General features: G+C 49.8%; 56 protein-coding genes and 1 tRNA gene (1 of these 57 only partly in view). 35 read left to right on the top strand and 22 right to left on the bottom strand.

The window, feature by feature from the left end:
• Together AADEFJLK_RS12415 and AADEFJLK_RS12410 are read left to right on the top strand one after the other, a co-directional pair.
• A protein-coding gene (locus AADEFJLK_RS12415; protein ID WP_088618859.1) for a GlcG/HbpS family heme-binding protein crosses the window boundary here: on the top strand, window positions 1-136 show its end. Its footprint begins 608 nt before the window's first position; the window shows 136 of its 744 coding nt (coding positions 609-744); its start codon lies off the left edge, out of view; its stop codon occupies window positions 134-136.
• Window positions 137-353: 217 nt separating this feature from the next.
• Window positions 354-2,492 carry an AMP-binding protein gene (locus AADEFJLK_RS12410; RefSeq protein WP_103974504.1) on the top strand — a complete coding sequence of 713 codons (2,139 nt, stop codon included), beginning with the start codon at window positions 354-356 and terminating at the stop codon, window positions 2,490-2,492.
• A gap of 12 nt (window positions 2,493-2,504) precedes the next feature.
• On the opposite strand, the gene AADEFJLK_RS12405 is transcribed toward AADEFJLK_RS12410, so the two are convergent.
• Complete coding sequence (locus tag AADEFJLK_RS12405; RefSeq protein WP_103974503.1) at window positions 2,505-4,136, bottom strand: serine/threonine protein kinase; 1,632 nt, start codon at window positions 4,134-4,136, stop codon at window positions 2,505-2,507.
• A gap of 12 nt (window positions 4,137-4,148) precedes the next feature.
• A complete protein-coding gene (locus AADEFJLK_RS12400; protein WP_157679056.1) occupies window positions 4,149-4,910 on the bottom strand; it encodes a Stp1/IreP family PP2C-type Ser/Thr phosphatase in 762 nt (253 codons plus the stop codon).
• Between the two features lie 422 nt (window positions 4,911-5,332).
• Between AADEFJLK_RS12400 and lplT the strand changes: the two genes are divergently transcribed.
• A complete protein-coding gene (lplT, locus tag AADEFJLK_RS12395; RefSeq protein WP_088618855.1) occupies window positions 5,333-6,499 on the top strand; it encodes a lysophospholipid transporter LplT in 1,167 nt (388 codons plus the stop codon).
• Window positions 6,500-6,535: 36 nt separating this feature from the next.
• Here the strand turns inward: lplT and AADEFJLK_RS12390 are convergent, their stop codons facing one another.
• On the bottom strand, window positions 6,536-7,081 hold the full coding sequence (locus AADEFJLK_RS12390; RefSeq protein ID WP_103974502.1) for a TetR/AcrR family transcriptional regulator: 546 nt from the start codon (window positions 7,079-7,081) through the stop codon (window positions 6,536-6,538).
• Window positions 7,082-7,194: 113 nt separating this feature from the next.
• A tRNA-Asp gene (locus AADEFJLK_RS12385) sits at window positions 7,195-7,271 on the bottom strand.
• A 295-nt stretch (window positions 7,272-7,566) separates the two neighbouring features.
• Between AADEFJLK_RS12385 and purE the strand changes: the two genes are divergently transcribed.
• From purE to AADEFJLK_RS12350, 7 genes are all read left to right on the top strand, one after another.
• Complete coding sequence (gene purE / locus AADEFJLK_RS12380; protein ID WP_088618853.1) at window positions 7,567-8,061, top strand: 5-(carboxyamino)imidazole ribonucleotide mutase; 495 nt, start codon at window positions 7,567-7,569, stop codon at window positions 8,059-8,061.
• Window positions 8,062-8,066: 5 nt separating this feature from the next.
• On the top strand, window positions 8,067-9,161 hold the full coding sequence (locus tag AADEFJLK_RS12375) for a 5-(carboxyamino)imidazole ribonucleotide synthase (RefSeq protein WP_088618852.1): 1,095 nt from the start codon (window positions 8,067-8,069) through the stop codon (window positions 9,159-9,161).
• A 263-nt stretch (window positions 9,162-9,424) separates the two neighbouring features.
• Window positions 9,425-9,901 carry a formate dehydrogenase subunit gamma gene (locus AADEFJLK_RS12370; RefSeq protein ID WP_103974501.1) on the top strand — a complete coding sequence of 159 codons (477 nt, stop codon included), beginning with the start codon at window positions 9,425-9,427 and terminating at the stop codon, window positions 9,899-9,901.
• Complete coding sequence (locus AADEFJLK_RS12365; RefSeq protein WP_103974500.1) at window positions 9,898-11,436, top strand: formate dehydrogenase beta subunit; 1,539 nt, start codon at window positions 9,898-9,900, stop codon at window positions 11,434-11,436. Before AADEFJLK_RS12370 ends, AADEFJLK_RS12365 begins: the two co-directional genes overlap by 4 nt.
• 400 nt (window positions 11,437-11,836) lie before the next feature.
• Complete coding sequence (gene fdhF, locus AADEFJLK_RS12360) at window positions 11,837-14,686, top strand: formate dehydrogenase subunit alpha (RefSeq protein ID WP_103974499.1); 2,850 nt, start codon at window positions 11,837-11,839, stop codon at window positions 14,684-14,686.
• Window positions 14,679-15,515, top strand: coding sequence for a formate dehydrogenase accessory sulfurtransferase FdhD (gene fdhD, locus AADEFJLK_RS12355; protein ID WP_103974498.1), 837 nt, complete (start codon window positions 14,679-14,681; stop codon window positions 15,513-15,515). Before fdhF ends, fdhD begins: the two co-directional genes overlap by 8 nt.
• An 18-nt stretch (window positions 15,516-15,533) precedes the next feature.
• Window positions 15,534-15,743 carry a formate dehydrogenase subunit delta gene (locus AADEFJLK_RS12350; protein ID WP_088618847.1) on the top strand — a complete coding sequence of 70 codons (210 nt, stop codon included), beginning with the start codon at window positions 15,534-15,536 and terminating at the stop codon, window positions 15,741-15,743.
• Between the two features lie 149 nt (window positions 15,744-15,892).
• Here the strand turns inward: AADEFJLK_RS12350 and AADEFJLK_RS12345 are convergent, their stop codons facing one another.
• Window positions 15,893-16,345 (bottom strand): DUF934 domain-containing protein, encoded by a 453-nt coding sequence (locus tag AADEFJLK_RS12345; RefSeq protein WP_103974497.1) that lies wholly within the window; start codon window positions 16,343-16,345, stop codon window positions 15,893-15,895.
• Complete coding sequence (locus AADEFJLK_RS12340; RefSeq protein ID WP_103974496.1) at window positions 16,332-17,984, bottom strand: nitrite/sulfite reductase; 1,653 nt, start codon at window positions 17,982-17,984, stop codon at window positions 16,332-16,334. The genes AADEFJLK_RS12345 and AADEFJLK_RS12340 overlap by 14 nt, the downstream gene beginning before the upstream one ends.
• A 184-nt stretch (window positions 17,985-18,168) precedes the next feature.
• Here AADEFJLK_RS12340 and nhaD point away from each other — a divergent pair, with 184 nt between their 5' ends.
• The 5 genes from nhaD to AADEFJLK_RS12315 all read left to right on the top strand — a co-directional run bounded on the left by nhaD (window position 18,169) and on the right by AADEFJLK_RS12315 (window position 22,880).
• Window positions 18,169-19,503 carry a sodium:proton antiporter NhaD gene (gene nhaD / locus AADEFJLK_RS12335; RefSeq protein WP_428839029.1) on the top strand — a complete coding sequence of 445 codons (1,335 nt, stop codon included), beginning with the start codon at window positions 18,169-18,171 and terminating at the stop codon, window positions 19,501-19,503.
• A gap of 521 nt (window positions 19,504-20,024) precedes the next feature.
• On the top strand, window positions 20,025-21,164 hold the full coding sequence (dnaJ, locus tag AADEFJLK_RS12330) for a molecular chaperone DnaJ (RefSeq protein ID WP_088618844.1): 1,140 nt from the start codon (window positions 20,025-20,027) through the stop codon (window positions 21,162-21,164).
• 2 nt (window positions 21,165-21,166) lie between these two features.
• Window positions 21,167-21,988, top strand: a complete 822-nt coding sequence (gene dapB / locus AADEFJLK_RS12325) for a 4-hydroxy-tetrahydrodipicolinate reductase (protein WP_211299211.1) — start codon at window positions 21,167-21,169, stop codon at window positions 21,986-21,988.
• Window positions 21,989-22,085: 97 nt separating this feature from the next.
• On the top strand, window positions 22,086-22,472 hold the full coding sequence (locus AADEFJLK_RS12320; protein ID WP_103974494.1) for a 4a-hydroxytetrahydrobiopterin dehydratase: 387 nt from the start codon (window positions 22,086-22,088) through the stop codon (window positions 22,470-22,472).
• 198 nt (window positions 22,473-22,670) lie between these two features.
• Window positions 22,671-22,880 (top strand): cold-shock protein, encoded by a 210-nt coding sequence (locus tag AADEFJLK_RS12315; protein WP_019867332.1) that lies wholly within the window; start codon window positions 22,671-22,673, stop codon window positions 22,878-22,880.
• A gap of 61 nt (window positions 22,881-22,941) precedes the next feature.
• Here AADEFJLK_RS12315 and AADEFJLK_RS12310 read toward each other — a convergent pair whose 3' ends face one another.
• Genes AADEFJLK_RS12310 through AADEFJLK_RS12300 form a run of 3 tightly spaced genes read right to left on the bottom strand, consistent with a single transcriptional unit; the run spans window position 22,942 to window position 25,244 of the window.
• Window positions 22,942-24,084: a methyltransferase gene (locus AADEFJLK_RS12310; protein WP_428839027.1), complete on the bottom strand. Its 1,143-nt coding sequence runs from the start codon at window positions 24,082-24,084 to the stop codon at window positions 22,942-22,944.
• A 9-nt stretch (window positions 24,085-24,093) separates the two neighbouring features.
• Entirely contained in the window at window positions 24,094-24,660 is a 567-nt protein-coding gene (efpL, locus tag AADEFJLK_RS12305) for an elongation factor P-like protein EfpL (RefSeq protein ID WP_103974493.1), read from the bottom strand.
• A 35-nt stretch (window positions 24,661-24,695) separates the two neighbouring features.
• Entirely contained in the window at window positions 24,696-25,244 is a 549-nt protein-coding gene (locus AADEFJLK_RS12300; RefSeq protein ID WP_103974492.1) for an RnfABCDGE type electron transport complex subunit B, read from the bottom strand.
• Between the two features lie 112 nt (window positions 25,245-25,356).
• On the opposite strand from AADEFJLK_RS12300, the gene AADEFJLK_RS12295 reads away from it, so the two are divergent.
• Complete coding sequence (locus tag AADEFJLK_RS12295) at window positions 25,357-25,617, top strand: type II toxin-antitoxin system Phd/YefM family antitoxin (protein ID WP_103974491.1); 261 nt, start codon at window positions 25,357-25,359, stop codon at window positions 25,615-25,617.
• Between the two features lie 61 nt (window positions 25,618-25,678).
• On the top strand, window positions 25,679-25,801 hold the full coding sequence (locus AADEFJLK_RS12290) for a Txe/YoeB family addiction module toxin (protein WP_428839028.1): 123 nt from the start codon (window positions 25,679-25,681) through the stop codon (window positions 25,799-25,801).
• A gap of 27 nt (window positions 25,802-25,828) precedes the next feature.
• On the opposite strand, the gene AADEFJLK_RS12285 is transcribed toward AADEFJLK_RS12290, so the two are convergent.
• Both AADEFJLK_RS12285 and metG read right to left on the bottom strand, forming a co-directional pair.
• Entirely contained in the window at window positions 25,829-26,203 is a 375-nt protein-coding gene (locus AADEFJLK_RS12285) for a thiol-disulfide oxidoreductase DCC family protein (protein ID WP_103974490.1), read from the bottom strand.
• Between the two features lie 34 nt (window positions 26,204-26,237).
• Window positions 26,238-28,262 carry a methionine--tRNA ligase gene (metG, locus tag AADEFJLK_RS12280; protein ID WP_103974489.1) on the bottom strand — a complete coding sequence of 675 codons (2,025 nt, stop codon included), beginning with the start codon at window positions 28,260-28,262 and terminating at the stop codon, window positions 26,238-26,240.
• Window positions 28,263-28,635: 373 nt separating this feature from the next.
• Between metG and AADEFJLK_RS12275 the strand changes: the two genes are divergently transcribed.
• The 3 genes from AADEFJLK_RS12275 (at window position 28,636) to AADEFJLK_RS12265 (ending at window position 30,777) form a co-directional block, all read left to right on the top strand.
• Entirely contained in the window at window positions 28,636-29,205 is a 570-nt protein-coding gene (locus tag AADEFJLK_RS12275) for a protoglobin domain-containing protein (protein WP_103974488.1), read from the top strand.
• Window positions 29,206-29,340: 135 nt separating this feature from the next.
• Complete coding sequence (locus AADEFJLK_RS12270) at window positions 29,341-29,817, top strand: protoglobin domain-containing protein (protein WP_103974487.1); 477 nt, start codon at window positions 29,341-29,343, stop codon at window positions 29,815-29,817.
• Between the two features lie 21 nt (window positions 29,818-29,838).
• Entirely contained in the window at window positions 29,839-30,777 is a 939-nt protein-coding gene (locus AADEFJLK_RS12265) for a 5'-nucleotidase (protein WP_103974486.1), read from the top strand.
• A gap of 55 nt (window positions 30,778-30,832) precedes the next feature.
• Here AADEFJLK_RS12265 and AADEFJLK_RS12260 read toward each other — a convergent pair whose 3' ends face one another.
• The 3 genes from AADEFJLK_RS12260 to AADEFJLK_RS12250 are packed head-to-tail and all read right to left on the bottom strand — an operon-like array spanning window position 30,833 to window position 33,905.
• Complete coding sequence (locus tag AADEFJLK_RS12260; protein ID WP_088618830.1) at window positions 30,833-31,039, bottom strand: hypothetical protein; 207 nt, start codon at window positions 31,037-31,039, stop codon at window positions 30,833-30,835.
• A gap of 18 nt (window positions 31,040-31,057) precedes the next feature.
• Window positions 31,058-32,449, bottom strand: a complete 1,392-nt coding sequence (locus AADEFJLK_RS12255; protein WP_088618829.1) for a sigma-54-dependent transcriptional regulator — start codon at window positions 32,447-32,449, stop codon at window positions 31,058-31,060.
• Window positions 32,442-33,905: a sensor histidine kinase gene (locus tag AADEFJLK_RS12250; protein WP_088618828.1), complete on the bottom strand. Its 1,464-nt coding sequence runs from the start codon at window positions 33,903-33,905 to the stop codon at window positions 32,442-32,444. Before AADEFJLK_RS12250 ends, AADEFJLK_RS12255 begins: the two co-directional genes overlap by 8 nt.
• Window positions 33,906-34,567: 662 nt before the next feature.
• Between AADEFJLK_RS12250 and sdhC the strand changes: the two genes are divergently transcribed.
• From sdhC to AADEFJLK_RS12215, 7 genes are all read left to right on the top strand, one after another.
• On the top strand, window positions 34,568-34,945 hold the full coding sequence (gene sdhC / locus AADEFJLK_RS12245) for a succinate dehydrogenase, cytochrome b556 subunit (RefSeq protein ID WP_103974623.1): 378 nt from the start codon (window positions 34,568-34,570) through the stop codon (window positions 34,943-34,945).
• A 10-nt stretch (window positions 34,946-34,955) separates the two neighbouring features.
• The gene (sdhD, locus tag AADEFJLK_RS12240) at window positions 34,956-35,336 is read left to right on the top strand and encodes a succinate dehydrogenase, hydrophobic membrane anchor protein (protein WP_088618827.1); all 381 of its coding nucleotides are present in this window, start codon (window positions 34,956-34,958) and stop codon (window positions 35,334-35,336) included.
• Between the two features lie 3 nt (window positions 35,337-35,339).
• On the top strand, window positions 35,340-37,124 hold the full coding sequence (sdhA, locus tag AADEFJLK_RS12235) for a succinate dehydrogenase flavoprotein subunit (protein ID WP_088618826.1): 1,785 nt from the start codon (window positions 35,340-35,342) through the stop codon (window positions 37,122-37,124).
• Window positions 37,125-37,220: 96 nt separating this feature from the next.
• Window positions 37,221-37,448: a hypothetical protein gene (locus AADEFJLK_RS12230; protein WP_103974485.1), complete on the top strand. Its 228-nt coding sequence runs from the start codon at window positions 37,221-37,223 to the stop codon at window positions 37,446-37,448.
• 138 nt (window positions 37,449-37,586) lie between these two features.
• Window positions 37,587-38,366 (top strand): succinate dehydrogenase iron-sulfur subunit, encoded by a 780-nt coding sequence (locus AADEFJLK_RS12225; protein WP_103974484.1) that lies wholly within the window; start codon window positions 37,587-37,589, stop codon window positions 38,364-38,366.
• Window positions 38,366-38,569, top strand: coding sequence for an FAD assembly factor SdhE (locus AADEFJLK_RS12220; protein WP_103974483.1), 204 nt, complete (start codon window positions 38,366-38,368; stop codon window positions 38,567-38,569). The genes AADEFJLK_RS12225 and AADEFJLK_RS12220 overlap by 1 nt, the downstream gene beginning before the upstream one ends.
• Before the next feature lie 111 nt (window positions 38,570-38,680).
• Window positions 38,681-39,340, top strand: coding sequence for a DUF1963 domain-containing protein (locus tag AADEFJLK_RS12215; RefSeq protein ID WP_103974482.1), 660 nt, complete (start codon window positions 38,681-38,683; stop codon window positions 39,338-39,340).
• A 30-nt stretch (window positions 39,341-39,370) separates the two neighbouring features.
• On the opposite strand, the gene AADEFJLK_RS12210 is transcribed toward AADEFJLK_RS12215, so the two are convergent.
• The 7 genes from AADEFJLK_RS12210 to AADEFJLK_RS12180 form a co-directional block, all read right to left on the bottom strand.
• Entirely contained in the window at window positions 39,371-40,072 is a 702-nt protein-coding gene (locus tag AADEFJLK_RS12210) for a PIN domain-containing protein (protein WP_103974481.1), read from the bottom strand.
• Window positions 40,073-40,074: 2 nt separating this feature from the next.
• Window positions 40,075-40,719, bottom strand: a complete 645-nt coding sequence (locus AADEFJLK_RS12205) for a DUF1889 family protein (RefSeq protein WP_103974480.1) — start codon at window positions 40,717-40,719, stop codon at window positions 40,075-40,077.
• 183 nt (window positions 40,720-40,902) lie between these two features.
• Window positions 40,903-42,831 (bottom strand): molecular chaperone DnaK, encoded by a 1,929-nt coding sequence (dnaK, locus tag AADEFJLK_RS12200; protein WP_103974479.1) that lies wholly within the window; start codon window positions 42,829-42,831, stop codon window positions 40,903-40,905.
• An 83-nt stretch (window positions 42,832-42,914) separates the two neighbouring features.
• Window positions 42,915-43,520: a nucleotide exchange factor GrpE gene (gene grpE, locus AADEFJLK_RS12195; RefSeq protein WP_088618818.1), complete on the bottom strand. Its 606-nt coding sequence runs from the start codon at window positions 43,518-43,520 to the stop codon at window positions 42,915-42,917.
• A gap of 233 nt (window positions 43,521-43,753) precedes the next feature.
• Window positions 43,754-44,812: a heat-inducible transcriptional repressor HrcA gene (gene hrcA / locus AADEFJLK_RS12190; protein WP_088618817.1), complete on the bottom strand. Its 1,059-nt coding sequence runs from the start codon at window positions 44,810-44,812 to the stop codon at window positions 43,754-43,756.
• A 131-nt stretch (window positions 44,813-44,943) separates the two neighbouring features.
• Window positions 44,944-45,681, bottom strand: a complete 738-nt coding sequence (locus AADEFJLK_RS12185) for a class I SAM-dependent methyltransferase (protein WP_103974478.1) — start codon at window positions 45,679-45,681, stop codon at window positions 44,944-44,946.
• Window positions 45,678-45,974, bottom strand: a complete 297-nt coding sequence (locus AADEFJLK_RS12180) for a DUF1244 domain-containing protein (RefSeq protein ID WP_103974477.1) — start codon at window positions 45,972-45,974, stop codon at window positions 45,678-45,680. The genes AADEFJLK_RS12185 and AADEFJLK_RS12180 overlap by 4 nt, the downstream gene beginning before the upstream one ends.
• 166 nt (window positions 45,975-46,140) lie before the next feature.
• On the opposite strand from AADEFJLK_RS12180, the gene AADEFJLK_RS12175 reads away from it, so the two are divergent.
• From AADEFJLK_RS12175 to AADEFJLK_RS12140, 7 genes are all read left to right on the top strand, one after another.
• Window positions 46,141-46,677, top strand: coding sequence for a septation protein A (locus tag AADEFJLK_RS12175; protein WP_103974476.1), 537 nt, complete (start codon window positions 46,141-46,143; stop codon window positions 46,675-46,677).
• Window positions 46,678-46,980: a YciI family protein gene (locus tag AADEFJLK_RS12170; protein ID WP_088618813.1), complete on the top strand. Its 303-nt coding sequence runs from the start codon at window positions 46,678-46,680 to the stop codon at window positions 46,978-46,980.
• On the top strand, window positions 46,977-47,243 hold the full coding sequence (locus tag AADEFJLK_RS12165) for a BolA family protein (protein ID WP_088618812.1): 267 nt from the start codon (window positions 46,977-46,979) through the stop codon (window positions 47,241-47,243). Before AADEFJLK_RS12170 ends, AADEFJLK_RS12165 begins: the two co-directional genes overlap by 4 nt.
• A 14-nt stretch (window positions 47,244-47,257) precedes the next feature.
• Window positions 47,258-48,337 carry a peptidylprolyl isomerase gene (locus AADEFJLK_RS12160; RefSeq protein ID WP_103974475.1) on the top strand — a complete coding sequence of 360 codons (1,080 nt, stop codon included), beginning with the start codon at window positions 47,258-47,260 and terminating at the stop codon, window positions 48,335-48,337.
• A gap of 257 nt (window positions 48,338-48,594) precedes the next feature.
• Entirely contained in the window at window positions 48,595-49,974 is a 1,380-nt protein-coding gene (locus AADEFJLK_RS12155; RefSeq protein ID WP_103974474.1) for a P-loop NTPase fold protein, read from the top strand.
• Between the two features lie 77 nt (window positions 49,975-50,051).
• Window positions 50,052-51,107, top strand: coding sequence for a hypothetical protein (locus AADEFJLK_RS12150; protein ID WP_146054578.1), 1,056 nt, complete (start codon window positions 50,052-50,054; stop codon window positions 51,105-51,107).
• Window positions 51,108-51,787: 680 nt separating this feature from the next.
• Complete coding sequence (locus AADEFJLK_RS12140; RefSeq protein WP_103974471.1) at window positions 51,788-54,043, top strand: amidohydrolase family protein; 2,256 nt, start codon at window positions 51,788-51,790, stop codon at window positions 54,041-54,043.
• Here AADEFJLK_RS12140 and recJ read toward each other — a convergent pair.
• Window positions 54,040-55,785: a single-stranded-DNA-specific exonuclease RecJ gene (gene recJ, locus AADEFJLK_RS12135; protein ID WP_103974470.1), complete on the bottom strand. Its 1,746-nt coding sequence runs from the start codon at window positions 55,783-55,785 to the stop codon at window positions 54,040-54,042. The two genes, AADEFJLK_RS12140 and recJ, sit on opposite strands and share 4 nt — an antisense overlap.
• A gap of 143 nt (window positions 55,786-55,928) precedes the next feature.
• On the opposite strand from recJ, the gene AADEFJLK_RS12130 reads away from it, so the two are divergent.
• The coding region (locus AADEFJLK_RS12130) for a DUF4277 domain-containing protein (protein ID WP_146054594.1) at window positions 55,929-56,321 on the top strand (393 nt) is incomplete at its 3' end.

Here is a 56,321-nt window from a genome sequence, read left to right as displayed (position 1 = left end):
TGTCAATCCAACCCACAGTGATGACAATATCGTTTATGACATCACCGGCTCCACCAGCGCCAGCGGCTGGGGCCACCCGGTATGCAGCCAAGCCGCTAAAGACATTGCCGACAACTTCCCTAAAGCCGGCAGCTAAATTCACTCTGCTTTAGCCGAGTTTTCTGACGTTATCAACGCTTAGGCAAAGACCGTAAAGGCTCTGCCTAAGCGTTGTTTACGGAACTTGGCAACTACCCCCATCCCCATCCTCCCATTACTGCTCCCCAAATACGCCGCACCAACCTCCCACCCCGACACACTCCCCCAACTCCAGCCCAAATATCTGCTAGAATGTGCCGAGGAGGAGACCATTAATGCTAAAAAAATTCTTACATAAGCTACTGACCCTGATTTACCAAGTGGAAGTAACCGGTTTGGAACATTATCACCAAGCGGGTGAGCGGGTGCTGATTATCGCCAACCATACTTCATTTTTAGACCCGTTGTTACTGGGCGTATTTTTACCCGATGACATTACCTTTGCCATTAATACCCATATTTCCCAGCGCTGGTGGCTAAAACCGTTTTTAGGGTTGTCCAAGGTCTTTCCCATGGATCCTACCCACCCGTTATCCTTAAAAAACCTGATCCAATACCTGCAAACCAACAGCAAAACCGTGATTTTTCCGGAAGGGCGGATTACCGCCACCGGATCGTTAATGAAAATTTATGACGGCACCGGTATGGTCGCCGACAAATCAGGCGCAGCGATTTTGCCGATACGGATTGAAGGCGCACAGTACACGCATTTTTCCAAACTGCGCAATATCTTCCGCTTACGGCTGTTTCCGAAAATCACCCTGCACATTTTACCGCCCACCCATATCCATGCCCAACGGGAACTCAGCGGCAAAAACCGCCGCAAATACAGCGGCCATATCCTTGCCGACATCATGACCGACATGATGTTTAAGACTAGCCCTTATCGGCAAACGCTGTTCGCCCGTTTGTTAGAAGCGCGGACTATCCACGGCGGCAAACATACCATGGCCGAAGATTTGGAGCGGATACCGCTATCTTATGACACCTTGATTACGCGTACTATCGCCATAGGCAATGCCCTGCTCGGCTTAACGGCGACGGGCGAGCATGTCGGGGTTTTTCTGCCCAACTCCACCAAAACCTTATGTGTGGTCTTAGGCTTGCAGTTACATGGGCGAATTCCGGCGATGCTGAATTATTCGACCGGTTCGGCAGGCATGGTATCGGCATGTGCGGTCGCCGATGTTAAAACGGTGCTGACTTCACGGCGGTTTATCGAGCTAGGGCATTTTTCTGCCGAGGCCGAGCAGCTGGCAAGCCACGTCAAATTGGTTTATCTGGAAGATGTCGCCCAACAAATGTCTAAGTTGGCTAAGCTTAAAGCCTTGCTGCAAAGTAAAACGGCAGGGCTTTGGTACAAACACCAGCAATTTAGCCCGGATGACCCGGCAGTGGTGCTGTTCACCTCCGGTTCGGAAGGCACGCCTAAAGGCGTGGTGTTATCGCACAGCAATATCCTGGCAAACCACCAGCAAATCGCCGCGCGTATCAGTTTTAACCCGCAAGATGTGGTGCTGAATTTTTTGCCGATGTTCCATTCTTTTGGTTTCACCGTCGGCACTTTACTGCCGGTGCTCAGCGGTATGACAACATTTTTCTACCCTACCCCGCTGCATTTTAGCGTGATCCCTGAAATTGCTTATGAAATCAGCGCCACCATTATGTTCGGGACGAATACTTTTTTTGCGGCTTATGGCAAAAAAGCCCATGCTTATGATTTTTACAATTTGCGTTATGTGGTGGCCGGGGCGGAAAAATTGCAAGAAAGCACCCGTGCGCTATGGGCCGATAAATTCGGCATCCGTATTTTGGAAGGCTATGGCGTGACTGAAACAGCGCCCGTATTGGCGGTCAATACCCCGATGGATTATAAGGCGGGTACGGTAGGGCGGTTTATGCCCGATATGGAATACCGCCTAGAACCTATTGAAGGCATTAGCGGCGCCGGCCAGCTCCATGTCCGTGGCCCCAATATCATGTTAGGGTATTTGTTGGCGGAAACACCCGGCACATTAAAGCCCACCACCTCCATTTATGGCTTAGGCTGGCATGACACGGGCGATATTGTCGAAGTCGATGATGATGGCTTTATCAGCATTCGCGGACGCAGCAAACGCTTTGCCAAAATCGCCGGAGAAATGGTGTCTTTGTCGGTTGTTGAACAAATCGCCGCTAAGGCATGGCCTGATGCCATGCACGCAGCAGTCAGCTTGCCGGACGCAAAAAAAGGCGAGCAAATTATTTTGTTGACTACCCAGAAACAAGCGACGGCTAATGAACTGGCGCGGCTGTCCAGCGGCGTGGCGGCAATTTGCCTGCCTAAGCAAGTGCGGGTAATTGATGCGATACCGGTGTTAGCGACGGGGAAGGTCAACTATCCGGCGGGTACGGCGTTGGCAAAAGCGGGCTAAGCAAAAGCAGTATCAATGGTCGGGGCCGCTAGGGATACACGCCAGCCTGCCCCGAACTTCTTCGCAGATACCCGCCAATGTCCGCCGGGGGGAATTGGCGACACATTTATCATGTACTGACTTGCCTTCGCAAGCGGTGATGGCAAACGGCGGCGCCACCCTAGGCAAACCCTCTACAGGGGGCAATAGTTGCCCGACTCTAGTCGGCGGCGCAGAGGGCCTTACCGTTTCTGGGGGATTATAGTAAGGGGCTGGCGAATTGCCGCCACTATCGGAAAGCAACGGCCCCACTAGGCTTTGTACCGTCGGATTGGTCAACACCTCACTGGTAATGAAGCGATAGGCGACCAATAACACCAAAATAACCGCGCCTATTTTAAGGGAAGTCACCAACGGCAAGCGTTTCTTGGTTTTTTCGTTAGGCGACCTACGGCATTTGATGCACTTGACATCAGCAAACGTTTTGCCTTCACGGATCAGGTTTTTAGTTTGGCAATGCGGACAATAATAGGTTTCATACTTGCCGCTACCCGCCCCCTGATAAGTATTGTCAAGCGGTGCCAAATCCAATTGTAAGCCTGCCGATTCCAAAGAAGAAGGCGGCGGCGGTGCCGCCTTATGCGCAGGCTTATAAGCGGGGGCGTGGGGCATCACAAATGGCGGCGGCGGCGCGGCGGCTTTTTCGGTCAGTTGTTTTTCGAATTCCTCAATAGTTTGCGGCCTTTTTTCGGGATAAACCTCCAAGGCCAACATAATCGATTTGGTAAACTGCGGGCTTAAGCCCGGCTCTAAGACTTCCAAATGTTTCATCGGATCATTTTGCAGCCTAGCTGTCGCCTCGTGCGGCTTGACACCGCTGACCATATAATAAATGGTCGCCGCCACCGAATAAATATCGGTTGAAGGCGTAAAATGGCTACGCGACAGGTATTGTTCAAATGGCGCAAAACCCGGTGTCAGAATCACCGAAAGCGACAGGCTTTTTTGGCTAAAAGCACTCCGTGCCGCGCCAAAATCCAATAACACCGGATGCTCCTTATCCACCAGATAGATATTGTCGGGTTTAATGTCGCGGTGTAAAAAGCCTTTTTTATGTACCTGGCCTAAACCGTTTAAAACCGGCAACATAATCTTTAAGGCTTCTTCTTCAGTCAGTTTTTGGTTTTTCTGTTGCAAGAACTGCTGCAACGATACGCCCCGATAATAATCCATGACCAGATACGCCGTGTTATTGGCGGGGAAAAACTCCCTGACACGCACGACATTGGCATGGCTAAATTGCGCTAAGGTACGCGCTTCTTGCAAAAACTGCTTAAGGCCATACTCAAATTCGGTTTGGTCTTCCGGCGAATGCGCCACAATTGCCAGCCGTTTATTTTCACGGCCTACCAGTGTCGACGGCATATACTCCTTAATGGCCACCGCAGTTTGCAAAACCAAATCCCAAGCCAGATAAGTGATGCCAAAACCGCCTTTGCCTAATACCCTACCAATCAAAAATTTTTTGTTGAGAATGGTCTGGTAAGGCAAAACGAAAGCACTGGGCGGGGTATTTTTGTCAAAGCCGCATTCAGGACAGACGGAGGCCGTTTTATTAATGGACATGCAGCCCATACATAAATCATCAAGATCTTTGATAACCATGCCGGGTTAACCTCAATGCTTATTTTGAATAACCAGAACAATGACCGAAATATTATCATTGCCTCCATTATCAAGAGCGGCATCAACCAGTAGCTTGCACGCCTGTTCGGGGCTGTTATCGGTTAACATCAGCATCATCTCCTCATCGGTCACTTTATCGACCAGGCCATCAGAACACAACAGGTAAATGTCACCGATACGGATCGGGAACGGCGCATCGGAGGTATCCACCAAAATATCGGGATTAGTCCCTAACGCATTGGTCAAAATGTTCTTTTTCGGATGTATCCGCGCTTGCTCTTTGGTAATCATGCCATATTCTTGCATTTGTGCGACCAAAGTATGGTCTTGGGTCAGCTGCTCCATTTGCCCGTCCCGAATGCGGTACAGGCGGGTATCACCGACATGCCCATAGCAACCCAAGCCATTGCTGATCATCAGCGCCGTCGCTGTCGTACCCATACCCCGACATTCAAAATGCTCATTGGCATAGTTGTTGATCTTTTGGTTGGCTTCTTGGAAAGCCGTCACCAAGGTTTGCGGAAGGGTCAAAAAATACCCGTCCTGACAGTGCCGGGCAATAACGCTCACCGCTTCCTGACTGGCCACCTCGCCCGCCTTATGCCCGCCCATACCGTCGGCTACAATAGCCAAACCGGTGCGCGGGTCAGTGGAGGAGGCAAGATACTGTAAGGCGTCTTCATTATTTTGCCGTTGGCAGCCAATATCACTGGCTAAAGCGACACTAATGACATAGTCCTGAATAATCGTCATTGGTTGATCCGTAGTTTTAAAGCGTTTCAGCGTTTTCGCCAGAAGTGTAAATAAATGCATGAAATAATATAAGAATTTTTTAATTTTTGGCAGGTTTCCGCATCCGGTAGACGCTGCTTGGACACCGCCGCCCCAGGCTTGGCCAAGACAAAAATAGCAGTCTTATCTAAACAGCCATTGATGCTACTATTTGCTCTGATGAAAGTAAACGTTAAAATCTTACAGCTAGCCATAAGTATAGATGCCGCCGCCAATTAATCAACACAAGCCCATCTGGCTTCAAGGTCGGCTGTTAGCCTGTGTCGTTGTTGCGCCGCCCACTTAACGCCAGACTATCTAGCAAATGCCATGCCCATAATACCCGGCAACCCATGACCCCCCTTCCCACCGAAAGTCTACCGCAACAGGTTAAAGCAAGCATCATGAATAAACATATTTACCCGTTATTGCTGGCACAATTTTTATCGGCCTTGGCCGACAATGCCGTACTGTTCACCGTGATTGCCATTGTCATGAAATCCGCCCATACCGAAACGTGGTATATCCCCGCCGTGCAAAGCGCCTTCACGGTGGCTTATGTCATTCTTGCACCGTGGGCGGGCGAGATTGCCGACACCCATGCCAAACCGAAAATCCTCTTGCTGGCCAATTTACTGAAGGCCTGCGGTGCCGCGTTATTGTTGTTTGATGTCGAACCGATCTTGGCCTATAGTGTCGTCGGCATTGGCGCGGCCATTTATAACCCCGTCAAATACGGCATCTTACCCGAACTGGCCGATTACGATCAGTTAGTTAAGGCTAACAGCCTGATGGAAGGCTCCACTATACTGGCGATCTTGCTGGGAATGCTCGCAGGGGCAAAGCTAGCCGATTATTCAGTCCATTGGGCATTGCTCGCCTGTGTGGCCTTATTTATCATTTCTGCCTTAGTCACCGTGCTGCTACCCAAAGGGGACGTTAAAAAATCCGTCTCCGGCTCGAAAATCATCGCATTTAGCCAAGAAATCGGCCAGTTTTTCACCCTGTCCGGCTCATCGTTCGCTGTGCTGGGCAGCGGCCTGTTTTGGCTGGCAGCGGCGACCTTGCGCGTCATTTTGATTGCCTGGGCACCGTTGGTGCTACTGACCCAAAACACCACAGAAATCGCTACCCTCACCCTATTTTTGGCAATAGGCATTATTATCGGCTCGGCGGTAGTGCCACGGCTAATCCCTATGGCCCATATCCAACGCGCCAGAATCCCTTCTTATTGCATGGCCTTGGGCGTGGTGGCTTTAAGCTTTACTGATACCATGCTGACGGCACGGGCGGCCCTGCTGGTTATCGGTATGATGGGGGGAATGTTTATTGTGCCTGTGAACGCTATCTTGCAGGAATTGGGTAAAGAAACCATCGGCAGCGGACGTGCAGTTGCTTTACAAGGTTTTTTTAACAATCTCGCCATGTTACTTGGGGTCGGCTGCTATTCGTTGGCCGCCGCCCGTGATACCGGGCCGGTTGCCGCCATGTTAGTGTTGGGCGGGGTGGTTTTTGTCGGGACATTCCTAGTGTCGCTCAGCCTGCGCCACCGCACTTTAAAGGCACTTTAAACAAACCATCCCAGGAATTCCCAAGCATACGCAGAGTTAGCAAAAACGGGCGGCTAACAGCAATGCACAAGCTTCGGTGTCTTTAACGCTGTCTGCGTGTGCCGTCAATAAGGCAGTGCATACGCCCTGTATGCCCGCCCATAAGGTTCTGGCGGATAATGGGGAAGAGCCTGCCGGCAAATGCGCCGCAAATAGCCCGACTAAGGCATCAACCTGCGCCTGATAGCCGACACACACGGGCTTGTTGCCCTGATCTTGGGCTTGGGTTTCTGACCATAACTGCCAACGATGGTAATGGCTATGGGCGTAGCTAACATAAGCCAGACAGAGCGCTTGCACATCCGGTTTGGGAATGGGTTGTAAATGGCGGTTTAGCTCGGCTAAAGTCAGACTGTTGATGTGGCCAATAACATCAGCCCTATCGTCAAACGCCATATAGATACTGCCCACGGTATAGCCGATTTGCGCGGCGATGTTGCGGATAGTCAACGCGGAACTGCCCTGCTCGATAACCAGAGTTTCGGCGGCTGATAAGACCATTGCCTTAATGGTTTCCAAACTGTGCTGGTTGCGTCTTGCCATGTCAATATAAGCGAATGGCCAAAAGAAAAAGGGGGGATATTACAGAAGGCTCTAAAGGGGATTTACATTTTTCCCGACACCCGTAAACGACACGGCACTCTGAGAAAACGTAATGGCGAAGCGGACGGGACTCGAACCCGCGACCACCGGCGTGACAGGCCGGTATTCTAACCAACTGAACTACCGCTCCACTGTAGAGCCGAATAGTATACCTTTATTTTTTATAAAAGCAACTGCTATTTTCAATTGATGCGCCAAAAAGAGTGCCTTAGGCCTGTGTCTGACATCCTGCCCTCCCATTAAAACAGGTTAACGCTTCACTTTAGAGTGCTGCCAACCCTTCAGGATGCTTTTTGTTGACACTGCATCGCATCATTTTGTTGACAACTTTGAACGCATTTAGCGGCCTTTTATGCGATACTACGCGACTTTAAATTTTGTCCAGACCAGCCCTTAATGATAAAAATAAATAACAAGGAGTCAGCATGACCGCATTAATAGGCATTATCATGGGTTCGACTTCTGACTGGGACACCATGTGCTTTACCGAGGAAACCTTAATTAAGCTAGGTATCCCTTATGAAGTGGCCGTCGTTTCAGCGCACCGCACACCTGATAAGCTGTTCCATTACGCCGAAACCGCCGAGGCCCGCGGCCTTGAAGTCATCATCGCCGGCGCGGGCGGCGCGGCACATTTACCCGGCATGACCGCCGCCAAAACAACCTTGCCGGTTTTGGGCGTACCCGTGCAATCCAAAGCCCTTAACGGCATGGATTCGCTGTTGTCGATTGTGCAGATGCCGGCGGGCATTCCGGTCGGCACCTTAGCCATCGGCAAAGCCGGGGCCATTAACGCCGCCCTGCTGGCGGCGGCTATTATCAGTAACAAACATACCCATTATCGGGACGCATTAGTGAGTTTTCGCCATGAGCAAACCGAAGCCGTGTTAGCCCATGACGACCCAAGACACGAGGTTTAAGATTTATGAAAGTCGGGATATTGGGCGCAGGACAACTCGCCCGCATGATTGCTTTGGCGGGTTATCCGCTAGGTCTGGAGTTTATTTTTTTAGACCCCTCGGCTGATGCTTGCGCCAATCCATTAGGCGAACATCTGCACGGTGACTACAACGATTTGGCGTTGCTGGCGCAATTGGCGGAACGCGCCGATGTCGTCACTTATGAATTTGAAAACGTCCCCGCCGACGTGGCGGATTTTTTATCCTCGCACACCCAAGTACACCCCTCACCTAAGGCTTTGGCCGTTGCCCAAGACCGTTTGGTCGAGAAAAATTTCTTTAATAGCATCGGCATCGCCACTCCGGCTTATGCCGCCGTCAACAGCCTTGACGAACTCCAAGCCGCCATGGCGACGATAGGCTATCCGGCTGTACTGAAAAGCCGCACCCAAGGTTATGACGGCAAAGGCCAATCGGTACTGCGGACTGCCGCCGATTTAGCCGCTGCCTGGACGGTGCTGGACGGCGTACCCGCCATTGTCGAGGCGTTCGTGCCGTTTAGCCGCGAAGTGTCGGTCATTGCCGCCCGCAATGCCGCTGGCGAAATTGTCTACTACCCCTTGTCCGAAAACCGCCATCGCGGCGGCATTTTACGGGTCTCCGAATGCACCACCGATGACCGCCTACAGGTATCAGCACAAGTTTATGTCACTCGCCTGCTCGAAGCCTTAAATTATGTCGGAATTTTGGCTTTGGAATTGTTTGAAGTGGATGGGCAACTGATCGCCAACGAATTTGCCCCGCGCGTCCACAATTCAGGACATTGGACAATTGAAGGGGCGCAAACCAGCCAATTTGAAAACCATCTCCGCGCAATAACCGGCTTACCCTTAGGTTCGACCGCCGCCGTCAATAAAGCGGCCATGGTCAACTTTATCGGCGGCCTGCCGGCCAGTGCCGACATTTTAAGCATCCCCGGCGTACACCTGCACCTTTATGGCAAAGAGCCGCGTAAAGGCCGTAAGATCGCCCATGCCACCTTACGCACCGAAACGGCGGAAAACCTGGCGGCGATAACCGCCCAACTGGCCCGTTTAGCCGACCAGACCGATGACAGCTAAACCCTACTTTAAGCCATTGCAGATAAAAAACAATGAACTTTATAGCCTGACTTTTTTCAAAAATATCAAGGTCGCCAAGGCGTTGCCAAAAGCTTTATAGCCAGCGAAGGTAGCATGTTTGTGACTTTTACACATAAAATTTCTTATGCTATGCTAGGGGATTACAATCTTGTTACATCGCCCTTTTCTACAGCGCTTTTTTATTACGCAGCAATCAGGACGGATGCTGCCTTTAAGCAGGGATTCACTACCGTGAGAGAATTATGACAGACACAAGCACTATGCTATCAACAGTGCAGGCCATCGCTACTGCCCTTAAAGATAAACCCGGCGCACTTTTACCGATTCTTCATGGTGTGCAGGACACGCTGGGCTATATCCCTGCCGATAGCGTTCCGGTTATTGCCAAAGCCCTTAACTTATCGCGGGCAGAAGTTCATGGTGTCATCAGTTTTTATCATTATTTCCGTGAGACTCCGCCAGGTAAGCAAATCATCCAACTGTGCCGCGCCGAATCCTGCCAATCTATGGGCAGCAAGCATTTGGAAGCCCACGTCAAAGCCAAGTTGGGCATTGATTTCCATGAAACCACCGTTGACGGCGCGTTTTCTTTAGAACCCGTTTACTGCCTAGGCAACTGCGCCTGCTCCCCTGCCCTACAAATTGGCACGGACATTTATGGCCGGGTGTCCCCTGAACTGTTTGATGAATTAATTGCCAACACGGAGGCAGCGGCATGATTAAGACCCTTTACGTCCCTTGTGACTCCAGCGCCATTTCCCTCGGTGCCGACCGCGTCGCCGCCGCCATCCTGCACGAAGCCCAGCAACGCGGCATCAGGGTCAACCTGATCCGCAACGGCTCACGCGGCATGTTCTGGCTGGAGCCTTTAGTTGAAGTAGACACCGCCCAAGGCCGCATTGCCTACGGCCCCGTGCAAACGAAAGATGTCGCCAGCCTGTTCGATGCCGACTTTACCAACGGCGGCGACCATGCCTTAAGCTTAGGCCTAACCGAAGAGCTGGAGTATCTGAAAAGACAACAACGCCTGACTTTCGCGCGTATCGGCATCACCGATCCGGTTTGCCTAGACAGCTATATAGCCCATAACGGCTACCAGGGCCTGAACAACGCCCTCAACATGGCACAAGCCGACATCGTCAAGGCCGTGACCGACTCCGGCCTGCGCGGACGCGGCGGCGCGGCGTTCCCGACCGGCATCAAATGGAATACGGTGCTAAACACCCCATCCGAGCAAAAATACATCATCTGCAACGCCGACGAAGGCGACTCCGGCACTTTCTCCGACCGTATGGTCATGGAAGGCGACCCGTTTGTATTAATTGAAGGCATGACCATCGCCGGTTTGGCGGTCGGCGCAAGCCAGGGCTATATTTACCTGCGCGTGGAATATCCCCATGCCCATAAAGCCTTGACCACCGCCATTGACAAAGCCTATGCGGCAGGTTATTTGGGCGACTCCGTGTTAGGTAGCGGCAAAGCCTTCCACCTTGAAGTGCGCTTAGGCGCAGGCGCGTATGTCTGCGGCGAAGAAACCTCCTTAATGGAAAGTCTGGAAGGCAAACGTGGCTTAGTGCGCTTTAAGCCGCCCCTGCCCGCCATTAAAGGCCTATTTGGCCAGCCTACCGTCGTCAACAACGTCATTTCCTTGGCTTCCGTACCGATCATCCTCGACAAAGGCGGCGACTACTACCGCGACTTTGGCATGGGGCGTTCACGAGGCACCTTGCCTATCCAATTGGCGGGCAATCTCAAACGCGGCGGCCTGGTCGAATTGGCCTTCGGCCTGACCCTGCGCGAATTGCTATATGACTTCGGCGGCGGCTCCGCTACCGGACGGCCTATTAAAGCGGTGCAGGTCGGCGGCCCCTTGGGCGCTTACCTGCCTGAATCACAATTCGACACCCCGTTAGATTACGAGTCCTTCGCGGCTATATGGGCAGTGGTCGGCCACGGCGGTGTGGTAGCCTTTGACGATACTGCCGACATGGCGGAACTGGCCCGTTACAGCATGGAATTCTGCGCCATTGAATCCTGCGGCAAATGCACCCCTTGCCGGATCGGTTCGACCCGTGGCATGGAACTGATGGACGACATTATCGCTGGTAACGATTTGAGTAAAAATGTACCGCTGTTACGTTCCTTATGCGACACCCTGCTGAACGGCTCGCTGTGCGCCTTAGGTGGCATGACCCCGTACCCTGTGCTTAGCGCGTTAAACCATTTCCCGCAAGATTTTGGGGTTGAAGCGTAAGGATTAAAGGCAATACTATGTGTAACACCTACGCCGCATTACGATGGGAAGTTTTTGTAAAAGCGGCATAGGTGACTTGGCTTTAGTCAGCGTTAATGAACGGTTAGCTAACAGTCTTTAAAACAGATAAGAAATTTACCGCTACAGAAGATTAAGGCATCTGCCCAAAAGGTTTATGCACATCATATTGCCGTAGATAACATTGAATTGCCTAGCAGGGAAAGCCTTAACGCCAGAACAGAAAACCGGCCCACTAGACCAGCGCATTACCCAACGTAATGGGTTATAATTAGGGCACTGCCTGCAAATAATCCATAGCCTAGCGTCGGGCTGCTTATCTGTAGCGCCCCTTTAACTTAAGCAGTAACAACGAACACACGCCCAGCGAGAGGACATCACCATGAGCATGAATAAAGAACAAGATTTTGGCACCCCCGCCAGTACCGCCACCGCCACTGTCAACGTTGAAATTGATGGCTTTAAGGTGACCGTCCCCGCCGGCACATCTATCATGCGTGCCGCATCGAGCATCGGCATAGACATCCCTAAGCTGTGCGCGACCGACAGCATCGAGCCGTTTGGCTCCTGCCGTTTATGTCTGGTACAAATCGAAGGCGGCCGCGGTATGCCCGCCTCTTGCACCACACCCGTTGCCGAAGGCCAAAAAATCACTACCCAAAACCCACGCTTAGCGGAAGTACGCCGTGGCGTGATGGAACTGTACATTTCTGACCACCCGTTAGATTGCCTGACCTGCGCCGCCAATGGCGACTGCGAATTGCAAGACATGGCAGGCTCGGTGGGTTTGCGCGAAGTGCGCTATAACCCAGTGGAAACCCACTTAAACGCCGTTAAAGACACCAGCAACCCTTACTTTACTTTCGACCCCAGCAAATGTATCGTTTGCTCACGTTGCGTTAGGGCCTGTGAAGAAACCCAAGGCACGTTTGCTTTGACCATTGATGGCCGTGGCTTTGATTCTAAGGTTTCACCTAGCCAAAACCAACCGTTCATGGAATCCGAGTGCGTATCTTGCGGCGCTTGCGTCCAAGCTTGCCCGACCGCCACCCTGATGGAAAAATCGGTCATCGACAACGGCCAGCCCGAACACGCCATCGTCACTACCTGCGCCTATTGCGGTGTCGGTTGCTCGTTCCGCGCCGAAATGAAAGGCGAACAAGTCATCCGTATGGTACCGAATAAAGACGGCAAGGCTAACCACGGGCATTCTTGCGTCAAAGGCCGTTTTGCCTTCGGCTATGCAACCCATAAAGACCGCATCACCAAACCGATGATCCGTGCCAGCATTAAAGATGCTTGGCGGGAAGTCAGCTGGGATGAAGCGATCAGCTACGCCGCTAGCGAAATGAAACGCATCCAAGCCCAATACGGCAAAGATGCCATTGGCGGTATAACCTCCTCACGCTGCACCAACGAAGAGGCCTATCTGGTGCAAAAACTGATCCGCGCCGGCTTCGGCAACAACAATGTCGACACCTGCGCACGGGTTTGCCACTCCCCGACCGGCTATGGCCTGAAACAGACTTTTGGCGAATCCTCAGGCACCCAAGATTTTGACTCGGTCATGAAAGCCGATGTCATCATGGTTATCGGTGCCAACCCGACTGACGGCCACCCCGTATTTGGCTCTTTCATGAAGAAACGTTTGCGCCAAGGCGCAAAACTGATTGTAGTTGACCCCCGCGAAATCGACTTGGTCAAAACCCCACATGTCCAAGCGTCTTACCATCTGAAATTACGCCCCAGCACCAATGTCGCTTTGATTAACGCCTTAGCCCATGTCGTGGTCACCGAAAACCTGACTGACGATGCGTTTGCCGCCGAACGCTGTGATGTAGCTTCTTATAACAAATGGAAAAGCTTTATTGCCGATCCTAAACACGCCCCAGAAACCACAGAAGCCATTACTGGCGTACCTGCGGCACAAATCAGGGAAGCCGCCAGATTGTATGCCAAAGCAGGTAACGGCGCGATCTATTACGGCTTGGGCGTAACCGAACACAGCCAAGGCTCAACAATGGTTATCGGCATTGCCAACTTGGCGATGGCGACCGGGAACTTAGGCCGCGACGGCGTGGGCGTTAACCCATTACGCGGCCAAAACAACGTCCAAGGTTCTTGTGATATGGGTTCATTCCCGCATGAATACCCTGGCTACCGCCATGTCGGCAACCCAGAAACCAACCAATTGTTTGAACAAGCGTGGAATGCCGAACTCAGCCTGAATCCGGGCTTGCGCATCCCTAATATGTTTGATTCGGCCATGGACAAAACCTTTATGGGGCTGTATGTCGAAGGTGAAGACATCGCCCAATCTGATCCTGATATCCAACACGTCCATGCCGCCTTACGGTCTATGGAATGTGTCATCGTCCAAGATTTGTTCTTGAACGAAACCGCCAAATTCGCCCATGTGTTCCTGCCCGGCGCGTCTTTCTTAGAAAAAAGCGGTACGTTCACCAACGCCGAACGGCGGATTTCTCCCGTCCGCAAAGTCATGACCCCATTAGCGGGCTATCAGGACTGGGAAATCACCCAATTGCTGTCCAATGCAATGGGCTATCCGATGAACTACAGCCACCCGTCAGAAATCATGGCGGAAATCGCCAGCCTGACCCCAACCTTTGCCGGGGTCAGCTATGAAAAAATTGATGAACTGGGCAGTATCCAATGGCCTTGTAACGAGGAGTCTCCAGAAGGCACACCGATCATGCACGTTGAAGAGTTTATGCGCGACAACGGCAAAGGCTTGTTCATGCTGACCGATTATGTCGCCACGCAAGAGCGTGTCACGCCGATGTTCCCGTTAATCCTGACCACCGGACGTATCTTGTCGCAATACAACGTCGGCGCCCAAACCCGCCGTACCGAGAACAACCAATGGCATTCGGAAGACCGTTTGGAAATTCATCCGCACGATGCCGAAGACCGTGGCCTGAACAGCGGCGACTGGGTAGGCATTAAGAGCCGTGCCGGTGAAACCGTGTTACGCGCCTTGGTCAGCGACCGGGTACAACCGGGCGTGGTCTACACCACGTTCCACTTCCCCGAATCCGGCGCGAACGTCATCACCACCGACAACTCCGACTGGGCGACCAACTGCCCTGAATATAAAGTCACGGCGGTACAAGTCACCAAAGTCAACCAAACCTCGCAATGGCAAGAAAATTATCAAGCCTTTTCGGACAACCAACTGGATTTGCTGGCACAAGGCATGAGCAATGGCTAACGGACTGTCCTTAGATTTAGGATGGCCCAGTTACCAACAAAGCACCGTTGAACGCTGGCATAACAACCAGCGTTCCGAAGAGCTTGATTACATTGCCGAAGAAGTCCCTATCGCCTTGGTCTACAATGGCGTGCCACATGTCGTCATGCTGGCAACGCCCACCAATCTGGAAGAGTTCGCCTTAGGCTTTAGCATCACGGAAGGCATTATTGGCGACCCGCAAGAGTTATTGTCCAGCCGGGTTTTCAACCGCGCCAATGGCATTGAAGTGCAGCTAAAAATTCCTGAACAACGCTTTTCCTGTTTGTCCGACAAAGGCCGTAACCTGACCGGACGGACAGGCTGCGGCTTGTGTGGCGCGACCACCTTAAAACAGGCTATCCGCCAACCGCCGCCTGTGCAGGGTAAGCTGTCGGTCACTTCCGAAGAGCTGATCAGTGCTTTGGCCGAAGTCAAACAGCGGCAAAAACTCAATAAATTGACCGGCTCCGTCCATGCAGCCGCTTGGGCTGTACCGGGACAAGGCATTGTTGATTTGCGTGAAGATGTCGGACGGCATAATGCCCTAGATAAGCTGATCGGTTTATTGCTAAAAAGTAACCGCGACTTAAGCGCGGGCTTTGTGATTGTCACGAGCCGTGCCAGTTATGAAATGGTGCAAAAATCGGCATTTGTCGGCATCACCTTGCTGGCAGCCATTTCCGCACCGACCGGCTTAGCGATACGTTTGGCGCACGATACCGGAGTCACCCTCATCGGTTTCGCGCGTGACCAACAGCATGTCGTTTATACCCATCCGCAACGTTTACTCCATCCCCAACATACTTAAAAAACTACACAGCAGACCATGAAAACAGACAGACTCATCAAAATGGCTAATGACATCAGCGATTTTTTTAATGCCGAACCGGATAAGGAAGTCGCCGCAGAAGGCGTAAAAAACCACCTCATGCGCTCATGGGAGCCGAGAATGCGCCAAGCCATTATTGCCCATTACCAAAACGGCGGCGACGGTTTGAGTGAGTTGGCGAAAGTGGCGGTGGGTAGATTGGCTTAATGATTAACAGCCTGCCATTAGTCACAATGGCAGGTATTATGTGGACAGGAAAAGCCGTCGGTTAATCTACATAACTTACCTTAAAATGCAAAAACCCGCTAAGCCGGACAGCTTAGCGGGCCATATAAAGCGGCTAATGGCTTAACGGCCTAATTCACCGAATCCTGATACGTCACCGTAAAATCTTGCAAATAACCCAATTGCACGGGCAACTGCTCGGCGGTGGCGGGTTTGAAGGCATTCACCCCTACCCTGGCCAAATAAAACACCTGATCGGGCATATAGTGTCCGGTCGCACGGATTTCGCCTTGGAAACCATAACGGCTACGCAACAGCCAAGCGTGGGAAAACAGACGGCCATCGGCAAAGTCAGGAAAATCCAACTCCACCAAGGCGATTTTGTCCAGATCAGCGGCAAAATCGGCGACACTGTCAGCGGGGCTGATACGGATACCCAATTGGCCTTCATGCGCCAAAAGTTGCGCCTTTTCGGTCTGCCAGCGGCTTAAGGACACGCTAATATCGCCCGCCGCCAACTCGGCATCATCCGCCAAATCTTGCCAATTATCGTCAACAATCTGTTTGTCTTTAATGAGTTGCATATACTTGCTCCTTGAAAGGGTCGATGCCTACCCGTTTTACCATGTCCAAAAAGGTTTCGTCTTCCAGACGTTGCTGGACGTAAACGGACAATATCGTCGTGACCGCTTGGGTAACCTCGGTTTTGGCGACCGCAGGCCCTAAACGCTCGCCGATAGCCGCTTCGTTTTCGGAAGAGCCGCCCAAAGTGAGCTGATACCATTCGGTACCTTTTTTATCGACCCCCAAGATACCGATATGGCCGACGCTTTGGTGCGCACAGCCGTTCATGCAACCGGATATGTTGATTTTGACATCGCCAATATCATGCAGATAATCCATGTCATCTAACACGTCGTTGATTTCTTTGGTAATGCCGATAGATCCGGCATTAGCCAGCGAACAAAAATCCAAACCTGGGCAGCAAATGATGTCGGTGGCCGTGCCGATATTGGGCGTGGCCAAATTCAGCGTTTGCAAGTGTTGCCACAAAGCCAACAAATCTGCTTGTTTGACATCGGAAAAAACCAAGTTCTGGCGATGGGTAGTGCGCAATTCGCCAAAGCTGTAGCGGTCGGCCAAATCGGCGACGGCATCCAATTGGGCATCGGTCATATCGCCGGGCGGCACTTCAGGCGCTTTGAGCGACAAGAACACCGCGCGGTAGCCGGGTACTTTATGGCTGACGGTATTGTGTTTATACCACGTCGCAAAGGCCGGATTTTCTTGTATGGCTTGGTTAAAGGTCTCATCTGCCGCAGCGGTCTGGTCATAATCCGGCAGGGTAAAATGGCCTTTAATGGCCTCAATACGCGCGTCGGATAATTCCATACCGTCTTTAATCTGTTGCCACTCCGCTTCCACCATTTCGGAAAAAGTATCCAGACCGGTTTCTTTAACCAAAATCTTGATACGCGCCTTATATTTATTGTCGCGGCGGCCAAACAGGTTATAAATTCTGAGGATGGCTTCCAGATAAGACAACAAATGCTGCCTTTCTAAAAAAGGCCGGATGACTTGGCCGATAATCGGGGTACGGCCTAAGCCGCCGCCCACCAAAATCCTAAAGCCCGTTTCGCCCGCGTCATTTTTGACCAGATGCACGCCAATGTCGTGGAACTGCGTCGCCGCACGGTCGCTTAAAGAGCCGCTGAAGGCGATTTTAAATTTACGCGGCAAATAATCGAACTCAGGGTGTAACGTTGTCCATTGGCGGATAATTTCGCAATACGGGCGCGGATCTTCCAACTCATCGACCGCCACCCCGGCCAAATGGTCGGATGTCGTGTTGCGCATACAGTTGCCGCTGGTTTGGATGGCGTGCATTTGCACTGTCGCCAACTCCGCCAAAATATCCGGTACTTGTTCCAATTTCGGCCAGTTATACTGGACGTTTTGGCGGGTGGTGAAATGGCAATAGTTTTTGTCATACGTCCGGGCGATATGGGCGAACTTGCGCACTTGCGCGGAGCTGAGCAAACCGTAAGGGATGGCGACCCGCAACATGGGCGCGTGGGTTTGGATATACAGGCCATTTCTAAGACGTAAGGCGCGGAACTGGTCGTCAGTCAGCTCACCTTGCAAATATTTTTCGGTTTGCCGTCTAAACTGGGCGACCCGTTCATTGACAAGGGTTTGGTCTATTTCGTTATACTGATACATGATGCGTGTTTGGAGTACCTTTCAGGCGAAAATTCGTAGTTGTCCATCATATACTGTGCGTCATAAAATGACAAAATTTATTGGATGGTGATACCATTAACTGTTAAATTTTGTGTATTTGTTCAATTATATTAAGAGAGAGGGGGATTTTGTGGTTCGTTTTTTATTAGTGACGTTACTGGTTATGCTGGTACCGCAACTGGCGATGGCGGAAACGGAGGGATTTGCGAATCTCGACATGACCGGCACGCAGCGCGGCATCTATACCGTATTAATTTTTGTCATTGCTTACGGCTTTGTAATGACAGAAGAATTTACCCATTTGCGCAAGTCCAAGCCAGTTATTCTGGCGGCGGGCATCATTTGGGCGCACGCGGCGATTTTAGCCCAGCAAAAAGGCGTTCCTGCTGAGGAAATGCACGCGGCTTTTGAGCATGATTTGAAAGAATATGCCGAGCTGATGCTATTTTTGCTGGTCGCGATGACCTATATCAACAGTATGGCCGAACGTAATGTGTTTGAAGCGCTGCGTTCTTGGCTGGTCAGAAGACAATTCGGCTACCGGAAATTGTTCTTGATCACCGGTGTCATCACGTTCTTCTTGTCGTCAGTGGCCGACAACCTGACTGCGGCCTTGTTAGTCGGTGCGGTGGTTCTGGCAGTGGGTTCTGACAATCCTAAATTTGTCAGTATCGGCTTTGTCAACTTGGTAATTGCCGCTAACGCGGGCGGTGCGTTCTGCCCGTTCGGCGACATTACCACGCTGATGGTTTGGCAAGCGGAATACGCGGAGTTCTTTGACTTTTTCAGACTGTTTATCCCTTCATTGGTTAACTATGCCGTGCCTGCGGCCGTCATGTACTTTGCCGTACCCGATGAACAGCCCAAAGAAACGACCGAAGAAGCGGTGCAATTGAAATATGGCGCGATCCAAATCTGCGTGATGTTCCTGTTCACCATCGCGACTGCGGTCAGCTTTAAACAAGCCCTGCATTTGCCGCCTTTCATGGGTATGATGGTCGGCTTGTCTGCGTTGATGCTGTACGGCTATTTCATTAAAGTCAAACACACACCAGAAGGCGAAGAAGGCTTTGATATTTTCAACAAAGTCCGTCATGCCGAATGGGACACCTTATTGTTCTTCTTTGGTGTGGTGTTCGCGGTCGGCGGCTTAGGTTATATCGGCTATCTGGAATTGTTGTCCAGCGCCATGTACCAAGGCTTAGGCCCCACCACCGCCAACATTATGGTCGGTTTGATTTCCGCCATCGTCGATAATATCCCCGTTATGTTCGCGGTCTTGAACATGGGTGTGGATATGGACTTGTACCAATGGTTATTGGTGACATTAACCGCTGGTGTCGGTGGTTCGTTATTGTCGGTCGGTTCAGCGGCCGGGGTTGCCTTAATGGGTCAGTCTGACCATAAGTACACTTTCTTTAGCCATCTGAAATGGACACCTGCGATTGCCGCAGGTTATGCCGCCAGTATTTTCACCCATTATTTGATTAATGGCTGATAGGCGGCTTTGCACCGCGCCAGTGGCGCGGTGCGATTGCTAGAACAAGGCCTTATGACGGTGCTAACTGGCATAAGGCCTTTTCCATTACGGCACACCCTTTCATCAGGCAACGCCCCATAAGGCCTAGCCACTTCGCTAGCCATTAAGCCAAGCCTTTCTTGCCCAACGCCCACGAGCGGCTTAACTTAATGGCGGCTCCTGAACGCCCTACAAATGGTAGCCACCGCATAACCCAGTAACAGCGGATTTTTTTTCACCCAGAGATTTAATTTTCAATAATTGCCCTTACATCTTGTATAAAAACCGCGCCGCATTATCCTAATGCCTAATAAGGCAAGCATAGGAAATAACCCTGCCGATTAAAGCCTTTCTGATTTTAAAATTCTGAAAAGCCTAGCGGGCAAATAAGGGATATCCTAAAGCTAAGGCAACACGTTGCGGCGGATTATGGCGGCAACCGGATAGCAATTTCACAACCAATTTATCGAACTTACAGAAAATAAAGGTCAAATATACACATGGCAGATAAAGAAGATTTTTATAAGGTACTGGGTATTGAGCGCAATGCCAGCGATGCCGAAATTAAGAAAAAGTACCGCAGCTTGGCGATGAAGTTCCACCCGGACAGAAACGCCGACAACCCCGAAGCGGCGGAAGCTAAATTTAAGCAAGTCAAAGAAGCTTACGAAATTCTGTCAGATCCTAAAAAACGTGCCGCTTACGACCAGTTCGGCCACGCCGGCATTGACCCGTCTATGGGTGGCCGGCCCGGCGGTTTTGGCGCGGAAGGCTTTAGCGATATTTTCGGCGATGTGTTCGGCGATATTTTTGGCGGCGGCAGACAGCAACGCGGCGGCGGTGTCCAGCGCGGTTCCGATTTGCGTTATAACCTGGAAATAACCCTTGAAGAAGCTGTAGCGGGTACTGAACAAAAAATCCGTATTCCGGTCTTAGTCTCGTGCAGCGAATGTAGCGGTTCAGGAGCGAAAAAAGGCTCATCTCCAGTGATTTGCTCCACTTGCCACGGCCACGGCCAAGTCAGGATGCAGCAAGGCTTTTTCTCGGTGCAACAAACCTGCCCGACGTGCCGGGGCACAGGCAAACAGATTAAAGACCCGTGCGGCAAATGCTACGGCCAAGGCCGTGTCCAAGAATCTAAAACCTTGTCGGCAAAAATTCCGGCCGGGGTTGATACCGGCGACCGCATCCGCTTAGGCGGCGAAGGCGAAGCGGGTGAGCGTGGTGGCCCCGCAGGTGATTTATACATCGAAATCAAGGTCAAAGACCATGAAATCTTTACCCGTGACGGTGCCCATTTATATTGCGAAGTACCCATTAGCTTTGTCACCGCTTGTTTGGGTGACGAAATACAAGTGCCGACACTGGACGGCAAAGTCATGCTGAAAATCCCGCCCGAAACCCAAACCGGCAAATCCTTCCGCCTACGCGGCAAAGGGGTTAAGCCCGTGCGCGGCGGTCCGGTCGGTGACTTATTGTGTAAGGTACAAGTAGAAACACCAGTCAACCTGACCAAAGAGCAACGGGCTCTAGTGCAACAACTCGGTGAATCTTTGACGGGCGGCGGCAAACACCATAGCCCCCAAGAACACACCTTTTTGGATGGGGTGAAAAATTTTTTCGATAAACTGACAGGATAATCATGAACCGTATCGCAATTGTCGGCGCCTCAGGACGCATGGGGCTATGCTTGCTAAAAGCCGCCAAACTGGCCGAAACCGGTACGGCGCAAGCCAAGCTGACGGCGGCCATTGCCCGCCCGGGCAGCCACACTATTGGGCAGGATGCCACCTTATTGGTGGGCATGGGTAAATCCGGCCTAAAAATAGTCGATGACTTAGTAAAAGTGATCGATGAGTTTGATGTCGTGATCGACTTTACCCGCCCTGATTACTCCATACAAACCCTGAACCTGTGCCGTAGTGCCGGAAAAAAACTGGTCATCGGCACCACCGGCTTTAACACTAGCCAAAAAGACCTGATTAACCGCACCGCAGCGGAGATTGCCATCGTCATGGCCCCTAATTTTAGCGTCGGGGTAAACCTGTCGCTAAAGCTGCTGGAAATCACCGCCAAAGTCATGGGCGACTATACCGATATTGAGGTCATAGAAGCCCATCACCGCCACAAAATTGACGCACCCTCAGGTACGGCCTTAAGAATGGGCGAAGTCATTGCCCAAAGCTTAGGACGCAACTTAGAAGACTGCGCCATTTACGGGCGCGAAGGCAATACCGGCGAACGCGACCGGAAAACCATTGGTTTTTCCACCATCCGTGCCGGTGACATTGTCGGCGAGCATACCGTCATGTTTGCCGACGAAGGTGAGCGCGTCGAAATCACCCACAAAGCCAGCAGCCGCATGACCTTTGCCAACGGGGCGGTCAGAGCCGCCATCTGGCTACAAAACAAAGCCAATGGCCTGTATGACATGCAGGATGTGCTCAATTTGAAACAGCTCTGACGCAAGGTTTTGCGGAATGGTTTAAGCAGACTAAATCCGACCCACCCGGACGTTACTATCCGGGTGGTTATTGACAACACACCAAAGAGGTTATGTTATGGGCTGGAGAGAACACACGCACGATGAAACCTACAGCGATACCGAAACCGAAGCGCGGTTGGCGGCAGAATTGCCACATTGGTATCTGGAAAATGGTTGGATACGCCGCAAATATAAAACCAGCGGCTGGAAAAGCACCCTAATGGTGGTCAATACTATCGGGCATTTGGCGGAAGCCGCTTTCCACCATCCTGACCTGAGCGTTTCTTACGCCTTTGTCATCGTTAAATTAATGAACCATGCCGCTAAAGGCATCACTAACAAAGATTTTGAATTAGCAAGGAAAATCGAAGACGTGATCCAGTGGCAACCCGGCAAAACGGAAGGCGGCTCCTTAACGGGTACGCCAGACGACCCGCGCTTTAAATACCTGAAATATGATTAACAGGCAAGTCCAATTAACAAAGACGTGATGCAAGTCTCATTACCTTAAAAATAATCGGAGTTTAACCAAAATGTCTTTGCCCTAGCTGTATTTTTAGTGCTAACATGAGTTGCAGTTCGAGATTGAGCCAGCCTTTTTACAGGGCTGGGATTTATAAAGCCAATTCATGTTGGCGATTTTTTAAGTAAAGAGTGTCATATGTCAGATCAAGTTGTAGGTACCGTTAAATGGTTCAATGATGAAAAAGGCTTCGGCTTTATTGAACAAGAAGGTGGTAAAGATGTTTTCGTTCACCACAGCGCAATTAACGGCACCGGCCGCAAAACCTTGCGCGAAGGCCAAAAAGTGACCATGCAGGTGACTCAAGGTCAAAAAGGCCCGCAAGCTGAGAACGTAACCCCAGCGTAACTATCTTTAAAAGAACCCAAAAATACTTATTTTTGGGTTCTTTTTAACGTTGCGCAAGCGTTTAAACCACCGCCTTAACAATCACAAATTTGGCATTCCCGGCAACTGCCGACACTTTGCCGAATAAGCGTTTAAGCGGAACGTGATAACCCAAATGGCGATTACCTATCACCCAAAGTTGGCCATTTTTGCGTAATACGCGGCGCGATTCCTTAAACATCGCCATAGCAATATGGTCGCCGATGGTGTTTTGCTGATGAAAAGGCGGATTGCATAAAATCATATCAGCCGAGGCGGAAGCCATGGCCGTCAAACCGTCTCCCACCTGAAACGTCGCCGCCCTGCCCCCGCCAAACGCCCGCCGGAAGTTTTCCTCAGCCGAAGCCACCGCCATAAAAGACTCGTCAATAAAATGCAGCCTAGCGGCCGGATTGCGTTCGGCAGCTAACAAACCCACCACCCCGTTACCGCAACCTAAATCCACTATATCCAAAGCATCCGCAGCAGCGGGCAAATGCTGGAGAAAAAACCGTGTGCCTATATCCAAGCTGTCACGCGAAAAGACATTGGCATGGTTAGCCAAGCGATAGGCGGTATTTTCCAGCGTGTAATAGACGGGATACGGACTAGGCGGCAACACTTTCGCCCCATCAGGCCGGACAAAAATCAGCCTCGCTTTTTTTTGTGCTAAAGAAGTCGTGGTCGGCCCCAGCAAACGCTCCAACAATTTCCAGACATTGGCGGGCAAGGCCTTGACCATACCGGCTACTACCACTTGGCTGGTTTCGCTCAGATGCGGACGCAAGCGCAGCAACTGGTCTTCCAGCAACGCCAAGGTTTTCGGCACCTTAATCAGCACCCAATCAAAATGGCCTGTTAAAGGCGCCAGGCTACTGATTAAAGCCACTTGCGTCTCGGCCAAGCCATTGGCCGTCAGATTAAGCCGTGTCGCCTGTTGCGACAAATACGAGTCCGACAGGGCGCAAGGCCGCCACGCCGCCAACGCCACCGCCAATGCGCCGAAACTATCGTTCAGCACCAATAGCCGTGCCGTTTGGGCAGGCGCAGACGCGGCGAGATGCGCCAGCAGATACTCATCCGCCGCATCAAAAGCGCGTAATAATTCCTTAGGACGCTTAGGCAAACGTCCCAACTCAAATTGACCTTGGGGGACATTTAACACCTGCCCGTTATCGTGCATCATCACAACCGATCAGGCACGCGACGAATACTTGCCCGTTTCGGTATTGACCTTAATCAACTCACCCGTTTCCAAATATTCCGGCACCTGCACCTCCAAACCTGTACTTAACCGCGCTGTTTTTGTCCGCGCCGAAGCCGAAGAACCTTTAATAGGCGGCGGCGTTTCGATAATCTCCAAAATCACCGTGGCAGGCAACTCAATCCCCAGAATTTCATCGTCAATCAACAATGCGACGATACCTTCCAGACTTTCCGTCAAATAGTCGACCTGCCCTTCCAAATCCTCAGCCGCCAGTGTGTATTGGCTATAATCTTCGGCGTTCATAAAAATATAATTATCGCCGTCCTTGTAGGAATACTGCACCTTAGCGCGTACCAATTCCGCATCCTTAAACGTATCATCGCCCTTTAGCGACTCATCCAGCTTCAAGCCGGTTTTCATATTATTAAAACGGACTTTATACAACGTGTTCGCCCCGCGTGATGACGGGCTTTTCACATCAACGTGCTTAACGATATGCGGCACACCGTTAATTTCTACCACCATACCCCGTTTTAAATCACTTGCCTTTGCCACGCTTTAACTCCCCTTTGGTTTATTAAAATTGTTATTTAAACAGCTTTCACCTTCAACAACGCCGCTTTTTTCAGCCTAGCGCGTTCCGCCTTCTCGGCTTCCTCTTGCGCCTTACGCAATAGCCGCGCCTCATAACGGCGTTTTGCCAAAGCCGCCTGCCCGCGCTTGTCCAAACGGTGCGCATCTGCCGCGACAGGCTGCATAACGATACAATCGACCGGACAAGGGGCGACACACAACTCACAGCCCGTACATTCCGCCGCCAGCACCGTGTGCATAAACTTAGCAGCCCCTAAAATGGCATCGACCGGACAAGCGGCGATACACTTGACGCAACCGATACAATCCTGCTCAATGATAAAGGCCACCTGCTTCGGCTTATGCTCACCAAACGCCGGATTTAGCGGCTTAGGCGGCACACCCAACAAGGCCGCCAAAGCCGCAATGCCTTCGTCACCGCCGGGCGGGCACTGGTTAATGTCCGCCCTACCCTCAGCCATCGCCTGGGCATACGGACGGCAACCTTTAAAACTGCACTGGCCGCATTGGGTTTGCGGCAAGAGATTATTAATGTCTTCTATCACGGTCTTATCGGCTTCAATTTATCGTCAATTAGTAGAGAGGGCGGACATTTGCATCCGCCCGAACATTCCAGTAAGCTAGGCCGCCTATTATACAAGCACTCATGCCTTTTCTATGGATGCAACCACTTATACTTTTGCACGGGCGCATTTAGCCGAAACAATGGAAAATGTTTGTGACAATCACGAACCCGTCATCATCACCAAAAACCGTGACCGTCACGTCCATGCTGTCGTGATGATCTCACTGGAAGATTATCAGGCATTGGAAGAAACCGCCTATTTACTCAAAAACCCCAAAAATGCCCAACGCCTGTTAGATTCTATCAATCAACTTGAGTCAGGGGGCGGCACTATCAGGGAATTACTGGAATGAATCTGATTTTTTCAGATTCTGCTTGGGATGAATATCTCTATTGGCAACAACCGACACTAAAATGCTAGCGCGGATCAATGCCCTATCAGGCTATTGGTCTCGCCGCATCAATGATGAACATCGGTTGGTTTACAGAGTCACCAAAGAGGCCGTTTTAATTGCCCAACTCAGACACCATTATTAGCCGTATAAGCAAAAGCCATTAAACTGGTCACCAATGCTTCTTCATCCTATTCCAACGGTACAAGACGGCGGCAAAGCCATTATAAGCTAACCCACCAAGCTGGCGGATGCCCGGTAAACCCAGCACCTTGACCCACTTCTGCTGCTTAGGCGAATGCCGCCCAATTTCCAAAAGGGCAGCAAAACCGACCAACACCCTGCCCTTCGCATCGACCACATGCAGGCGTTCGCGGACAAACTCAAGCTCCGCCCCCACTTCGGCGGCTAAACTGTTATCGGTATGGACATCTTGCCAAGCAATCTGACAGGCTTGCAGTTCGCCTTGTTGCGCTTCTATACCCGCCTTACACACCGGACAGGCCGAGTTGTAATACACTTTGATTGTCTTATCGTTAGTGTCCATAACCTGCCCAATAAATGCGTGATGACCCAAAAAGCTACTTAACCCGTAGCCCCGCCACTGCGCCGCTATCAGGGCTGAGCAGCCAAATTTCCTTATCCCCAGGCCCTGCCGCCAGCACCATGCCTTCGGACACCCCAAAACGCATTTTGCGCGGTGCCAAGTTAGCAATCACCAGCGTCAACCGCCCTTCCAAATCTTCCGGCTGATAGGCCGACTTAATGCCGGAAAAAATCGTCCGGGTCTCATCGCCTATATCTACCGTCAACTGCAACAGCTTATCAGAACCCTCGACCGCAGCGGCCTTAACAATCTTGGCTACGCGCAAATCCAGCTTGGCGAAGTCATTAAAATCAATCGTCTCCGCGATAGGCTCAAACTGCTTAGCGACAGATGCGGCCACCACCGCCGTCTTTTCCAGATTTTCCTTAGACGCATCGACAATTGCCGTAATTTTATCGGCATCGACACGGGTCATCAGTGGCTTAAATTCATTAATTTCATGGGCTAACAACGGCTGTACCGCCTCCGTCCACGCTTGCGGCGCAAGCTTTAAAAAGTGTTCCGCTTCTGCCGCCAATACTGGCAGCACTGGCTTTAAGTACAACACCAGCACCCGGAACAAATTCAGCCCCATTGAGCACACCTCATGCAGTTCTTGCTCTTTACCCTCGGCTTTTGCCAACAGCCACGGCTTTTTCTCGTCGATATACTGGTTGGCCTTATCCGCCAAGGCCATAATCTCGCGCATTGCCTTACCAAACTCGCGGGTTTCGTAAAACTCGGCGATGCTGGCATTGGCACTGAGAAAATCGGCGAACAGCGCAGGTTCCGCGCAATTTGCCGACAATACCCCAGCAAAACGCTTAGTGATAAAGCCGCTGCAACGGCTGGCAATATTCACCACCTTACCCACCAAATCCGCATTGACCCGTTGGCTGAAATCATCAAAATTTAAATCCAGATCATCAACCCCCGCACTTAGTTTGGCGGCAAAATAATAGCGCAGATATTCAGGGTTCAGATGCTCCAGATACGTCCGCGCCGTAATAAACGTGCCGCGTGATTTGGACATCTTTTCACCGTTCACCGTCAAAAAGCCATGCGCAAAAATGGCCGACGGCGTGCGCAAACCCGCACCACTCAACATCGCCGGCCAAAATAAGGCATGGAAATAAATAATATCTTTGCCGATGAAATGGTACAGCTCAGCCGTGCTGTCCTTAGCCCAGAACGCATCAAAATCCAAACCCTGCTTATCGCACAAATTCTTAAAACTTGCCATATAGCCAATCGGCGCGTCTAACCAGACATAAAAATATTTGCCGGGCGCGTCAGGAATCTCAAAACCGAAATACGGCGCATCGCGCGAAATATCCCATTGCTGCAAACCGCCGCCCAACCATTCGGCGAGCTTATTGCTCACTTCCGGTTGTAAATGCCCGGCGTTTGTCCACGCGCTCAGCATTTCGGTAAAGTTGGCCAAATCAAAGAAATAATGTACCGAATCTTTGGCAATCGGCTTCTCGCCGGAAATGGCCGACACCGGATTTTTTAAATCCGTCGGCGAATAGGTCGCCCCGCACACTTCGCAACCGTCGCCATACTGCTCAGCCGCGCCACACTTAGGGCATTCGCCCTTAATGAAACGGTCAGGCAAAAACATATTCTTTACCGGATCAAAGGCCTGGGTAATGGTGCGCGAACTGATATGCCCGGCATCGCGCAGCCGGGTATACACCATTGCCGACAAGACTCTGTTCTCTTCGGAATGGGTGCTGTGATAATTGTCAAAAGCCACGCCAAACTCGTTAAAATCGGCAAAATGCTGTTCCCAGACCTTGCCGATCAATGCCTCCGGCGTAATACCCTCTTTATCGGCGCGTAACATAATCGGCGTGCCGTGGGTATCGTCCGCACAGACATAATGGCACTGGTGGCCGCGTTGCTTTTGGAAACGCACCCAAATGTCAGTCTGGATATATTCAACCAAATGGCCTAAATGAATCGGGCCATTTGCATAAGGCAAGGCACTGGTGACAAGAATTTTTCTATTCGACATGGATAAATGCACAAGATGTAGGGAAAATAAATAATGGCATTATGCCATAAAACAGCGTAGGCCGCAGGGTGCGTCGAGTGGGAAAACGTAGCTTTTATGGAATAGCTACGCAAAGGCTTGCCTTTGGCCAGAAGCCCGACAGCGCTCCGCCACAGTCAGGATAATAGCCTCTCATAGCCGTTTAATTTCGATTGCACTTATGAAATGAATATAAGAGAATTAGTAAACTTTGAAAAGGGGCTGTTGTCCGTTCTGTGTAACCCTTATACTGCCTGATGTGTAACATCTAAGCAGGCCATAATTGCTTTATGCTATACCAACAACGGATTATTCAACTACCCTTTAAGCTGCATTCACCTTGAATATAAAAACCATGAAAAATACCATTAATTTTCAAGCATTAACAGAATATGCAAAAAGTTTTTCCGGCTTGACGGACCAACACGAGGCAGTGCTTGCTTCAGTAAAAGACGAAATATTCCAAAGGATCCCTCATATTACCGATGCTTTTTACGCAAAACTCATAACCATAGAGAAAACCAAGCCATTTTTGGAAGGAAGAATAGAACAATTAAAAAAAACCCATAGCAAATGGCTTGAAAGCTTATTTTCTTCAGCCTTTGATAGCCATTACACCGAAGCCATGTATAAAGTCGGCGATGTGCATGTAAAAATTAATTTGCCTGTTGAATTTATGGCGGGGTCGATGACGCTCTTGTCGAATTTAATCATCAGCGAAATTGAAACATTAACCCTCGACAGCACAAAAAAAGCGGAACTGACTAACGCGGTCATTTCAGCCATAGGCTTCTGTCTTTTAATCATGCAACAATCGTATCAGACATCCTTTTTACAACGGGAACTTGAACCGTTCCTGAAAATGACCGGCATAAGCGAAACGCTATTTTCAAACCTTAGCTCCGCTTACACGCCTTCTAATTAAGTCGATTTCCCCCCGAATGGAAACGGGAATTAATGGTTTATACGGCACACAATACCCGATAAATAAAACCTGAACAAATGACATAATAATTTATATCATTGCCAAAACAACAATAAAAATAAAGGCGATACTTTTATGATAAACAAAATAATGACCAGCGGCAAAGCCATTTCTGGATTAAGCAGTGAGCTTGAAAGCCGCCTAAAAGAAATAGCACCTGTCATAACGCCACACTTGCCCAAAGTGACCGATGCGTTTTACGTTAAACTGCTCACCACATCAGATACGTTTTATTTTTTAAAAGCCCATAGTGAGCGGATAGAGCATCTGAAAACCACGCATTTAAATTGGCTCAACAGCTTATTCACCCAAGACATCGATGCCGACTTCACCGAAAAAATGCTCAATGTCGGAGATGCCCATGTCGCCATCCAATTGCCACTTGAATTTATGACCGGCTCCATGTATTTAATGAGCAAAGAATTATTTGCCATTGTCATTGAAGAGTTTGGTGATGACAAACAACAATGCACCAAAGCCCTGCAAGCCATTAATGCCGTGCTGGGGTTTTCTTTAATCGTTATGCAGAAATCTTATGGACTATGGGCTTAACCCGATGACGTGGATCGTTTAATGGCCGCTTATGCTATCGAAAGCAAGTTTGTCATCGGCGTGTCGTCCAGTGCCTTGTTTGACTTATCCGAATCGCACCAAATCTATTTGGATAAAGGCTATAACGATTACCGCCGCCATCAGGAGGCACATATAGACCAGCCTTTCCCGACCGGGGTGGCGTTTCCGTTTATCCGGCGGTTTTTAGGCATTAACAAGGCGTTTCCTGAGCAATGCCCGGTTGAGGTGGTGATGTTGTCGCGCAATTCATCTGAAACGGGCTTGCGGATTTTCCGCTCGATTCAACATTATGGTTTGGACATTACGCGTGCGGCTTTTATGGCCGGGCATTCGCCGCATAAGTATGTCCCCGCTTTTAATGCCTCGCTGTTTTTAAGCGCCAATAAAGACGATGTGCAACAAGCGATTAATGCCGGTTATCCGGCGGGGGTCGTATTGCCTTCGGTGATTTATGATGATGGGCAAGATGCGGAATTGCGGGTGGCTTTCGACTTTGACGGCGTGATTGCCGATGATGAGGCCGAGGCGGTTTATAAAAAAAACCATTCCTTGACCGAGTTTGTCGCCCACGAAACCGAAAAGCAAGCCATACCCCACCAGCCGGGGCCGTTGGCGGGTTTGTTTAAAAATCTCGCATTTATGCAGCGGCTGGAAGAGGCTAAGCGCCAAGAAGACCCTTCTTACCAAAAAATCATCCGCATTGCCATTGTCACCGCCAGAAATGCCCCTGCACATGAGCGGGTGGTCACCACGCTAAAAAGCTGGGGCGTGTCGGCGGACGAGTCATTTTTCCTAGGCGGCATGGAAAAGGCGCGGATTTTGTCGGTACTAAAGCCGCATATCTTTTTTGATGACCAGCTCAGCCATTTGCAAGCGTCCGCCAGCAATATCCCGATGGTGCATATTCCGTTTGGGATTGCCAATAAACCCACCCGATAACGGCCATTTATAGGTTAGGACACGCCATTAGGCCATCGGCAAGTCTGTGAAGACCTCACAGACGGATAAAATAAGGTATCGCCGCCAAGACCATACCCAGCGCAACCAGCACTAGGGTGCTGGAGATAAAGTAAGGGTAAACCATCAGCACCAAACCGCACACCAGCGGCACAGGAGCGCCTTGTTTTTTGCCGTAAATAAAATAGCCCAAGCCTAATGAGCTAAACACCACGCCCCAGAGCAGTAACGCTTCATCCGCCATATCACACCTCTTGGCTGTTTAACCATCGACCATTTTCAGATTGTATTTCTTCACCCGATAGCGTAACGTCTCGCGGGTCGCGCCCAGCATTCGGGCAGCGGCGGTCAGATTGTTATCAACCCTGTCTAAGACAGTTTTGATAATAAAGCGTTCCATATCATCCAAGGCCATACTGCCGTCTAAGGGCAAGTTCAGGCTATCGCCGCTGCTAAGCGGGATCACTTTATTAAGCTGTTGGCCGGGCAGTTGCAGCCATTGGCCGGGGAAAATCGGGCTGTCGGCGAATAACACGCAACGTTCGATGACATTACGCAATTCCCTGACATTACCCGGCCAATGATAGGCTTTAAGTTGCTTCCACACTTCATCAGGAATTGCCCGCACTTGCTTACCCGCTTTGGCGTTGTATTCAGCAACAAATAAAGGCACCAACTCGTCCAAATCTTCAACCGCTTCGCGTAATGGCGGCAAGATGACCTTAAACACACTCAGGCGGTGGTATAAGTCAGAACGGAAGGTGCTGTCCTGTGCCATTTGTTCCAAATCGCGGTTACTGGCGGCGACGATTTGCACATCGACACTGATTTCTTTCTCACCCCCTAAGCGGCGGACTTTATGGTCTTCAATCACCTTTAATAATTTGGCCTGCAAATCCAGAGGCATTTCGCCAATTTCGTCCATGAATAAGGTACCGCCATCGGCTTGTTCCAATAAACCACGGTGCCGGCCAGATGCCCCCGTAAAGGCCCCCGGCTCGTGGCCGAACAACTCCGATTCCAACAACTCGCGCGGCAAAGCCGCGCAATTGACTTCAATCATCGGTTGCTGGGCGCGGGAGCCGCCATAATGCAGGATACGCGCCGCCAAACCCTTACCCGTTCCGCTTTCGCCGCCGATAATTAAAGCGCTGAACGGCACTTGGGTGAGCTTGCCGAGAATTTGCCGGATACCCTGCGCTTGTTGGCTATGGCCGATATAGGCATCGGGTGAATAACGCCGATAGCCTTGCCGGGTCTGGTCTACTAAACGGCGCTGTATCGCCGCACTCCGCGAGGCGCTGGCAACCACTAAATCCAAGCGTTCCAGATCACACGGCTTTTCCAGAAAATCATAGGCGCCTAAACGCAAGGCACGGACAGAATCGGGGACGCTGCCGTAGCCCGTCAAAAACAGCCATTCGGCATAGCCCGCGTGTTTTTTCATAAACTCCATGAAATCCAAGGCATTACCATCCGGCAGATTCATATCAGATAAAATCAGCAAGGGTTCGAGATTTTTTTGCATCAGCAAAGTCTTGGCTTCGCCCAAGGTACTGACCAACACCACTTCCCAGCCAGATTGGCGGTAATGGCGCGACAGCTCCGAGCCGAGCAATTTTTCATCTTCAATAATGAGCAGGGTTTCAATCATAATGCTCTCCAGCGAGGCAAACGTCGGGTAGTAAGACAGTAACACAAGCCCCGTGCGGTTGCTGGTTACTCAGTTTAATCGTGCCATCGAGATTTTTGACAAAACGCTGCACCATCGCCAAGCCTAAACCCGTGCCGCGCGGGCGGCTGGTACGGAAAGGGCGGATGCCGTAAGCCAACATGTCTTGGGTAAAGCCAGGACCGTTGTCTATCACGTCAATACCCAAGCCCCGGCCCCGGCTGCCGACATAAACGTTAATACGGATAAAACCTAGCTGGGTATCCAGCGCATCGGCGGCGTTCAGCAATAAATTCAGCAACATTTGCCGCATACCGCTTTCTGGCAAATAGACCTTAAGGTGTTCGGGGGCATTGATTTCCAGTTGGATAGTTTCAGGTATCTGGTAACGGGTTAAGGTGGCCAGATCGCGGATCAGTATCGCCATATCAAAATAACAGGCGGTTTCAGGGCTATGCTTGCTTTGGTTGAGCATATCGGTCAGCAAGGCCGCCAATCGTTTCAGTTCGGAATTGATCAGTTCAATGCGTTCGATTTGCTGCGGGTCGGCAATCTCACGGCGCAGATTATTAAAAGCCATCTGTATGCCCGCTAAGGGATTGCGTATTTCGTGCGCCAATTCGGCGGCGACTTCGCCAATCGCCGCCAACCGCTCAGCACGCGCTAAGCTGTATTGTTGTTCTAACAACGCTTGGGTAGCGAGGCGGACTTCATGCTGTAAAGATTGCGCATACAGACGTTTGGCCTCTTCCAATTCCGCCAAATGTTTAACCATGACATTATAGCTGTTAAAGACCGGCAACAGTAAGGGATCTAAGTGGGCCGTGGTGATGGGGGTAAAGTTTTCCTCGGTCAGCCTCTCCAGCAACTTGCGCAAATCATTAAGCGGATGCAAGATACGCGAATGCAAAAAACTTACCGCCCCGACGACAATCAGGGTAAAAATCGCCAGCGCAATGTACAACTCGCTTTGGGTACTCAGATTGATGTCTTCGAGGGATTTTTCGCGTTGCAACGCCTCGTATTCCAAAGTTTCATCCATGATTTTTAAGGCTTGCGACAAACGCTCGTTCTTTTCGCCCCGCCCCAATTCGACTATATCTTTGAGCATGTCTTTTAGCTCTGCCAAATGGGTTTTGGTGGCTTCGGACAAATAGCGCTTATCCTCCATCAGCTCTTCCATTTCATTCAGGGTGGCGGTCAATGCCGCCGGTTGCAGATCACCCCGATTTTCGATCAGATAACCGATAATGGACTGGTGCAGCCCGACCGAAATCTTTTGGATACGGTGCGAGTATTCGACATAGGATAATACGCTATTAAAATGATAGAGATTGCGCAAAATAGTGCCGCCTAAAATCCCTATCGCCATCAGCAATAGCCCTAAAAATAACAAAGCGCGGGTTTTTGCGGGTCGGGATAAGATCATGGCTTTCATTTAATGATTGTCCTAGGCATAGAATTAACAGGGATCGATAAAGAAACTTAAAACCCTACATCCAAGGATGTGTGTTTATGGATACGTTGCTCCTACAGAGCATCGACTAAAGCTGAAGCCCTTTGCACTTTAGGCAAAAACCCATCTGGAACCACGCTTATCAGTACAGCATAAGCGCATCAGCCATCCCCAATAAAACCCACCTAACGGATTGATAAAATATAAAAACGTTGCTTTCCTTAAAGATGCCTTTGAGGTTTTGGCGATTTTCAGCTAATAAGTAAAATTGGGCGGCGGAAACTGTTTTTTTATTTCAGATAAAAATAGTTCATCTGAAAAATGCGGCTAGGCATTCATTCTATATTCTTAATGAGTTTAGCAAAGAAAACGCTGTAGGTGGGATGATTTTGTTAGTTTTTTGCTAATATTTGAAGGAACTTAACGCATAAACTCCTGTTTTGAGTTGGCGCACCCCACCATTAACCCTACAAAATACAATAAAATTACTATTATCCTCCCATCGCCTATAGACACCCAGACGATATTTGTGCAATATGCGTACCTGTCTATAGATTTTTACCTGCGCTTTCCGCACAATATCAATAAAACGACAGTCTGATAAAATGGGCTGGGGCTTTTTAACTTACACTACCGGGAACTTTATGGCTGCTAACTCAAACCGACCCACTTCCCCGCATTTACAAATCTACCAACTGCCGTTAACGGGGATGATCTCCATCTCCCACCGTATCACTGGCGTGATGCTCTCGGTAGGTTTGCTGTTTGTGGTTTATATCTTATCGGCGGTGTCAGGCGGCACCAGCTCTTATGGGCAGATGCAGGCCATGTTGGGCAATTGGCTGGTCACCCTGATGTACTGGGGCTTTGTGTACGCACTATTTTTTCATTTATGCCACGGCGTACGGCATTTATTCTGGGATGCCGGCCACAGTTTCGATAAAGAAACCTTGGATTATTATGCCAAAATCGAGCTGGGTGCGGCGTTGGCGCTGACTTTTATCGCGTTAATCTTTATTTAGAGGTTGTTGTATGGATTTTAGGACCCCTTTAGCCAAAGCCCTCGGCATCGGTTCTGCCAAAGCAGGCACGGCACACTGGTGGATGCAGCGCGTGACCGCAGTGGCATTAATCCCACTGACCTTACCGTTCATCATTTTGCTCAAACTGTGCATTAACGCCCCCTACCGCGAAACCGTAGCGTGGTTGGCAGAGCCGCTGAATACCGTGTGCATAACTGCCTGGATCCTGGCGGTATTTTATCATTCCGCCCTAGGCTTGCAGGTCGTGATTGAAGATTATGTCGCTAAAGAAGGCGCGAAAATCATCGCCGTTTGGGCGGTCAACCTCAGCTTTCTGTTTTTGGCACTGGCGGCACTGCTGGCAGTATTGCGCATCATTTTAGTAGGATAAAACATGGCTACCAGCTATAAAATTATTGAACATGCTTACGATGTCATTGTGGTCGGTGCGGGTGGTGCGGGTTTACGCGCGACTTTTGGCATGGCCGAAAAAGGCCTGAAAACGGCCTGTCTGACTAAAGTCTTCCCGACCCGCAGCCATACCGTCGCCGCCCAAGGCGGCATCAGCGCGGCGTTAGGCAATATGGGCGAAGATGACTGGCGTTTCCACATGTACGATACGGTCAAAGGCTCCGACTGGCTGGGCGATCAGGATGCCATCGAATACATGTGCCGTGAAGCTATTCCGGCCGTGATAGAACTGGAACATTACGGCGTACCCTTCTCGCGCACGGCGGAAGGCAAAATTTACCAACGCGCTTTTGGCGGTATGACCACCCATTACGGTAAAGGCCAAGCCCAGCGCACTTGCGCGGCGGCGGATAAGACCGGACACGCCATTTTACACACCCTGTACCAACAAGCCTTAAAGCACAATGCCGAATTTTTTGTCGAATATATCGCCTTAGATTTGATTATGCAGGACGGCGAATGCCGGGGCGTATTGGCGTGGTGCCTGGATGACGGTTCCTTGCATTTGTTCAAAGCCCACCAAACCGTGTTGGCGACGGGCGGTTACGGGCGCAGTTATTTTTCCTGCACCTCGGCGCATACCGTTACGGGTGACGGCAATGCGATGGTGTTACGCGCGGGCCTGCCATTACAAGATATGGAATTTGTCCAATTCCACCCCACGGGCATTTACGGCTCCGGCTGTCTGATTACCGAAGGCGTACGCGGCGAAGGTGGCTATCTGACCAACTCGCAAGGCGAGCGTTTTATGGAACGCTATGCCCCGTCCGCCAAAGATTTGGCCTCCCGCGACGTGGTCAGCCGCGCCATGACCATAGAAATTAACGAAGGCCGTGGGGTCGGCAAGCTCAAAGACCATATTTACCTGCATATTGAGCATTTGGACCCGGCGATTATCCACGAACGCCTACCGGGGATTGCCGAAACCTCGAAAATCTTCGCGGGTGTCGATGTCACAAAAGAGCCGATTCCGGTGTTGCCGACCGTACATTACAATATGGGCGGCATCCCCACCAACTATAAGGCCGAAGTGGTGACGTTGGAAGCGGGCAACCCCGATAAAATTGTCCCTGGCCTGATGGCGATAGGCGAAGCCGCCTGTGTATCGGTGCATGGCGCAAACCGTTTAGGCTCCAACTCCTTGCTCGACTTGATCGTGTTTGGCCGCTCTGCCGCTATCCGCTGCGCCGAACTCATCAAACCCGGCTCGTCCCATAAACCACTCAATAAAGACGCGTGTGACCAAGCCTTGACACGGTTTGACAAAATCCGCAACGCCAACGGCAGCCGCTCCAGCTCGGATATCCGTTTGGACATGCAGCGGGTCATGCAGACGAAAGCCGCCGTGTTCAGGACACAAGCGACCTTGGATGAAGGCATAACGGCAATGGCCGACATCAGCGCCTCGTTTGCCGATGTCACCGTAAAAGACAAGTCGTTAATCTGGAACACGGATTTGGTGGAAACGCTGGAGCTGGACAATTTGCTGGCTCAAGCCAATGTCACTATTAACGCCGCCGGCAACCGTAAGGAAAGCCGGGGCGGCCATGCGCGGGAAGATTACCCCAACCGTGACGATGCCAACTGGATGAAACACACCCTTACTTGGCTGACTGACGGCAAAGTCAGCATTGATTACCGTCCGGTGCATTTATACACCTTATCGGATGATGTTGAAGTGATTCCGCCTAAGGAGCGGGTTTACTAAACATTTTAAGTCGCAGCGGCATCAATTAAAGGAGAGAAAAGATGCCGCCAAGCGAATAAAAGCCGGACAAGATAACCATTTAGAAGGTAACGTATCATGCTCCAAGAACAAATTTTCGACGAGATAAAACAAATCCCTAGCGAAAAACTTGCTGAAATTTATGATCTTATCCATTATTTTCGTATCGGTTTACTGCATGGGCAAACAACGGCAGCCAAGCCATTGGCACAGAGTTTTTCCGAACGCTGGCGCGGACAATTTAACATGGGTGATGAAACCGATGATGCCTGTTTGGATTATTTGCAACAACGCTATCAGTTATGAAAATTTTTGTCGATTGTTTAGAGCAATGACACCTGAGCAGTGCTTACAAGAATTAAAAATTTAGCATGACCCGTTATTTTTGCCGATAAACTTACTTTAACTCCCCCATGCCAACCCCATCAACCCGAGATTTCTCACATGGCTGAATTTACCTTACCGAAAAATTCCGTACTCACCGAAGGCAAAACTTTCAAAGCCCCAGCCGATGCCAAAAATATCCGCCGTTTTGAAGTTTACCGATGGGATCCTGATTCCGGCGAAAACCCGCGTGTCGACAGTTACGAACTGGACATGGACGATTGCGGGCCGATGGTGCTGGACGCGATCTTAAAAATAAAGAACGACATCGACAGCACCCTGACTTTTCGCCGCTCGTGCCGCGAAGGCGTGTGCGGCTCGTGCGCCATGAACGTCAACGGCAAAAACACCCTGGCGTGTACCAAAGCCATTGACTCCTATCCTGACACCATCAAAATCTACCCCTTACCGCACATGTCGGTAGTTAAAGATTTAGTACCGGACATGACGCATTTTTACGCACAATATGCCTCGATAAAACCGTGGATAGCCACCCAAACCCCCGCCCCTGCTGACACCGAACGCCTGCAAAGCAAAGAGGACCGGGCAAAATTAGACGGTTTATACGAATGTGTGCTCTGCGCCTGTTGCTCGACCAGTTGCCCCAGTTATTGGTGGAACAGCGAACGCTATCTGGGGCCTGCGGTCTTGTTGCAAGCCTACCGCTGGCTGGCGGACAGCCGTGATGAAAACACCGGAGCAAGACTGGATGAATTGGAAGACCCGTTCAAACTGTACCGTTGCCACACCATCATGAATTGCACCGACACCTGCCCTAAAGGCCTGAACCCCGCCAAAGCCATCGCCGAAACTAAAAAGCTGTTAGTCAAACGGCAATAATGGAACTGGCAAAATTAAAATGGCAATGCCGCCGTGGCAGTTTAGAGCTGGATTTGTTGCTCCAGCACTATCTGGATACGGCCTACCTACAGGCCAACCCCGAAGAACAGGCGCGGTTTGTGGCGTTGTTGCAGCTTGAAGACGAGGTCTTACTGGCGGTTTTTACCAACCAACGCCTATCAGCGGATAACCCGCAGTTATGAGGTAGTCAGCCGAAACAATAAAATCCACAAAAAATTACGGGATTTATTAACAGGCACTCTATAAACTGCTACACTTGCTAAATTGACCTTAATTTAGGGGAGGGTAAGAAAATGAGTATTGAATTGATTCGTGAGCTGACAGCTAAAGTCTTGGAAACGACAGATAGCAACCTGCTAACTATTTATATAGCCGAGGCCATTGACCAAGAACCCACCGCGACCACCGTGGCAAGGATCGGCGGAGTGCCTCTAGGCATAGCGCCAATGACTTGGCCGCGCCTTAATGGCTTGCCAATGGCTCATCTGCTTACCATCGACTTAGACGACATGCCGGAACTGAAAACCGACACGCTCGCCAATGCGCGGGCCGTCGCGCTATTTATCAGTGACCGCATAGACAACGGAGCCTATGAACCCCATACCCCAGAAACCGTCCTGATCGCCCTATCCCAAGATGACATCGACCAAGGCGAACCGTCCGAGACCCTTCGGGAAAGCGACCAAGCCAGCGGTTATCAGCTAACTCCCGTCAGAGTCCCTGAAAGTATCTTTGACGAGCCGGAGGAATATGATGAGGAAAACCCCTTAGAGCAATTAAGGAATGCCGTATTTTCGGCATCTTATGCCGCCGGCAAACCTCTCTGGCTACAAAGCGACGAGTATGATGGACATTTTCTCTTGCAGTTTGATGAAGCGTTTATTGATATGAATTTGGGTGATGCGGGCGTGATGTATGTGTTTGCCGATACGGCGTTTTGGCAATGCCATTAAGGCGGCGGGGAATAAGTACATGGTTACCAACTATCGGCATAGGCTCAACGCCCATTCGAGGCTGTTGACCAACTTAGCACCAACTACTTGTAAGTCATTGGTTACGAAGTTATTTTCAGGTTTTCCATAATCACTGGAATTGGATGTCACAAAACATATTGTGCCGCTGTAGCCCAGCATCCTTGCTTGGCTTGCGACATCCAAAAAAACCTCAAAAATAAGACAGTCATTGTATTCTGATTTTCCTTTTTTTGAAGGTGCTAGACGCTTAGAAGCCCTATACCCTGATCTTGCATAATGATTATCTTCATTATTTATTATAAAACAATTGGTTAATAATGATTTTGACAAATTCTCAAGATGAAAGGGCAGATCCAAATCGGTCATTTTTTGGCTATGCACATGATCTATATCCAATATCACATTAGCGGCAGTAACCAATTTTTCGTGAATGCGTTCAAATTTTTTCACCTCACTTTCCAGCTCTTGCCTGACACTGCCAATATTCGCCTCCCATTCACCTTTTACTGTTTCGCTGGTCAACAGCCATACGTCATTAGGCTGGTTTTCCGCCATTTTAAGCAACTTCAAGGTCGAGTCAATGGCTTTAATGGAGATGCCCTGCCGATACGGTGAGCGTAAAATATCTAAGAAAATACAAGTGTCAAAAAACAGTAAAGGTGCGCTAGAGCAGCTAACTTTTTGGCTAATCGTGGCTGGAGAAATAAACAATGTTAGGCTCCGACAAAATCCAGCAAATCGCAACCGTATTCAAACTCAAAAGCCAATTTGTCCGCCCATTCTTCAGACCAACCCTGCTCTATTAAAGTAGCTTTTAAAATATCATCATGCAAGACTGTATGATATTTCTGTGCGGCGGATAAAAACTCAAACCACCTTTTTTTATCATTAGGATGGGCATTGCCTGTAAATTTATTGGCAGAAGCAGAAAACCGTTGCAATGCCTCCACGGCCTCTTCACCCACTATATCCTTTAAAGAGACCTGTTCTGGTGTCAATTTAACATCAATAATGGGCGTATTTTTACGGACAGGATCAACAAGACTCTCTTTGAAGTCAAGCAAAAGCTTGTTATATTCGTCTATGCTAAGTTGATTGGACGCTATGGGAATGATATTCGGCACATACCATAACCCTGCGTCGTTTTGAAACAAAGTGACTCCGGCACTGACAATACCCTCTGCGCCGATATATTCAAAAGCAAAAGCCTTTTCATTGAAGTATCTGGCATTTTCTTCGCGTTCAAAATTTCGCTTCCAGCTACCCGCACAGTTTAAACAATACTCAGTCAATTGCCCGATAAAACTGTCGATATCGTAACCATTTAAATTAATATACAAATTCCGAAAAGTTTTCATCTTGCTTATCCTCAATGAAATGTTGGCAGTAATAGGTTGCCCTATTTGTCGCCAGAGTAACGCTATTATACTTAAATACCCACACCGTCAGCACACAAAAAAGCCGGAAGCCATCCCATTAGGACAACTTCCGGCTTCCGGTAAGAATAGGGTTAACGCCTATGGCATTAACCCAAGCGCACCTTACTTCTTATCGTCATTCACTTCTTCAAACTCGGCATCGACTACACCGTCATCTGCCGCGTGGTGGCTGCCGCCAGCTTGGCTGTGGGCTTCGCCGCCTTCTGCCGCGCCTTTTTGGGCATAAACGCGTTCCGCCAATTTGCCGGATATTTCGGTCAGGGCATTGGTTTTGGCTTCGATGTCGTCTTTGTCGTCACCTTTCAGTGCCGCTTTCAACGCTTCTACCGCGTGCTCAATCTCGGTTTTCTCTTGGCTACTGACTTGGTCGCCCAACTCTTTCACGGACTTTTCGGTCGCATGGATCATGGTGTCGGCATGGTTACGCGCATGGACTAACTCCGTCAGTTTACGGTCTTCGTCAGCATGGGCTTCGGCATCTTTAATCATACGTTCGACTTCGTCATCAGACAAACCGCTAGACGCTTTAATCACGATAGATTGTTTTTTGCCGGTCGCTTTGTCTTTAGCCGATACGTTCAAGATACCGTTAGCATCAATATCAAACGACACTTCAACTTGTGGCACACCGCGTGGTGCAGGTGGGATGTCCGCCAAGTCAAAACGGCCCAACGATTTGTTGGCCGACGCTTTTTCACGCTCACCTTGCAATACATGCACGGTCACTGCGGTTTGGTTGTCATCTGCCGTCGAGAACACTTGTGACGCATTGGTTGGGATAGTGGTGTTCTTTTCGATCAGCTTGGTCATGACACCGCCCAGGGTTTCGATACCTAAAGACAGTGGGATAACGTCCAGCAACAACACGTCCTTAACTTCGCCGCCCAAAACGCCCGCTTGGATAGCCGCGCCCAAAGCCACCGCTTCGTCAGGGTTAACGTCTTTGCGGGGTTCTTGGCCAAAAATGGCCTTAACCATTTCTTGGACTTTCGGCATACGGGTTTGGCCACCGACTAAGATAACGTCGTTGATGTCTTTTGCAGACAAACCGGCATCTTTCAGCGCCATTTCGCAAGGGCCTTTAGTGCGGTTGATCAACTCTTCAACCAACGCTTCCAATTTGGCGCGGGTCAGTTTAACGTTTAAATGTTTTGGGCCAGTAGCATCAGCGGTGATGTACGGCAAGTTAACATCGGTTTGTTGGCTGGAAGACAATTCGATTTTGGCTTTTTCCGCCGCTTCTTTCAAACGTTGCAACGCCAATGGGTCGTTATGGACATCCACGCCGGTGTCTTTTTTGAATTCTTCCGCCAGGTATTCGATAACGCGCGAGTCAAAATCTTCGCCACCTAAGAAGGTGTCGCCGTTAGTCGCCAACACTTCAAACTGATGTTCGCCGTCAATTTCGGCAATCTCAATGATAGAAATGTCAAAGGTACCGCCGCCTAGGTCATACACGGCAATTTTAGTGTCGCCTTTCGGTTTGTCCATACCAAACGCCAACGCCGCCGCAGTCGGCTCGTTGATGATACGTTTAACGTCCAGACCTGCAATACGTCCGGCATCTTTAGTTGCTTGACGTTGTGAGTCATTAAAGTACGCAGGGACGGTGATGACCGCTTCGGTGACGGTTTCGCCCAAATACGCTTCGGCATCTTTTTTCATTTTCATCAACACGCGGGCGGAAATTTCCGGTGCGGCCATTTTTTTGCCATGCACATCGACCCATGCGTCGCCATTTTCGGCTTCAACGATATTGTAAGGCACCATTTTGATGTCTTTTTGTACCACGTCGTCTTTGAAACGGCGACCGATCAGACGTTTGATAGCAAATAAGGTGTTTTTAGGGTTAGTGACGGCTTGGCGTTTTGCCGATTGGCCGACCAACACTTCATCGTCGCTGCTGAACGCGATGATAGAAGGCGTAGTACGCGCCCCCTCGCTGTTTTCGATAACTTTAGCGACACCGTTTTCCAGTACCGCGACGCAGGAATTGGTGGTTCCTAAATCTATGCCAATTATTTTAGCCATTGAATTCTCCAGACTTGAATTTAGTAAAAATGTTTGTTGTTATGGACGATATGAGGCTGGTTTTTCTAATTTCAAGCCTGTTATCAATCTGCTGCTTTAGCGACGACAACCATCGCCGGACGGAGCAAACGTCCGTTCAGTAAATAACCTTTTTGGAACACGGTCACTACCGTATTCGGCACCGCCCCTTCGACCACCTGCATAACCATCGCTTGGTGATGCTCGGCATTGAACGGTTCGCCGACTGGGTCGATAGTGACGACATTAAATTTTGCCAACGCGGCTTCAAACTGCTTGATGGTCAACTCGCTGCCTTCACGGAATTTTTGCACCTGCTCGCTATCGCCTGTCGCCGCTTGCAGACCTAATACCAAACTGTCCAGCACAGGCAACAATTCTTTGGCAAAGCCGGTCAGGGCGAATTTATGCGCATCTTCCAAATCTTTTTGGGTACGGCGTTTGAGGTTTTCCATTTCCGCCTGGATACGCAACGCCTTATCCCAATTTTCTTGGGCTTTTTGCTGCGCCTGCGCCAAGTCTTTTTTCAGACCTTCCACGGTCAATTCCGGCTCCATGATCTCAGTCTCGTCAACCGTTTCTGCGGCCTCTGCACTGGCCGCCTCGGCGGGTACGTCGGCCTGAATTTCAGGGTCTACTGGCGTTACCGGGATTTCCTGCTCGTTACTCATTATCTCTACCTTTATGGGATGTTAGTGGGTATGTGTCATGGGTAGCGGATAGCTTACGGGTTAGCGAAGCCGTTTTTTTTGCTTCGACAAGCTCAGCACAGGGCTTCGACAAGCTCAGCACAAGGCTTAGACAAGCTCAGCACGAACGGCTTCGCTAACCGTATAAAACCACCACACCGTTTAAAACGCGCCTGACTACGGCCTACAGGGCGTAGAATACAGATAGCTTAGGCCTACAATGGGGGTGTCGATTTAGGATTCAAGGCTGCGCCTAATAATTTTGCGGTAATATCGACATAAGGGATGATTTTTTCGTAAGCCATACGGGTCGGGCCTATCACGCCCAACACCCCGACCACCTCATCGCTGACGGAATAAGAAGAAGTCACCAAGCTGCAATGGTCAAAAGCCTGATAACCGGATTCTTCGCCGATAAAAATCTGTACGCCATCGGCCTTCATGCACTGGTCCAGCAAATCGATAACGCCCTGCTTCTGATAAAAGGCATCAAACAAGTTTTTTAAACGGTCGCGGTCAGCCAATTCCGAAAAACCCATCAAATTGGTTTCGCCCGCCAACACATAATCGTCTTTTTGCTCGTTCTGATTAAACACCTGTTGCGCCATGCTAATCGCATCCAACATGCCTTGGTTGACACGCTCCTGATCATCGCGCAAATCTTTCATCACGGCTTCGCGCACCGCATTCAAACTACGCCCTGCGTACATGGAATTAATGTAATTGGCGGCTTGCTGCAATTCGGCGGGGCTAAAGTGTTTGGCGGTCAAAATGATTTTGTTATGTACTTCCTGCTCGTTAGTGACAAAAATCACCAACACCCGGTTATGGGACAAAGGCAAAAACTCGATATGCCGAAAACAGACAATCTCCCGACGCGGTAAAGTCACCACACCCGCCATTTGGGTCAGGTCCGCCAACAACCGCGACGCCACGCCGATCATATTGCTGGGATCATGCTGGGCCGCCAGCGTCCCTTGCAGACGGCTCAGCTCTTGGACATTTAACGGCTGCACCGTCAACAGGCTATCGACAAACAGGCGGTAGCCGCTGACCGTCGGTATCCGCCCGGCGGAGGTGTGCGGCGAATGCACCAAACCCAAATCTTCCAAATCCGCCATCACATTGCGGATAGTCGCCGGGCTTAAGTTTAAATCCGAGTCTTTCGACAAAGCCCTAGAACCCACCGGCTGGCCGTCGCTGATATAGCGCTCGACCAGGGTTTTTAATAATTGCAGTGACCGTTCATTTAATAATTGCGTATGCTTGCCCACACCGACCTCGACAAATAACAGAAATCAGCACTCGTACAGAGAGAGTGCCAAAGGGCGAAAATATCAGCTCATCAAACGCTTGTCAACAGGGCTTAAGGCCTTAAGAATGACTGAGATTCAAGTGCTTGGGGCTAATGCGGCTTATGTGCCGTGACCAGCGCGTTGACTTGACAACGCTGGCTTAAACAGATGCTGGTAAAACCAACCGCCGCCAAATCCTCCAAAGCCAAGGTCTCGCGCATAATGTGGTTGGCCGATTCGTCGCTGAACAGATGCACAATCCAATGCTCCAACAAATCCAGCTTATTAGCCGCCACCAAAATGCGGAAATAACCGCTGACCTCGGCTTGGGTCGTGCGGGTGTGTAAATCGACATCATCCAGCGCGTAACGGTCGCCATTCACGAACAGCCCGCCCAGCACTAAAACGCGGAAGATTTCCGCGATAACCTGCTGGCGGTAAGTGTTAGGGAAGTTATGCAAGGTATAAGCCGAAGCCACCACATCGACACTTGCACTCGGCAAGGCCTGTAAAGCCGTTAAGGCATCATCGCCGCAAAACGCCAGCTTGCCTTGCTGTTGCCAAACTTGCAAATTCTGCTTGGCTTGGTTTTGCATCACCGGCTCATTATCGATACTGAGGACGTGCAAAGCTTCCCGCGCCGCTAATATCGACAAGGTAGTGATACCCGTACCACCGCCCAATTCGACGACATGCAGGGTTTGCCCGGGCGGTTTTGGAAACTCACTGACCGTCACACCGACCAGTCGGCTCATTTCCACCGCTAACGGCGACAACAGCTTCAACATCTCGTAATCTTTACCGATAGCGCCTGAAAACATCGCATGGTATGGGGCGGTACTGGTCATTTTTGCTCCTGTTTACGCGCATAAGCCGCCAACTGTTCGGGGCTAGCATCTTGTTGGAACTGGTTTTTCCAGTCCTTATACGGCATACCATAAACAAACTCCCTGGCCTGCTCATAGTCAATGGCGACACCCTGCTCCTGCGCCGCTTCCGCATACCATTTCGCCAAACAATTACGGCAAAAGTCGGCAAGTATCATCAGGTCAATATTCTGTACTTCAGGATGATCCTGTAAGTGCTTGAGCAAGCGTCTGAATGCCGCCGCCTCCAATTCTATAAGGCTATTTTCTGTCATTATTTACCTCCGGTTAAGAAGGGACATTCTAGCAGAAACCGCCATTCAAACATGTACATTCCTCGCTAAAACTTCTACAATGAAGACATTTTGAACCGCCACAGTGACTGTTCACCCTCCCGATAGCCGTCCGCACCTGGCCAACACCGCTTATGAAACAACCGTTATGAAGCAACTCCTTGAGTTTGTCCCCATCCTTTTATTTTTTATCGCCTATAAAACTTATGACATTTATGTCGCCACTGCCGTGATGATGGCAGCCACCAGCATTCAGGTCTGCTATTCTTGGCTACGTTACCGCCACGTTCCGGCCATGCAATTGATAACCCTAGGTTTGGTCGTGGTCATGGGCGGCGCGACGCTGTATCTGCAAGACGAACAATTCATCAAATGGAAATTATCCATTATCGAATGGCTGTTCGGTTTGGCTTTTTTTGGCAGCCAAATTTTCGGCGAGAAAACTTTTGTCGAGCGGATGATGTCTGCTACGTTGACCTTGCCAAAACCGATCTGGAAACGCCTTAACTTACTGTGGGGCATTTTCTTCACCAGCGTCGGTTTTATCAATGTCTATGTCATGTTCCATTTCAGCACCGACGAATGGGTCACCTTCAAAACCTTTGGCGTACCCGGCATGATGGTGCTGTTTATCGTGCTACAAATGATCTACCTTTATAAACACCTGCCCGAAACGGAGGAATAAGTGTTATATGCCATTATCAGCGAAGATGTCGCTGACAGCCTCAGCCTGCGGCTAGCGGCACGGCCCGCCCATCTGGCGCGGCTACAGGCCCTGCAGGATGCAGGCCGCCTTGTCTTGGCCGGCCCCCATCCGGCGGTGGACAGCGACAATCCTGGCGAAGCCGGCTTTACCGGCAGCTTAGTGGTCGCCGAATTTGCCAGCCTGCAAGCCGCCCAAGACTGGGCGGCTTGCGACCCTTACCTTGACGCGGGCGTATATGCCACCGTCACCGTTAAACCCTTTAAAAAAGTATTTCCCCAATGACAACCAACCTTATTAAAACCGCGTTAACCGACGCGTTCCACCCCGAAGTGCTGGAAATATTAGACAACAGTGCCGCCCATGCGGGTCATGCCGGTGCCAGAAGCGGCGGCGGGCACTACCATGTCACTATCGTTGCCGAAGCCTTCGAGGGCAAATCCTTGGTGCAACGCCACCAACTGGTCTATAAAGCCCTCGGCGAGCTGATGAAACAACAAATTCATGCCTTAGGCATTAATGCCCTCTCACCCTCTGAACAAAACTAAAAAGGAACACCGTAATGAAACAAGCCTTTATCCCCTTGCTGATCGTTAGCACTGCCCTGATTGCCACAGGTTGTGACCAAAAAGCCCCAACCTCAGGCAGCAGCACCGCATCAGCCCCCGCCGCCGCCCCTGTTGTCAACAAAGCCGATGCCATTGCTGTCGTTAACGGCAAATACATCGCCAAAGCGACCTTCGACAATCTGGAAAAAGAAATTGCCGAACGCGCCCAAGGCCAAAGCTTCCCTAAAGAAAAGCTCTTGGAAGAACTGATCCAACGCGAATTGTTAGTGCAAGATGCCGAACAAAAACAATTGGATAAAGGCGCCGATGTTATCAGCCGTTTGGAAGAAGCCAAAAAAGCGATTCTGACCCAAGCAGAAATCGAAAACTTCATGAAAACCAACCCTGTCACTGACGCGGAAATCAAAGCCGAATACGACAGCAAAATAGGCGGCAATAACACCACCGAATACAAAGCCCGCCACATCTTGGTAAAAACTGAAGCCGAAGCGAAAAAACTGATCGCCGAATTGGACAAAGGCGCCGATTTTACCAAACTGGCTAACAAAAACTCTTTAGATGGCAAAGAAGCCCAAAACGGCGGTGATTTAGGCTGGTTTGTCGCCAACCAAATGGTCGAACCGTTCTCCAAAGCGGTTATCGCCTTAGAAAAAGGCAAATACACCAAAGAACCTGTCCAAACCCAATTCGGCTGGCACGTTATTTTGCGTGAAGACTCACGCGCCCAAACCCCACCGCCGATTGAAGCCGTCAAAGAACAACTGACCCCGATGCTGCAACGCAAAAAAGTCCAAGCCATGTTGGAAACTTTGCGTAAACAAGCAAAAGTCGACATCTTAATGCCGCTGAAAGACGAAGCCAAACCTGCCGAAGCGCCTAAACCCGCCGCCGCTGATGCCGCCAAACCCGTCACCGAAGAAGTCGTCGTTGAAGAAGAAATCAAAGACAAAGACGGCAAAACTGTAGCCAAAGAAGTCGTGGTTGAAGAAGTGACCGAAGAAAAAGCCCCTGCTGCTGCGGAAGAGAAAAAACCTGCCGAAGCGGCAAAACCAGCACCTGAGAAAAAGAAATAATTTTTCAGCGTTAGGTGGTACAAAAAAGGGCGGTCTATTGACCGCCCTTTTTTTATGCCTAATTTTCACTGTAAGCAATAGCCCAAACGGCTTAACCTTCTAAAACCCAAAAGGCCTTAATCGACAAGTTTATTTTATCGCCATTCAAAGCTTAAAAAGCGGGGAAAAAATACTTTATGTACATTTTTGCATCAACCACTATACTTATTAACCTATCTAGCGATTGATAAACGCCCCTTCCCTATTTTGGATTCAGTATGACCATGCTCGTTGACCTTATTACCCCTAAAACAATCATCCTTGATCTTACTACCAATAATCTGCCGACAGGAAATGACTCAGGCAGCAAAGATAATTCCAAGCTCCGCCTGATTCAATATGAAGCGTTCGAAAAAATTTGTGAGGACATCAATAAACGGGTTGAATATTATGCCAATCCCACCAGACAAAAAGAGCTTTCTGATTTTAATGATGATGCCAGGGGTACGGTTTTTTTTATTGACGGCACACGCGGCGCGGGAAAAACTACTTTTTTAAAATCGGTGACTAAAGAGCTGACAACCGATAATAATAGTAAATTAGCTCTCCTCATAGAAATAGACCCTACGCAAGTAGAAACGGGCGAGCATATTTTTCTTTCTGTGCTATACAAGCTTAAACAGTTAATTGACGAACAAAAGTTCTGCCGACATTTCACGATTGATGAAGACAAATACGAAAGCTGGCGTAAGCAATTTAAAAAGCTGGCTGGGGGCTTGCAGTTATTAGATGAGAAAAATAATCCATTACAGGGGATAGATGAAGAAGCTTTTTTAAATTGGGGGTTAGAGCGGGCGCAAAGCGGCATGGAATTGGCAGTAACCTTTAAAAAGCTCATTGAAGATAGTTGTGTGTTGCTCAAAAAAGACGCTCTAATTATCAGTATTGACGATGCTGATACCAATTTCTCTAAAGGCAAGCAAGTGCTTGAGATGATCCGCCGTTATTTGGATAGCCCTCATTTAGTGGTGTTAATCACAGGCGACCTGCAACTCTATTCCCAACTGGTGCGGGATCATTATTATGAACACATGGGCAAAACCATTTTTGAGCGCGACAAGCACCGCAGCGATGAACAAATAAAATTAATCGACCATCTTGAAGACCAATACCTAAAAAAGCTTTTTCCTTTACATCAACGCGCCCATTTGACACCTTTATGGGATTTGATGAAAAGTCCTAGCTATGAATATAAAGTTCAATATGCTGCTGGCGCAAGCGATCCTTTAACAAAGCCACTTGATGGAATTATCGACCAATTACTAAAAGAAGGCCTGTATATTAAAGGTGAAAGGGATTTAAGCCTATACAGAGAGTTTCTCCTCAAACAACCACTGCGCTCCGTTACCCAGTTGCTCAAATTCTGTACCCAAGATATGGAGGAACGTCATTTTTCTTCTAAGCATGTCGTTAAAGGTTTCCGTGCAATGTTTCGCGGCAGCTTGCATTCCCACCAAATAGATGTCAATGCTCTAAGTGCAGGCGATATAAACGCTCTTAATGACGCTGTGTTCAGAGTGGTGCTTGAGGATGGAGAGTTCGATACTGGCAGTTACCTGCGTCCTCAGCCCAGTAAAGAAATTGCTTTGTTGCACTAGCTGCCGAGGTTGCCAGCCATTGTGAAGGCCGTCCTGATTACGCTATTGACTATATGCTACAAGCACAGGGTAGTATTATGTTATATAACCTAGTTTCAGGTGAGAAATGGGACTCGTTGGATAGCAAGAAAAAAGAACAACACTTTAGAAGTTATTTCAGTATTGGACGTAACGAAAATACTCTGAATTGGGCGCGACATGCTAGCGGCGTGCTTGCTGGCACGTCAAATACACGTTCCATTGGAAATGGCGTTATAGGACTGACTCGATATGGCTCGGAAATAATAGAAAGTATTATTTCTGATTTGTCCGTAAATGAGCAGATACCCATAATCGCTTTCAGCATAATAAATATTGCTGACACTAAAGCTAAAACACATGCTTCTATTTTTAATATTTTAGGAATCATCGTACGCTTTTTCTCTATCGAAGAAAACTTTCCCGCTGATCTAAGCATTAACCACAAGAAAGCTAGAATCACTAATGAATTGAGGCAACTATTATCTGTTGTAACTATTTCGGGGATGCCATGGCAAGAAGGTATTCATAATACAGAAGATAGCAATCAATCAAGCTATAGTACGCCGGATATTTCTAATCTCAATTTGGATACGTTAGCAGATAGCATAATTGACTGGCTTGAACGTTCAAAAAACCTCAAAAATGAAATACGTCCTTCGGCGGTCTTTTTAGGAAAAGTATGGACCCGACTTTATTTCAGTTTACTAAGTGTTTCAGATATACGATATTCGCAAAAACGAAATAATGGCCTTGCAACAATTATGGAACTGTTTGCTTGCTGTCTGATAAACGCATTTTTTGCTGAAGAATCTTATTACCATTTCACAAGTAAAATCGAGACCGGAGTCGATAGAATCAACCCAAATGATTCTCCAGATAATTTTATTGAAAAAATAAAAACCCATAAGGATAACATGGAGCAATTTCCATTTACCCAAATAATTGGCACATGCCCTATTGTTTTGGGTTTAATAAAGAACAAAAATGCCTTACATATATTGGAAGCAATGAACATAAAGTCTAAAAAAGATTGTAATATAGGATGTAACGAATTGATTTTTAATAAATTAAACAAAGAAATTATTGTTAATGCTGAAAAAAAAACATCGTAACTTCTTTAGCATACTGTTAACAATACACCAGAAATTCGCATCCTTCCTAACTACATTGAAAGCAGCAACTTGTTTTTTAATGAATTTGTCACGAAGGAAGTGAGTTTTTTCAGCAGTTTCTTTGTGACAAATTTTTTTAAAAATGGGATTCCATTTTGACGACTTTTACAACACTATAATGTAATAATGATTATTGATCCCTCCGCCACAACCGCCCTCCCCCCTTTCGTCCTTGCCAATCACCACCTATTAGCTTTGCTGGAAAACCACCCTTTTCATCAGGCGATTTCCAAAGACAAAAGGGGAGTCGCTATTTTTGCGAAAGATTGCTTCGGCATCCTTGCCGGTCAATCAGCAAAAATCACGCGACCGCTTATGCCTTCGGCTGCCCCAGCCGTCCTGGTCACTCGCTCGCCACCCAACAAGGGGTGGCTCACATGCTCTCCAATGACTCGACGCGATTTCGTATAGCCTGCATTTTCACTTCCGCTTCGCTTCGTGAAAACTCAGGCACTATCGCTTCTGGAGACTACTCGACTCCTGTCTCGCAGCGAATGGAAGAAGCGGTTTATTTAGCTTACCAGCCATGGCAGTCTAGGCATCCTGATCATGTATTCCGTTCGCGTTGGCAATTGCTTTGTGAGCAATATCACGCCAAATCCGGAAATTGGGTTGCCCCTATGCTAGGGGCTTTAGAAAGCGGCTATCTGCAATTTCAACACGGCAAACTTCATGCAGTGCTGGATACTTATGGCGAGTGGCAGGCTGTGCTTAGCCGTATTTCCAGCTTACCCGTACAAGCCGCCGCCTATGCACATAGCAATGGAAGCAACCGTTTTGGCACACTAACCCCCACTAATACACACGGACTTTGCCCTTTAATCTACCCATACGATCCCGCTGTGGAGGATTACATCGCGCGTGAAGGCTTACACGAAACCCATTTACACCTAAACGGCAGCACCCATGCGGAAATTTGCTGGCAACGCGCTTTACTCAATCCACGCGCTGAACTATCTGATTTTTGCAAAAAATACGATAAAAACACCCAAATCCAAGAACTTTGCCATAGCATCAATCCCGATTTAAACCCTGCAAAGCTTCGCCAAAATTTGCTTCTTGCCAAACAAATAAGGTGCTGGTTAATTGCTATTAGTGACGGTCGGGCAGAGAGCCTTGCCAATCAAGCAGAGCCTCTTGCCAAGCAAAATACCACTTGTGCGCCTATTAATATCCAACAGCTACTCAGTAGCGGCTCGCCTTTTGCCGATGACGGACGATTTTACGATGCAGAAAATAAGGCCATACAGGTTGAAATGAATTGGTTGCTTACCTTATTGCAACGCTTGATAACAACCCCAGATCCATTAGCAGACCGCCTGTTACACCTTTATTTGCTGCTCCAAAATGAATATTTACAACTGACCGTCCAACGGCAAGATATGTACGGTTTTGATCAGTTCCAAAAATACACCTTAACGGATTTGCGCGAACCAGCCGAAAAAGACTATCACTATCGCTTTCGGCAAATGAACGGCACGATTCAACAGCACAGCCGCACTGGCTGGGTAGAAGGCCGCTTTGCCCCTAAAGAAAACATTGAAAAAAATAGTGCGTTGCTTACCAGCATTCTCGGTGCTTATCTGTGTTATCTACAAACCGGAAAAACAAACGCCAATACCTCTTCTCATAATCTTTCTAAGATACTTACAGCGCTTGAAGAACAAGTACCGAAACTTAATAGGCTCGGCCACCATTCCCACCTAAAACTGACGTTAGTGGCTCATTTCGTTAAACTGTCATGGAAGCACGATAATGAAAAAAGCTATCGCCATGCCGCATTACGGCTCTCGCTGGAAACACGGACAAACGCCCTGTGCCAAACCCTAAAACGCTGGCCTCTACTTCGGTACTGGCTCTGCGGCATAGATGCCGCCGCTAACGAACTACATGCCTCACCAGAGGTTTTTGCGCCATTTTTCCGCGTCTGCCATCGGCATGGCCTGACCCATAAAACCTATCATGCTGGCGAAGACTTTACCCATCTTATCAGCGGCATCCGCCAAGTGGCTGACGCACTGGAATTGCTGGACATTAAAGACGGCGACCGTATCGGTCATGGTACGGCACTCGGCATAGACCCTAAGCTGTGGCTGGCGAGTATGCCCACAAAGCTGGTAGTCCGCCAAGGCGAATGGTTGCTGGATTTACTGGTAGCTTGGCGTTATCTGCGTGAATGCCCCGACAGCCAACAAGCCACCCAAAAGCTGGCAAGTGAGGTTACCCGTTTGGCGACGATTATTTTTGCAAAACCGATGAGTTGCGAAGCTGCCGACATGTTAATGCAACACAGGGGGCTATGGCCTAAATTTGTCTTCGCTTGTCTCGATAAAGAAACCCCTTGGTTTTGGCAATCCGCTTCGTTCAGTGATGCGTGGCGCGAAGAGGCGCGGCTTGTCCATCAAGCTAAGGAAGAAGGTGCGGATTTAACTTCATTAGCCCACTGGTGGCAAAACTCCAACCTTTGGCAACGCAGCGAAAAACTAATTGAGGTTGATGCCAAGTATCTCGATGAAGCGACGCTGATACGGCTTCAACAACGCGCCATGACCGATGTGCAACAGCGGCGGGTTATCATTGAAACATTGCCGACCAGCAATGTGCGGGTCAGCCAATACCAGCACCACCGTGAACACCACTCGCTACGCTGGATGAAAGTACCCGGTTTTGCCAAACCCAATGACCCTGACATTATGGTGTCTCTGGGGTCTGATGACCCCGGCATTTTCTCCAATGACCTGAGCACCGATTTTTACCAGCTCTATGCCGTGCTACGCGAACACGGTGTCACCGATATGGCCGCGTTAGGCTTTTTAGCCACCATCAACGAACGGGGCAGGCAATACCGATTCCATGACCGAACGCTCTTTGGTTAAGCTAACTTCTCCAAATAATTCAAAATAAATTGCACACTACGCTGCCCCCTAAACTCATTAATATCCAACTTATACGCGGCGACAATCCGTCTTATGCCCAGCCATTGCTCCGGTTGGTCGATAAAAAAAGCAATCGCATCAATCAGCAAATGGCCTTGGGCGCAGCGTAGCACCAGTTTTAGGTGGCGTTGCCCGACGATACGCGCTTGCACGACATCAAACTCGCCGTGGAACATCGGTTCCGGGAAGCCCTGCCCCCAAGTGGCGGCATTTTGCAACAGCTCGGCCAGTTCTAGGGTTATATCCTGCTCGGTCAGTTCACCATCCGAGTAGACTTTTTGCTCCAGATCGACATGGTTTAAGCGTTTGCGGACGTATTCGTCAAAGACCAAGGCAAAGGCCGGATAATCGTGCATCGCCAAGGTTAAGCCCGCCGCCATGGCATGACCGCCGAATTTACTGAGCATTTTCGGATGGGCGGCGGCGATGTCGCTTAATACGTCGCGGATATGCACCCCGGCAATGGAACGCGCCGAGCCTTTGATTAAGTCCTTGCCCGCCGGGGCGAAGGCAATCACCGGGCGGTGCAGTTGGTCTTTAATCCGTGCGGCCAGAATGCCGATAACGCCCTGGTGCCAGTTGGCATCGTATAAGCAGACCCCCGCCGGGGCGCGGTGTTCGTCGAGTTTTTTCATATCCGCCAACAAGGCTTGTGCCTCAAACTTCATTTGGCTTTCAATATCGCGGCGGTCATTATTTAGGTCATCCAACTGCATGGCAATGTCGGTCGCCAGTTTGTCGCTGTCAGTCAACAGGCACTGAATCCCTAAAGACATATCGTCCATACGTCCGGCGGCATTGAGGCGCGGCCCCAAGGCAAAGCCCAAATCGCTGGGGTTGAGCGCCAGCGGATTTTTGCCCGCCACTTTAATCAAGGCCTGTATCCCCGGATGGCCACGGCCTATACGGATGCGCTGTAAGCCTTGATACACTAGGGTGCGGTTGACGGCATCCATCGCCACAACATCGGCCACCGTACCCAAGGCGACATAATCGAGCAGTTGCGCCAGATTGGGTTCGGGCAGTTGCCGCTCGGTAAACCAGCCCAGCTCGCGCAGACGGCTACGCAAGGCCATTAAGACATAAAACATCACCCCCACCCCGGCAATGGCTTTGCTCGGAAAAGTATCATCGGGCAGATTGGGGTTGACGATGGCATCGGCGGCGGGCAAGTGCGTACCCGGCAGGTGATGGTCGGTGACCAGGACAATAATGCCCGCCGCTTTGGCGGCATCAACGCCCTCTATACTGGAAATGCCGTTATCGACGGTGATCAGCACATCCGGTTGCTGTTGCTTGACCAGTTCGACAATTTCCGGCGTTAAGCCGTAACCGTATTCAAAGCGGTTCGGCACGATAAACGCCACCTGCCCTGCCCCCAGCAAGCGCAAGCCTTGCATCGCCACCGCGCAACTGGTCGCCCCGTCGGCATCAAAATCGGCGACGATGACAATGCGTTGTTGCGTTTGCAAGGCGGTGATGAGGTGCGCGACCATGTTTTCCATGCCGGATAACAGCCACGGCGACGGTAGTTTCGCTAAGCTTCTGTCCAATTCGGCAGCTGTCAGCACACCTCTGGCGGCAAAAATCCGCGTTAATAAGGGGTGCATATCGGTTCCGTACCCTTGCTGTTTCGGTACAGGACGCAGAACAATGGTTTTTTTTATGCCTTGATAGTACATGACGTGAGATTTTAAGAAGGAAAGGCCGGAGACGGCGAAAGCAACGTCAATTATAAAGCCGACATTCCGCATAGGGCTACTGGCTTCAAATTATTTATAAACGGCTCCATAATACCGCCCTTTTAGACATAAGGAAGGCGCTTATGGCGGCCCACACCGAAACAGGCACAATGGCAAGCCCCAAACACTACAGCAGCAAACAACTGGGCCACTTGGGGCTGGTTGCGGGCATGTTTGACGAACTCGGCCTTGGGGAACTGATAGACAAAATCATCCCGCAGGACGTTGAAAAACGGACGGTGTCCTTGGGGCAGGCAGTGAAGGCCATGGTTTTGAACGGGCTGGGGTTTGCGAACCGCGCCCTGTACCTGACGCCCGCCTTTTTCCATGACAAGCCCGTGGGGAGGCTGATAGGCGAAGGCATTGAGGCGGGGCACCTCAACGACGACGTGCTCGGGCGGGCGCTGGACAAGCTCCACGCCTATGGCCTTGAGGCCCTTTACCCGCAACTGTCGCTCATGGCGGTGCAACGGCTG

The organism is Methylovulum psychrotolerans, assembly GCF_002923755.1.
Lineage (GTDB): Bacteria > Pseudomonadota > Gammaproteobacteria > Methylococcales > Methylomonadaceae > Methylovulum > Methylovulum psychrotolerans.
This window is presented reverse-complemented; position numbering and strand designations above follow the sequence as displayed.

Excerpts from the sequence above, each read along its gene's own strand:
- AADEFJLK_RS12410 (WP_103974504.1), top strand. The coding sequence starts at position 354 with ATGCTAAAAAAATTCTTACATAAGCTACTGACCCTGATTTACCAAGTG.
- AADEFJLK_RS12405 (WP_103974503.1), bottom strand. The coding sequence starts at position 4,136 with ATGGTTATCAAAGATCTTGATGATTTATGTATGGGCTGCATGTCCATT.
- AADEFJLK_RS12400 (WP_157679056.1), bottom strand. The coding sequence starts at position 4,910 with ATGACGATTATTCAGGACTATGTCATTAGTGTCGCTTTAGCCAGTGAT.
- lplT (WP_088618855.1), top strand. The coding sequence starts at position 5,333 with ATGAATAAACATATTTACCCGTTATTGCTGGCACAATTTTTATCGGCC.
- AADEFJLK_RS12390 (WP_103974502.1), bottom strand. The coding sequence starts at position 7,081 with ATGGCAAGACGCAACCAGCACAGTTTGGAAACCATTAAGGCAATGGTC.
- purE (WP_088618853.1), top strand. The coding sequence starts at position 7,567 with ATGACCGCATTAATAGGCATTATCATGGGTTCGACTTCTGACTGGGAC.
- AADEFJLK_RS12375 (WP_088618852.1), top strand. The coding sequence starts at position 8,067 with ATGAAAGTCGGGATATTGGGCGCAGGACAACTCGCCCGCATGATTGCT.
- AADEFJLK_RS12370 (WP_103974501.1), top strand. The coding sequence starts at position 9,425 with ATGACAGACACAAGCACTATGCTATCAACAGTGCAGGCCATCGCTACT.
- AADEFJLK_RS12365 (WP_103974500.1), top strand. The coding sequence starts at position 9,898 with ATGATTAAGACCCTTTACGTCCCTTGTGACTCCAGCGCCATTTCCCTC.
- fdhF (WP_103974499.1), top strand. The coding sequence starts at position 11,837 with ATGAGCATGAATAAAGAACAAGATTTTGGCACCCCCGCCAGTACCGCC.
- fdhD (WP_103974498.1), top strand. The coding sequence starts at position 14,679 with ATGGCTAACGGACTGTCCTTAGATTTAGGATGGCCCAGTTACCAACAA.
- AADEFJLK_RS12350 (WP_088618847.1), top strand. The coding sequence starts at position 15,534 with ATGAAAACAGACAGACTCATCAAAATGGCTAATGACATCAGCGATTTT.
- AADEFJLK_RS12345 (WP_103974497.1), bottom strand. The coding sequence starts at position 16,345 with ATGCAACTCATTAAAGACAAACAGATTGTTGACGATAATTGGCAAGAT.
- AADEFJLK_RS12340 (WP_103974496.1), bottom strand. The coding sequence starts at position 17,984 with ATGTATCAGTATAACGAAATAGACCAAACCCTTGTCAATGAACGGGTC.
- nhaD (WP_428839029.1), top strand. The coding sequence starts at position 18,169 with ATGCTGGTACCGCAACTGGCGATGGCGGAAACGGAGGGATTTGCGAAT.
- dnaJ (WP_088618844.1), top strand. The coding sequence starts at position 20,025 with ATGGCAGATAAAGAAGATTTTTATAAGGTACTGGGTATTGAGCGCAAT.
- dapB (WP_211299211.1), top strand. The coding sequence starts at position 21,167 with ATGAACCGTATCGCAATTGTCGGCGCCTCAGGACGCATGGGGCTATGC.
- AADEFJLK_RS12320 (WP_103974494.1), top strand. The coding sequence starts at position 22,086 with ATGGGCTGGAGAGAACACACGCACGATGAAACCTACAGCGATACCGAA.
- AADEFJLK_RS12315 (WP_019867332.1), top strand. The coding sequence starts at position 22,671 with ATGTCAGATCAAGTTGTAGGTACCGTTAAATGGTTCAATGATGAAAAA.
- AADEFJLK_RS12310 (WP_428839027.1), bottom strand. The coding sequence starts at position 24,084 with ATGATGCACGATAACGGGCAGGTGTTAAATGTCCCCCAAGGTCAATTT.
- AADEFJLK_RS12295 (WP_103974491.1), top strand. The coding sequence starts at position 25,357 with ATGGATGCAACCACTTATACTTTTGCACGGGCGCATTTAGCCGAAACA.
- AADEFJLK_RS12290 (WP_428839028.1), top strand. The coding sequence starts at position 25,679 with ATGCTAGCGCGGATCAATGCCCTATCAGGCTATTGGTCTCGCCGCATC.
- AADEFJLK_RS12285 (WP_103974490.1), bottom strand. The coding sequence starts at position 26,203 with ATGGACACTAACGATAAGACAATCAAAGTGTATTACAACTCGGCCTGT.
- metG (WP_103974489.1), bottom strand. The coding sequence starts at position 28,262 with ATGTCGAATAGAAAAATTCTTGTCACCAGTGCCTTGCCTTATGCAAAT.
- AADEFJLK_RS12275 (WP_103974488.1), top strand. The coding sequence starts at position 28,636 with ATGAAAAATACCATTAATTTTCAAGCATTAACAGAATATGCAAAAAGT.
- AADEFJLK_RS12270 (WP_103974487.1), top strand. The coding sequence starts at position 29,341 with ATGATAAACAAAATAATGACCAGCGGCAAAGCCATTTCTGGATTAAGC.
- AADEFJLK_RS12265 (WP_103974486.1), top strand. The coding sequence starts at position 29,839 with ATGGCCGCTTATGCTATCGAAAGCAAGTTTGTCATCGGCGTGTCGTCC.
- AADEFJLK_RS12260 (WP_088618830.1), bottom strand. The coding sequence starts at position 31,039 with ATGGCGGATGAAGCGTTACTGCTCTGGGGCGTGGTGTTTAGCTCATTA.
- AADEFJLK_RS12255 (WP_088618829.1), bottom strand. The coding sequence starts at position 32,449 with ATGATTGAAACCCTGCTCATTATTGAAGATGAAAAATTGCTCGGCTCG.
- AADEFJLK_RS12250 (WP_088618828.1), bottom strand. The coding sequence starts at position 33,905 with ATGAAAGCCATGATCTTATCCCGACCCGCAAAAACCCGCGCTTTGTTA.
- sdhC (WP_103974623.1), top strand. The coding sequence starts at position 34,568 with ATGGCTGCTAACTCAAACCGACCCACTTCCCCGCATTTACAAATCTAC.
- sdhD (WP_088618827.1), top strand. The coding sequence starts at position 34,956 with ATGGATTTTAGGACCCCTTTAGCCAAAGCCCTCGGCATCGGTTCTGCC.
- sdhA (WP_088618826.1), top strand. The coding sequence starts at position 35,340 with ATGGCTACCAGCTATAAAATTATTGAACATGCTTACGATGTCATTGTG.
- AADEFJLK_RS12230 (WP_103974485.1), top strand. The coding sequence starts at position 37,221 with ATGCTCCAAGAACAAATTTTCGACGAGATAAAACAAATCCCTAGCGAA.
- AADEFJLK_RS12225 (WP_103974484.1), top strand. The coding sequence starts at position 37,587 with ATGGCTGAATTTACCTTACCGAAAAATTCCGTACTCACCGAAGGCAAA.
- AADEFJLK_RS12220 (WP_103974483.1), top strand. The coding sequence starts at position 38,366 with ATGGAACTGGCAAAATTAAAATGGCAATGCCGCCGTGGCAGTTTAGAG.
- AADEFJLK_RS12215 (WP_103974482.1), top strand. The coding sequence starts at position 38,681 with ATGAGTATTGAATTGATTCGTGAGCTGACAGCTAAAGTCTTGGAAACG.
- AADEFJLK_RS12205 (WP_103974480.1), bottom strand. The coding sequence starts at position 40,719 with ATGAAAACTTTTCGGAATTTGTATATTAATTTAAATGGTTACGATATC.
- dnaK (WP_103974479.1), bottom strand. The coding sequence starts at position 42,831 with ATGGCTAAAATAATTGGCATAGATTTAGGAACCACCAATTCCTGCGTC.
- grpE (WP_088618818.1), bottom strand. The coding sequence starts at position 43,520 with ATGAGTAACGAGCAGGAAATCCCGGTAACGCCAGTAGACCCTGAAATT.
- AADEFJLK_RS12185 (WP_103974478.1), bottom strand. The coding sequence starts at position 45,681 with ATGACCAGTACCGCCCCATACCATGCGATGTTTTCAGGCGCTATCGGT.
- AADEFJLK_RS12180 (WP_103974477.1), bottom strand. The coding sequence starts at position 45,974 with ATGACAGAAAATAGCCTTATAGAATTGGAGGCGGCGGCATTCAGACGC.
- AADEFJLK_RS12175 (WP_103974476.1), top strand. The coding sequence starts at position 46,141 with ATGAAGCAACTCCTTGAGTTTGTCCCCATCCTTTTATTTTTTATCGCC.
- AADEFJLK_RS12165 (WP_088618812.1), top strand. The coding sequence starts at position 46,977 with ATGACAACCAACCTTATTAAAACCGCGTTAACCGACGCGTTCCACCCC.
- AADEFJLK_RS12160 (WP_103974475.1), top strand. The coding sequence starts at position 47,258 with ATGAAACAAGCCTTTATCCCCTTGCTGATCGTTAGCACTGCCCTGATT.
- AADEFJLK_RS12155 (WP_103974474.1), top strand. The coding sequence starts at position 48,595 with ATGACCATGCTCGTTGACCTTATTACCCCTAAAACAATCATCCTTGAT.
- AADEFJLK_RS12150 (WP_146054578.1), top strand. The coding sequence starts at position 50,052 with ATGTTATATAACCTAGTTTCAGGTGAGAAATGGGACTCGTTGGATAGC.
- AADEFJLK_RS12140 (WP_103974471.1), top strand. The coding sequence starts at position 51,788 with ATGCTAGGGGCTTTAGAAAGCGGCTATCTGCAATTTCAACACGGCAAA.
- recJ (WP_103974470.1), bottom strand. The coding sequence starts at position 55,785 with ATGTACTATCAAGGCATAAAAAAAACCATTGTTCTGCGTCCTGTACCG.